The organism is Sterolibacterium denitrificans (genome assembly GCF_900174485.1).
Lineage (GTDB): Bacteria > Pseudomonadota > Gammaproteobacteria > Burkholderiales > Rhodocyclaceae > Sterolibacterium > Sterolibacterium denitrificans.
Genome location: NZ_LT837803.1, coordinates 2131918 through 2188012 on the forward strand (window position 1 = coordinate 2131918; position 56095 = coordinate 2188012).

Annotated in this window: 55 protein-coding genes and 3 pseudogenes (2 of these 58 running past the window's edge); 23 read left to right on the forward strand and 35 right to left on the reverse strand. The window is 59.9% G+C overall.

Annotation, left to right across the window (positions count from 1 at the left end; genetic code table 11):
* The 3 genes from tadA to SDENCHOL_RS09650 all read right to left on the reverse strand — a co-directional run.
* Positions 1 to 376: the 5' portion of a tRNA adenosine(34) deaminase TadA gene (gene tadA / locus SDENCHOL_RS09640; protein ID WP_269458638.1), read on the reverse strand. It extends 107 nt beyond the left edge of the window; only the first 376 of its 483 coding nucleotides appear in the window; the start codon lies at positions 374 to 376; its stop codon lies off the left edge, out of view.
* A 537-nt stretch (positions 377 to 913) separates the two neighbouring features.
* Entirely contained in the window at positions 914 to 1732 is an 819-nt protein-coding gene (locus SDENCHOL_RS09645; protein WP_154717035.1) for a peptidylprolyl isomerase, read from the reverse strand.
* 109 nt (positions 1733 to 1841) lie between these two features.
* Entirely contained in the window at positions 1842 to 7001 is a 5160-nt protein-coding gene (locus SDENCHOL_RS09650) for an autotransporter domain-containing protein (protein ID WP_154717036.1), read from the reverse strand.
* 268 nt (positions 7002 to 7269) lie between these two features.
* Between SDENCHOL_RS09650 and SDENCHOL_RS09655 the strand changes: the two genes are divergently transcribed.
* From SDENCHOL_RS09655 to SDENCHOL_RS09685, 7 genes are all read left to right on the forward strand, one after another.
* Positions 7270 to 9441, forward strand: a complete 2172-nt coding sequence (locus tag SDENCHOL_RS09655) for a tetratricopeptide repeat-containing sulfotransferase family protein (protein ID WP_154717037.1) — start codon at positions 7270 to 7272, stop codon at positions 9439 to 9441.
* A gap of 9 nt (positions 9442 to 9450) precedes the next feature.
* Positions 9451 to 10302 carry a sulfotransferase family protein gene (locus SDENCHOL_RS09660; RefSeq protein ID WP_154717038.1) on the forward strand — a complete coding sequence of 284 codons (852 nt, stop codon included), beginning with the start codon at positions 9451 to 9453 and terminating at the stop codon, positions 10300 to 10302.
* A complete protein-coding gene (locus SDENCHOL_RS09665; protein WP_154717039.1) occupies positions 10299 to 11171 on the forward strand; it encodes a nucleotidyltransferase domain-containing protein in 873 nt (290 codons plus the stop codon). Before SDENCHOL_RS09660 ends, SDENCHOL_RS09665 begins: the two co-directional genes overlap by 4 nt.
* A gap of 377 nt (positions 11172 to 11548) precedes the next feature.
* Positions 11549 to 13582, forward strand: coding sequence for a TonB-dependent receptor (locus tag SDENCHOL_RS09670; RefSeq protein WP_154717040.1), 2034 nt, complete (start codon positions 11549 to 11551; stop codon positions 13580 to 13582).
* A complete protein-coding gene (locus SDENCHOL_RS09675) occupies positions 13579 to 14157 on the forward strand; it encodes a recombinase family protein (protein WP_154717041.1) in 579 nt (192 codons plus the stop codon). Before SDENCHOL_RS09670 ends, SDENCHOL_RS09675 begins: the two co-directional genes overlap by 4 nt.
* Positions 14158 to 14486: 329 nt before the next feature.
* Positions 14487 to 14759, forward strand: coding sequence for a BrnT family toxin (locus SDENCHOL_RS09680; RefSeq protein WP_154717042.1), 273 nt, complete (start codon positions 14487 to 14489; stop codon positions 14757 to 14759).
* Complete coding sequence (locus SDENCHOL_RS09685) at positions 14719 to 15027, forward strand: BrnA antitoxin family protein (protein ID WP_154717043.1); 309 nt, start codon at positions 14719 to 14721, stop codon at positions 15025 to 15027. Before SDENCHOL_RS09680 ends, SDENCHOL_RS09685 begins: the two co-directional genes overlap by 41 nt.
* 24 nt (positions 15028 to 15051) lie before the next feature.
* Here the strand turns inward: SDENCHOL_RS09685 and SDENCHOL_RS09690 are convergent, their stop codons facing one another.
* From SDENCHOL_RS09690 to SDENCHOL_RS09710, 5 genes are all read right to left on the reverse strand, one after another.
* Positions 15052 to 16107: a zonular occludens toxin domain-containing protein gene (locus SDENCHOL_RS09690; RefSeq protein ID WP_154717044.1), complete on the reverse strand. Its 1056-nt coding sequence runs from the start codon at positions 16105 to 16107 to the stop codon at positions 15052 to 15054.
* A 3-nt stretch (positions 16108 to 16110) separates the two neighbouring features.
* Entirely contained in the window at positions 16111 to 16386 is a 276-nt protein-coding gene (locus SDENCHOL_RS09695; RefSeq protein ID WP_154717045.1) for a DUF2523 family protein, read from the reverse strand.
* Positions 16383 to 17690 (reverse strand): virulence factor TspB C-terminal domain-related protein, encoded by a 1308-nt coding sequence (locus tag SDENCHOL_RS09700; protein WP_154717046.1) that lies wholly within the window; start codon positions 17688 to 17690, stop codon positions 16383 to 16385. The genes SDENCHOL_RS09695 and SDENCHOL_RS09700 overlap by 4 nt, the downstream gene beginning before the upstream one ends.
* 73 nt (positions 17691 to 17763) lie before the next feature.
* Entirely contained in the window at positions 17764 to 18108 is a 345-nt protein-coding gene (locus SDENCHOL_RS14510) for a hypothetical protein (protein WP_154717047.1), read from the reverse strand.
* 15 nt (positions 18109 to 18123) lie between these two features.
* Positions 18124 to 18321: a major capsid protein gene (locus tag SDENCHOL_RS09710; protein WP_154717048.1), complete on the reverse strand. Its 198-nt coding sequence runs from the start codon at positions 18319 to 18321 to the stop codon at positions 18124 to 18126.
* Between the two features lie 92 nt (positions 18322 to 18413).
* Here SDENCHOL_RS09710 and SDENCHOL_RS09715 point away from each other — a divergent pair, with 92 nt between their 5' ends.
* Positions 18414 to 18884, forward strand: a complete 471-nt coding sequence (locus SDENCHOL_RS09715) for a DUF2726 domain-containing protein (RefSeq protein ID WP_154717049.1) — start codon at positions 18414 to 18416, stop codon at positions 18882 to 18884.
* Here SDENCHOL_RS09715 and SDENCHOL_RS09720 read toward each other — a convergent pair whose 3' ends face one another.
* The 3 genes from SDENCHOL_RS09720 to SDENCHOL_RS09730 are packed head-to-tail and all read right to left on the reverse strand — an operon-like array spanning position 18885 to position 20408.
* Complete coding sequence (locus SDENCHOL_RS09720) at positions 18885 to 19208, reverse strand: hypothetical protein (protein WP_154717050.1); 324 nt, start codon at positions 19206 to 19208, stop codon at positions 18885 to 18887.
* Positions 19195 to 20157: a replication initiation factor domain-containing protein gene (locus tag SDENCHOL_RS09725; protein ID WP_154717051.1), complete on the reverse strand. Its 963-nt coding sequence runs from the start codon at positions 20155 to 20157 to the stop codon at positions 19195 to 19197. Before SDENCHOL_RS09725 ends, SDENCHOL_RS09720 begins: the two co-directional genes overlap by 14 nt.
* Positions 20154 to 20408 carry a hypothetical protein gene (locus tag SDENCHOL_RS09730; protein WP_154717052.1) on the reverse strand — a complete coding sequence of 85 codons (255 nt, stop codon included), beginning with the start codon at positions 20406 to 20408 and terminating at the stop codon, positions 20154 to 20156. The genes SDENCHOL_RS09725 and SDENCHOL_RS09730 overlap by 4 nt, the downstream gene beginning before the upstream one ends.
* A gap of 151 nt (positions 20409 to 20559) precedes the next feature.
* Between SDENCHOL_RS09730 and SDENCHOL_RS09735 the strand changes: the two genes are divergently transcribed.
* The 7 genes from SDENCHOL_RS09735 (at position 20560) to SDENCHOL_RS09765 (ending at position 26363) form a co-directional block, all read left to right on the forward strand.
* Positions 20560 to 21168, forward strand: coding sequence for a hypothetical protein (locus SDENCHOL_RS09735; RefSeq protein WP_154717053.1), 609 nt, complete (start codon positions 20560 to 20562; stop codon positions 21166 to 21168).
* A gap of 416 nt (positions 21169 to 21584) precedes the next feature.
* Entirely contained in the window at positions 21585 to 21812 is a 228-nt protein-coding gene (locus tag SDENCHOL_RS09740) for a TonB-dependent receptor (protein WP_154717054.1), read from the forward strand.
* Between the two features lie 145 nt (positions 21813 to 21957).
* Entirely contained in the window at positions 21958 to 22917 is a 960-nt protein-coding gene (locus SDENCHOL_RS09745) for an alpha/beta hydrolase (RefSeq protein ID WP_154717055.1), read from the forward strand.
* A 13-nt stretch (positions 22918 to 22930) separates the two neighbouring features.
* Positions 22931 to 23209, forward strand: coding sequence for a hypothetical protein (locus tag SDENCHOL_RS09750; protein WP_154717056.1), 279 nt, complete (start codon positions 22931 to 22933; stop codon positions 23207 to 23209).
* 1 nt (position 23210) lies between these two features.
* Positions 23211 to 23501 carry a hypothetical protein gene (locus tag SDENCHOL_RS09755; protein WP_154717057.1) on the forward strand — a complete coding sequence of 97 codons (291 nt, stop codon included), beginning with the start codon at positions 23211 to 23213 and terminating at the stop codon, positions 23499 to 23501.
* Positions 23502 to 23518: 17 nt separating this feature from the next.
* A complete protein-coding gene (locus SDENCHOL_RS09760) occupies positions 23519 to 25192 on the forward strand; it encodes a PepSY-associated TM helix domain-containing protein (RefSeq protein ID WP_154717058.1) in 1674 nt (557 codons plus the stop codon).
* A 130-nt stretch (positions 25193 to 25322) separates the two neighbouring features.
* Positions 25323 to 26363, forward strand: coding sequence for an endonuclease/exonuclease/phosphatase family protein (locus SDENCHOL_RS09765; RefSeq protein ID WP_154717059.1), 1041 nt, complete (start codon positions 25323 to 25325; stop codon positions 26361 to 26363).
* Between the two features lie 47 nt (positions 26364 to 26410).
* Here the strand turns inward: SDENCHOL_RS09765 and SDENCHOL_RS09770 are convergent.
* The 16 genes and pseudogenes from SDENCHOL_RS09770 to SDENCHOL_RS09850 all read right to left on the reverse strand — a co-directional run.
* Positions 26411 to 26482: pseudogene (locus SDENCHOL_RS09770) on the reverse strand (DUF736 domain-containing protein); the annotation flags it as partial.
* Between the two features lie 403 nt (positions 26483 to 26885).
* Positions 26886 to 27224 carry a type II toxin-antitoxin system HicB family antitoxin gene (locus SDENCHOL_RS09780; protein WP_154717060.1) on the reverse strand — a complete coding sequence of 113 codons (339 nt, stop codon included), beginning with the start codon at positions 27222 to 27224 and terminating at the stop codon, positions 26886 to 26888.
* A gap of 2 nt (positions 27225 to 27226) precedes the next feature.
* The gene (locus SDENCHOL_RS09785; protein WP_154717061.1) at positions 27227 to 27481 is read right to left on the reverse strand and encodes a type II toxin-antitoxin system HicA family toxin; all 255 of its coding nucleotides are present in this window, start codon (positions 27479 to 27481) and stop codon (positions 27227 to 27229) included.
* Between the two features lie 471 nt (positions 27482 to 27952).
* Entirely contained in the window at positions 27953 to 28717 is a 765-nt protein-coding gene (locus tag SDENCHOL_RS09790; protein WP_154717062.1) for a hypothetical protein, read from the reverse strand.
* Positions 28711 to 29706, reverse strand: a complete 996-nt coding sequence (locus tag SDENCHOL_RS09795; RefSeq protein WP_154717063.1) for a hypothetical protein — start codon at positions 29704 to 29706, stop codon at positions 28711 to 28713. The genes SDENCHOL_RS09790 and SDENCHOL_RS09795 overlap by 7 nt, the downstream gene beginning before the upstream one ends.
* A gap of 86 nt (positions 29707 to 29792) precedes the next feature.
* A complete protein-coding gene (qatD, locus tag SDENCHOL_RS14725; RefSeq protein ID WP_154717064.1) occupies positions 29793 to 30569 on the reverse strand; it encodes a Qat anti-phage system TatD family nuclease QatD in 777 nt (258 codons plus the stop codon).
* On the reverse strand, positions 30566 to 31843 hold the full coding sequence (qatC, locus tag SDENCHOL_RS09805; protein ID WP_154717065.1) for a Qat anti-phage system QueC-like protein QatC: 1278 nt from the start codon (positions 31841 to 31843) through the stop codon (positions 30566 to 30568). Before qatC ends, qatD begins: the two co-directional genes overlap by 4 nt.
* Positions 31840 to 32445, reverse strand: coding sequence for a Qat anti-phage system associated protein QatB (gene qatB / locus SDENCHOL_RS09810; RefSeq protein WP_197706894.1), 606 nt, complete (start codon positions 32443 to 32445; stop codon positions 31840 to 31842). The genes qatC and qatB overlap by 4 nt, the downstream gene beginning before the upstream one ends.
* A gap of 232 nt (positions 32446 to 32677) precedes the next feature.
* Entirely contained in the window at positions 32678 to 34552 is a 1875-nt protein-coding gene (locus tag SDENCHOL_RS09815; protein WP_154717067.1) for a KAP family P-loop NTPase fold protein, read from the reverse strand.
* 130 nt (positions 34553 to 34682) lie between these two features.
* Positions 34683 to 35219 carry a hypothetical protein gene (locus tag SDENCHOL_RS09820; protein WP_154717068.1) on the reverse strand — a complete coding sequence of 179 codons (537 nt, stop codon included), beginning with the start codon at positions 35217 to 35219 and terminating at the stop codon, positions 34683 to 34685.
* Positions 35216 to 36892, reverse strand: coding sequence for a DEAD/DEAH box helicase family protein (locus SDENCHOL_RS09825; protein ID WP_154717069.1), 1677 nt, complete (start codon positions 36890 to 36892; stop codon positions 35216 to 35218). The genes SDENCHOL_RS09820 and SDENCHOL_RS09825 overlap by 4 nt, the downstream gene beginning before the upstream one ends.
* Before the next feature lies 1 nt (position 36893).
* Positions 36894 to 39242 carry an ATP-binding protein gene (locus SDENCHOL_RS09830; protein WP_154717070.1) on the reverse strand — a complete coding sequence of 783 codons (2349 nt, stop codon included), beginning with the start codon at positions 39240 to 39242 and terminating at the stop codon, positions 36894 to 36896.
* A gap of 19 nt (positions 39243 to 39261) precedes the next feature.
* Positions 39262 to 40449: a DNA cytosine methyltransferase gene (locus SDENCHOL_RS09835; RefSeq protein ID WP_154717071.1), complete on the reverse strand. Its 1188-nt coding sequence runs from the start codon at positions 40447 to 40449 to the stop codon at positions 39262 to 39264.
* Positions 40442 to 40849 (reverse strand): very short patch repair endonuclease, encoded by a 408-nt coding sequence (locus SDENCHOL_RS09840; RefSeq protein ID WP_154717072.1) that lies wholly within the window; start codon positions 40847 to 40849, stop codon positions 40442 to 40444. Before SDENCHOL_RS09840 ends, SDENCHOL_RS09835 begins: the two co-directional genes overlap by 8 nt.
* Positions 40850 to 40852: 3 nt before the next feature.
* Entirely contained in the window at positions 40853 to 41047 is a 195-nt protein-coding gene (locus SDENCHOL_RS14730) for a ribbon-helix-helix domain-containing protein (RefSeq protein WP_154717073.1), read from the reverse strand.
* Between the two features lie 271 nt (positions 41048 to 41318).
* Positions 41319 to 41477 carry a hypothetical protein gene (locus SDENCHOL_RS09850; RefSeq protein WP_154717074.1) on the reverse strand — a complete coding sequence of 53 codons (159 nt, stop codon included), beginning with the start codon at positions 41475 to 41477 and terminating at the stop codon, positions 41319 to 41321.
* Between SDENCHOL_RS09850 and radC the strand changes: the two genes are divergently transcribed.
* The 6 genes and pseudogenes from radC (at position 41476) to SDENCHOL_RS14515 (ending at position 46438) form a co-directional block, all read left to right on the forward strand.
* On the forward strand, positions 41476 to 41982 hold the full coding sequence (gene radC, locus SDENCHOL_RS09855; protein WP_154717075.1) for a RadC family protein: 507 nt from the start codon (positions 41476 to 41478) through the stop codon (positions 41980 to 41982). The genes SDENCHOL_RS09850 and radC overlap by 2 nt on opposite strands.
* Positions 41983 to 42383: 401 nt before the next feature.
* Positions 42384 to 42563 (forward strand): annotated as a pseudogene (locus SDENCHOL_RS09860) (DUF2958 domain-containing protein); the annotation flags it as partial.
* Between the two features lie 144 nt (positions 42564 to 42707).
* On the forward strand, positions 42708 to 44270 hold the full coding sequence (locus SDENCHOL_RS09865) for a tyrosine-type recombinase/integrase (protein WP_197706895.1): 1563 nt from the start codon (positions 42708 to 42710) through the stop codon (positions 44268 to 44270).
* Between the two features lie 431 nt (positions 44271 to 44701).
* Positions 44702 to 45715 (forward strand): annotated as a pseudogene (locus SDENCHOL_RS09870) (TrbI/VirB10 family protein); the annotation flags it as partial.
* Complete coding sequence (locus SDENCHOL_RS09875) at positions 45712 to 45993, forward strand: DUF2274 domain-containing protein (protein WP_154717077.1); 282 nt, start codon at positions 45712 to 45714, stop codon at positions 45991 to 45993. The pseudogene SDENCHOL_RS09870 and the gene SDENCHOL_RS09875, both read left to right, overlap by 4 nt.
* Positions 45994 to 46087: 94 nt before the next feature.
* Complete coding sequence (locus SDENCHOL_RS14515; RefSeq protein WP_154717078.1) at positions 46088 to 46438, forward strand: helix-turn-helix transcriptional regulator; 351 nt, start codon at positions 46088 to 46090, stop codon at positions 46436 to 46438.
* Here the strand turns inward: SDENCHOL_RS14515 and SDENCHOL_RS09885 are convergent.
* From SDENCHOL_RS09885 to SDENCHOL_RS09915, 7 genes are all read right to left on the reverse strand, one after another.
* Positions 46416 to 47669 carry a tyrosine-type recombinase/integrase gene (locus SDENCHOL_RS09885; protein ID WP_154717079.1) on the reverse strand — a complete coding sequence of 418 codons (1254 nt, stop codon included), beginning with the start codon at positions 47667 to 47669 and terminating at the stop codon, positions 46416 to 46418. The genes SDENCHOL_RS14515 and SDENCHOL_RS09885 overlap by 23 nt on opposite strands.
* A 296-nt stretch (positions 47670 to 47965) precedes the next feature.
* On the reverse strand, positions 47966 to 49531 hold the full coding sequence (gene guaA, locus SDENCHOL_RS09890; protein WP_154717080.1) for a glutamine-hydrolyzing GMP synthase: 1566 nt from the start codon (positions 49529 to 49531) through the stop codon (positions 47966 to 47968).
* Between the two features lie 90 nt (positions 49532 to 49621).
* Positions 49622 to 51082 (reverse strand): IMP dehydrogenase, encoded by a 1461-nt coding sequence (guaB, locus tag SDENCHOL_RS09895; protein WP_154717081.1) that lies wholly within the window; start codon positions 51080 to 51082, stop codon positions 49622 to 49624.
* Between the two features lie 27 nt (positions 51083 to 51109).
* Positions 51110 to 51466, reverse strand: coding sequence for an RnfH family protein (locus SDENCHOL_RS09900; RefSeq protein WP_154717082.1), 357 nt, complete (start codon positions 51464 to 51466; stop codon positions 51110 to 51112).
* A gap of 120 nt (positions 51467 to 51586) precedes the next feature.
* Positions 51587 to 51778 (reverse strand): YgaP family membrane protein, encoded by a 192-nt coding sequence (locus SDENCHOL_RS09905; RefSeq protein ID WP_154717083.1) that lies wholly within the window; start codon positions 51776 to 51778, stop codon positions 51587 to 51589.
* 63 nt (positions 51779 to 51841) lie between these two features.
* Positions 51842 to 52468 carry a class I SAM-dependent methyltransferase gene (locus tag SDENCHOL_RS09910; RefSeq protein ID WP_154717084.1) on the reverse strand — a complete coding sequence of 209 codons (627 nt, stop codon included), beginning with the start codon at positions 52466 to 52468 and terminating at the stop codon, positions 51842 to 51844.
* Positions 52469 to 52470: 2 nt separating this feature from the next.
* On the reverse strand, positions 52471 to 52845 hold the full coding sequence (locus SDENCHOL_RS09915) for a sulfite exporter TauE/SafE family protein (RefSeq protein ID WP_172955054.1): 375 nt from the start codon (positions 52843 to 52845) through the stop codon (positions 52471 to 52473).
* A gap of 315 nt (positions 52846 to 53160) precedes the next feature.
* On the opposite strand from SDENCHOL_RS09915, the gene SDENCHOL_RS09920 reads away from it, so the two are divergent.
* Positions 53161 to 55356, forward strand: a complete 2196-nt coding sequence (locus tag SDENCHOL_RS09920; protein WP_154717085.1) for a sensor domain-containing diguanylate cyclase — start codon at positions 53161 to 53163, stop codon at positions 55354 to 55356.
* A gap of 1 nt (position 55357) precedes the next feature.
* On the opposite strand, the gene SDENCHOL_RS09925 is transcribed toward SDENCHOL_RS09920, so the two are convergent.
* Positions 55358 to 55786, reverse strand: coding sequence for a type II toxin-antitoxin system RatA family toxin (locus SDENCHOL_RS09925; protein WP_154717086.1), 429 nt, complete (start codon positions 55784 to 55786; stop codon positions 55358 to 55360).
* Between the two features lie 96 nt (positions 55787 to 55882).
* On the opposite strand from SDENCHOL_RS09925, the gene smpB reads away from it, so the two are divergent.
* On the forward strand, positions 55883 to 56095 hold the 5' portion of the coding sequence (gene smpB / locus SDENCHOL_RS09930; RefSeq protein ID WP_154717087.1) for an SsrA-binding protein SmpB. It continues 237 nt past the right edge of the window; 213 of the gene's 450 nt are visible here — the first part of the coding sequence; the start codon lies at positions 55883 to 55885; its stop codon lies off the right edge, out of view.

Genomic DNA, 56095 nt, shown 5'->3' on the forward strand with positions numbered 1-56095 from the left:
GCCCTTCCGCGAACAGATCGACCACACTGCCGCAAGCGCCGGTCTTGGGGTCGCGCGCGCCATAAACGATTTTCGCCAGACGCGCGTGCATCATGGCGCCGGCGCACATCACGCAAGGCTCCAGCGTGACGTACAGCGTGCAGCCCGGCAGGCGATAATTGCCCAGCGCCTCAGCCGCAGCCCGCAGCGCCATGATTTCGGCATGGGCCGTCGGATCATGGCGACCGATCGGCTGGTTATAGCCGCGCCCGACGATCCGTCCGCCGGGATCGACCACCACCGCCCCGACGGGCACCTCGTCGCAACCGGCTGCCGCATGCGCCAGCTCCAGCGCAAGCTGCATCATGCGGGTATCGGTTTCCAAGATTCCCATCATCGATTCATCGTCCATGTATCATTCCCGGAAAGCGCTTTCGCTGCCGCTTATCCTTGTTGTATGCAGCCAGCCATACGCGTGCGCAACGGGTAAAACAACATCAAATATGGCCAAAAAATATCCAGCCAAACCGAGCCTGCATATTGGTATTGACAAGCAACGCATATCGACGTAGAATGGAGCCGTGACGTGAGTCACGTTCAATCAACAACCACTTTAGCTAAGGGGTACATCATGTCCAAATATATCACCGCACTGACCCTGGCCGTCACCACGCTGATGGTTACTGCCTGTGGCGTCAACGGTACTTATGCTTTCACCATGGCTTTTGGCAAGTAAAAAAGCCGCGGGAATTTTCCCGCAGTGATGCAGTACCGAACAAATGCGGAGCCGCGGCTCCGCATTTGTTTTTTCCGGCTCGGCTTTCCAGCTTGTTTCTTCCGGCTTTGCTTTCCAGCCCTGCACTCGACCTGAAACGGTGAAAACTGCGCGGCAATTCCGGACGCCGCCGGCCTGGCCGCTGCTTTCCGGCGGTCTTTACTTCAGCATCTCGATATTCGCCTTGCTGCGCAGCCCCTCGATCAGCTTGCGCGTCTGCTGGGCAACCAGCCGCTGCCGCAGGCGTGCCTTCATCGCATCGTAAGCCGGCACCTGCAGATCGCGCACGTCCTCCAGCTTCAGCACATGCCAGCCGGCGCGACTGCGCAGCGGCAGCGTCGTATACAAGCCCTTCTGCAAACTGGCCGCAGCCTGACCGAGCGGCGGAATCACCGCGTTTCGGGCAAACCAGGCAAGCTGCCCGCCCTTTTCGCGGGTCGCCGCATCCTGCGACTTCTCCTTGGCCAGTTTGGCAAAATCCGCGCCCTTGACCAGCAGGGCGATGACCTCCTTGGCCTCTGCCTCCGTCTTCAGCAGGATGTGGCGGGCGCTGTATTCCTTCTCGCCCACGGCCGCCCGGAACTTCTCGTACTCGGCCTTCAGCCTCTCTTCCGTCACCGGATTGCGCCGCAGGTGATCGCGGATCAACTGCGTGGCCAGCAGCTCCTTCTGGCGATTCTCCATGCGTTCGGCAAATCCCGCCTGGCGGTCGATACCCTGCCGCTGCGCCTCCTGGGCGAGCAGCTCATTGGTGACCAAGGCATCGAGCACGGCCTGCGGATCCGCCTTCCGGCCCGCATCCGCAACATCCTTGACGATCAAATCGACCCGGCTGCGCTTGATTGCCTGCCCATTCACCATCGCCGCCGTATCACTGGCCGCCTGTGCCGGAATCGGAGCCGTCAGCAGGATGGCCAGCGCCAGCGCGGAAAACAGCGGGGAAATACTGGAAAACGATTCTTTCGCAAAACGAGGCATCGCATTTGTCCTGTGTGTTTTCAAAAACGCAGGGCACCCATGAATCCATGAGTGCCCTGCGTGTCCTTCGTACCGGATGATTTACACCGGATACCCGTCTACCTGCCGATCAGAACGGAATCCTGACCTTCACCGAAGCCGTCTGGTTGGTGTACTTGGAGCGGCCTTCGGCATCGTAACGCGCCGTGACTTCGTAGGACTTGTCCTTCTTCATCACCAGACCGAGGCCGCCGCGCACCAGCCACTTCGACGGATCGATGCCCTGGGTGGCGAAGGCCGAACCGCCGCCGACGAAGGCCGAAGTAATCGAAGTCCGATCCGCCAGCGCATCGTAGCCCAGACCCAGGTTCGCCACGAAGCTCGTACCGCTGCCCAGATCACGGCTCAGCTTGCCATCCACGGACAGCACCAGTTCATCCACATTGAAACCATTCACCGTCAGATTCAGCAGGCCGGCGCCGGTTTCGGTGTAGCCCTTGGTGCGCAGATAGCTGTAATCGGCGCGGAAGGACGGCGTGAGGGTAGTGCTGGCATCCAGCACATAGTTGCGGCCGATACCGCCACCGACATGGCCGCTCCAGGCGTTGAAACTGCCCTTGGCCACGGCGGGTGTCGGCACCAGGAGGCTGCGGCCCACGTCATTCTTGTGATGGCCGAAGTCCACCTGGAAGTTCACATCCGTCCGCTCATCCAGGCTATGGCTGCCGTAGAACGCCAGCTGATAGCTATCCACATCGCCCCACTGGCGGATCACCGATTTGGCATCCACATCGCTGTTGGCGTAGGTGAAGGCCGCGCCGACGCGGGTTGCGTTGGAAACCACCGCATCCGCGCCGAAGGCCAGGCCATACGACTTGGCGCGATAGCCATCGACACCGCCGCGCTGCTTCTGATCCGCACGTGAGCCGAAGGGCTTGAACCAGAAGTTGCCGTCCCCGTAGAACTGCTCACCCGAAGACAGGCCGCGATTGCCCTCCTGGCGTGCCTGGATGATGCGATTCACATCCTGCATCACGCCCTGCGTCGCCTGGGTGATATGCGAGGAAATCAGCGGCGTCAGCGACTGCGCGGCCCGGGCCAGCTCTTCCACCGAGTTCAGGCCGTACAGCACATCGATCAACTCATCCATCGGGCCGCTGCCATCCTCGCCCCCACCGTACGCATTATTCAGCTCATCGAGCGTGGAACCGATACCGGCAATGGAAGCATTACCCTGGGAATCGAGCACCTCGTTAAAGGTACGCTCGTCGTCGATATAGATGTCGATGTTGTGGTGCGCATCGACCTCGCCACGGTAAGTGAACAACGGCGTACCGATCACCTTGACGGTATCGCCCTCCGCGGCGTTGCCGCTCGCAAGCAGCAACCCGCCTTCAGCGCTGGGCGCATTCACCACGTTGTTGAGCTTGTCGCCCTTATCGAGCGTATTGATCGGCTTGACGCGCACGGCGATGGTGTCGCTCTCGCTCAGGTCTGCCGTACCACGGACGTCCAGGGTGCCGTACCCGTCTTCTCCGGAGGCGGATACCACGCCGATCTCCAGCACCCCGCCCTTCTGCTGGGTGTAGTCGCTGTTGATGTAGCCGTGGGCACCGGCGGGAATCGAAACGAGCCCGGCGTTATTGACCGTCACATCCTCACCGACATACAGGTTGCCCTTCAGCACACCGCCTGCGAGGTTGTTGATCGTACCGCTGCCGCCATCGACATACAGCGAATAGCCGTTGGCCGGATTATCCGCAGTACCGGTGATGGTGCCGGAGTTGGTCAATGTGCCGTTCAGTTCACCGGCGTAGACGCCATAGGCATAGGCTTCGGCGTCCTCGCCACTGGCCGTCGCCGTTGCGCTGATCGTGCCGCTGTTGGTCAGCGCTGCGTCTTCGCCCATGTAACCAATACGCACGCCGTAAGCCTCGGCATAGGCATTCTCACCATCGGCCGTGGCCGTCGCGCTGATATTGCTGCTGTTGGTCAAGGTGCCGTACATATCTTCACCAACGACGACGCCGGCGGCATAGGCTTCGGCGTCCTCGCCACTGGCCGTCGCCGTTGCACCGATCGTGCCGCTGTTGGTCAGTAATGCGTCTTCGCCCATGTAACCAATACGCACGCCGTAAGCTGCGGCATAGGCCTCGTCGTCGCCCGTGGCCGTCGCCGTGGCGGTGATCGTGCTGCTGTTGGTCAGCGCTGCGTCTTCGCCCATGTAGCCAATACGCACGCCGTAAGCCTCGGCATAGGCATCCTCGCCATCGGCCGTGGCCGTCGCGGTGATCGTGCCGCTGTTGGCCAACGTGCCGTACAGATCTTCACCAACGATGACGCCGAAAGCATAGGCTTCGGCATCCTCGCCACTGGCCGTCGACGTTGCCGTTGCACTGATCGTGCCGCTATTGGTCAACGTGCTGTACAGATCTTCGCCAACGATGACGCCGGAAGCATAGGCCTCGGCATCCTCGCCACTGGCCGTCGACGTTGCCGTTGCACTGATCGTGCCGCTGTTGGTCAACGTGCCGTACAGATCTTCGCCAACGATGACGCCGGAAGCATAGGCCTCGGCATCCTCGCCACTGGCAGTGGCCGTCGCCGTGGCGCTGATCGTGCCGGTGTTGGTCAACGTGCCATACAGATCTTCACCAACGATGACACCAGCGGCATAGGCTTCGGCATCCTCTCCACTGGCAGTGGCCGTCGCCGTGGCGGTGATCGTGCCGCTGTTGGTCAGCGATGCATCTTCGCCCATGTAGCCAATACGCAGGCCATAGGCAATGGCATAGGCATCCTCGCCATCGGCCGTTGCCGTAGCGGTGATCGTGCCACTATTGGTCAAATCGGCGAACTGCCCGCCGATCGTGATGCCGTAGGCTGCGGCATCAGCGTCCTCACCATTGGCCGTTGCCGTCGCGGTGATCGTTTTGCTGTTGGTCAGATCGGCGAAATTCCCGCCGATCATGATGCCGTAGGCAACGGCATAGGCATCCTCGCCAGTGGCCGTCGCCGCTGCGGCGATCGTGCCGCTATTGGTCAGATCGGCGTAATTCCCGCCGATCGTGATGCCGTAGGCAGCGGCATAGGCATCCTCGCCCGTAGCCGTCGCCGTGGCGGTGATCGTTTTGCTGTTGGTCAGATCGGCGAAATTCCCGCCGATCATGATGCCGTAGGCAACGGCATAGGCATCCTCGCCAGTGGCCGTCGCCGCTGCGGCGATCGTGCCGCTATTGGTCAGACCGGCGTAATTCCCGCCGATCGTGATGCCGTAGGCAGCGGCATAGGCATGGTCCTCGCCCGTAGCCGTCGCCGTGGCGGCGATCGTGCCGCTGTTGGTCAGCTCGGCAGAGTTCCCGCCGATCATGATGCCGTAGGCAACGGCATAGGCATCCTCCTCGCCAGTCGCCGTGGATGCAACTTCGATATTGCCGCTGTTGTCGAGCGCGCCATTCAGGGTAGAGATGGAAATACCGTAGGCATAAGCATAGGCGTAAGCATACGCAGACGCATCGGCCGTGGCGCTGACAAGGATATCGCCCTGGTTATCCAGCGAACTCAACCCGCCGAAACTGATCCCCTCAGCACGGGCAAACGCAGTTACGTTGGACGCCGCGTACGAAGCCTCTGTCAAGGTCGCCGTCGCCTGAACGTCGATCAGCCCGGTGTTGATCAAGGGAACAGACAAGCCGCCGCCACCGCCACCGATCCCCAAGGCATTGGCACCGGCATAGTAAGCGTCTTCCCCTGCCGCTGTGGCATTGGCGTAAGCCTCTATCGTGCCGTTATTGGTCAGCCCGGCCCCCCCCGCCTGAGCCATTAGTGTAACAAGGCCATCTTCACCAGCAACCACGATGCCGGCCGCATCGGCCCAAGCCAATTCGGTGCCCTCCGCCGTGGCCTGCGCATGGATCAGATCGTTGTTGACCAGGGTGCCGGACAGACTGCCCGCGCTATCCTCGCCACCACCGAGGAAAACGGCAAAGGCGCCGGATCGGGCATAGTCAGCCATGGCATGGGCGTCCGCCGTGATGCTGCCGTCATTGGTCAACTCGCCGCCTGCCGCAATCCCGCCTTCGAACTGAACGCCACGAGCGATGGCAACGGCATATCCATCCCCACCCTCGGCATTTGCCACGGCCGAGATGGTACCGCTGTTGGTCAGCGAACCGGAGAGGATGCCGGTGGGGTTTTCGGCGCTTGAATAGCCGCCGTCATAAGTGTAACTCTTGATCTCAGGATTGTTGGTTGCCAGTATGCCGTAGGCAGCAGCATAGGCATTGTCCATGCTGGTGGCGGTCGCGCTGGCGGCGATGCTGCCCGTATTGCTCAACGAGCCGGAGAGATTACCTTCGAGATCGATGCCATAGGCAGCCGCGCTGGCAGAGGAGCCTCCCGTGGCTTGCGCATTCGCCGAGATGGTGCCGGTATTGCTCAGCGAGCCGGCCAGGTCGCCGCCAGCAAACACGGTGTGGCTAGTGAATGTTTCCGCATACGTCGCCTCAGCGCCCTCGGAGCGCAGGCCGACCAGACTGACGCCATGGGCATACGCCATGACATCTTCGCCAGATGCCGTGGCATGCACGTCGATGGTGCCGCTGTTGGTCAGCACGCCGGTATCGGTCAGGTTGCCGGCAACGATGCCGTTGGCCTGAACGACAAACGGCGCCGTGCCCGCATCTTCGCCGCCATCAAGATCGGAAGAGGCGATGGCGCTGATCATATTGCCGTTGGTCAGGCTGCTCGACAGGTCGCCCAATGCGCCTTCAGGGGCGTCAGCGTCGGCGATGAGAATGGCCGTCGCGTCCACGCTGTTTGCATAGTGATCCGTTACCAGCGCACTGATGGTTCCCGTATTGTTCAGGCCCAGCGGCGCTGCCAGGCCATGGGTGAACCTGATCCCCAGCGCATCGGCGGCTATCCCGGGATCCTGGCTCAACTCCACGGGCGTGGTATTGGCCAGAACGAAGCCGGCGTTGTTCAGGCTGGCATCCGTCGCGATGATGCCGAGCGCATGCGCAAGATCCTGATGAATGATGGAACCGCTGCCTGTTATCTGAGCGGCCACGTTATCGTAGCACTGCGTAACGCTCACGGCACTGCTCAACGGGGTCGTACCGCTGCAAACAGCCGCCGCCATGCCGGGCGCGCCCATCAGCAGCGCGGCCACGGCGGCGGCAATGGTCTTGCGGGTGGTTGAGGGCTTGCCCCGGCTCTTGGTCTTTTCACTGGCAACGACGAAGCAGTTACGCACCTCGTTCCAGATGATGCGATGGTTCTTGTTCATGGATTCCCCTTGTTTTATATGGTGTTGTAGCAATGCGATGGAACAATTTGAGGCTGCAAAACCGACGCCGCGACGCTGAAAAAGTTGTTTCAAAAAGTTTTAATTTACTAATGATATACCCATTTAGCAATAGTTAATCTACCGGGTCGGAAAATTTTTTTGGACGGGATCGGGGCTGCGCAACGCCCGGAGGAAGACCCCATGGGCAACCCGCGGCTCAGGGTAGAATTTCGGCATCCAGCGCTTTGCCATCCGGGCCATCCCATCCATGTCAGCAGCCACTCCCCAGCCTGCCGCGACCACCGACCGGCGAGTCTCCCTGCCGGAAGCGTTTGCCCTGGCCTTGCGCTATCAGAGGGAAAACCGGCTGGCCGAGGCGGAGGCGCTATTGCGGCGCATCCTGCACGCAGCGCCCCGCCATGCACCGGCCCTGCATTTGCTGGGCGTCGTCCTGCATCAGGGCGGTCGGACCGACCTGGCGGCCGAGCTGTTGCGGCAAGCGGTGGATGCCGCACCGGATGAGGCGCTGTACCGGGCCAACCTGTGCGAGATGTACCGCTTGCTGAGGCGCCTCGACGAAGCGGTTGCCCAGGGGGAACGGGCGGCGGCCCTGGCGCCGGATCTGGCGCTGGCGCACAGCAATCTGGGCATTGCCTGTTATGACCAGGGCGCGCTGGCGCAGGCGCGGGCGCATCAGGAGCGGGCGTTGGCGCTCGATCCGCAGTTGCCGGCAGCGCTCAACAACCTGGGCAGCATCCTGCGCGACCAGAAGGACCGGCCGGGCGCGATTGCCCGTTACCGGCAAGTGCTGGCATTGCAGCCCGGCCATGCCGAGGCCTGCAACAATCTGGCCAGCGTGCTGACCGAGAGCGAGCAGCCGGAAGCCGCGATCCAGCTCCTGCTGCCCCTGCTGCAACGCCTGCCGGACTACGCCGAGGCGCATTGCAATCTCGGCACGGCTTTTCTGGCGCTGGAACGGTTCGACAAGGCCGCCCATGGCTTTCGCCGGGCGCTGGCGCTGAAGCCGGACCATGCCGAAGCCTGCCTGGGCCTGGCGCAGGTGCAACAGGAACTGGGGGCGCTGGATGAGGCGCAGGCCATGGCCGAACGGGCGCTGACGCTGGCGCCGCCGAAAAAATGCCCGCCGGCGCACGTACTGCTGGGCAGGATCTACAACGAAGCCGGCTATCCGGAACGATCCCGCCAGGCATTCACGCAGGCCCTGGCGCTCGATCCCACCCTGCCCAGCGCCTATCTTGGCCGCGGCCATCTGTCCATGGAGCTGGGCGACCTGCAAGGCGCCGAAGCGGATTTTCGCCGGGCTTTGCACCTGAGCGAGGAAACGCCACTGGGGCTACTGGGCGCGCGCCTGGCGCTGGCGCAAGTCGACAAGGTGCGCGAGGGGGACGAAAACATGGCCGCGCTGGTGGCCGAAGGCGCGAAAATCGACGAATTGCCGGAACTCAAGGCGCTGCCGCTGCATTTCGCGCTCGGCAAGTGTTACGAAGACACAAAGCAGTACGACCTGGCCTTCCACCACTATCAGGCCGGCTGCCGGCTGAAGCGCCAGCGGATCGACTACAGCGCCGAGCGCACCGAGTCGATCGGAGACGCCATCCGCGGCTTCTTCAGCAAGGAGAATATCGACCGCCTGCGGGGCGAGGGCTGCGCATCGAACCTGCCGATTTTCGTCCTCGGCATGCCGCGTTCGGGCACGACGCTGACCGAAACCATCCTCGCCAGCCATCCGCTGGTACATGGCGCGGGCGAGCTGCACGACATCATCAGGATCGCCGGCAATCCTTGCGACTCGCCGAACCCGCCGGACGACGAGCCGCAGGCCGCCGGTTATCCGCTGAACCTGCAGGACATCACGCCGGCCGCGCTGCAGCAGATGGGGCGACGCTATATCGCCGGCCTGCAGGCACGCGCGCCGGCCGCGGCGCGCATCACCGACAAGATGCCGGCAAATTTCAACTACCTGGGGCTGATCCACCTGATGCTGCCGCAGGCGAAAATCGTGCACGTCAAGCGCAATCCGGTGGATACCTGCCTGTCGTGCTACACGCGGCTGTTCGGCCGCAGCCAGTACCAGAGCTACGACCTTGCCGAGCTTGGCCGCTACTACCGCAATTACGCCCGGCTGATGCAGCACTGGCGCGAGGTGCTGCCCCCAGGCGCGTTTCATGAAATCCAGTACGAAGCGCTGGTCGCCGACCAGGAAGGCCAGGCCCGCGCCCTGCTCGATTATTGCGAGCTGCCGTGGGATGCGGCCTGCATGGATTTCCACAAGACCGAGCGCAGCGTGCGCACCGCCAGCGTGACCCAGGTACGCCAGCCGATCTACCAAACCTCGGTGGAAAAATGGCGCCACTACGAAAAACACCTCGGCCCGCTGCTGGAGGCGCTGGGGGATTTGGTTCCTGCCTCCTATTCCTGAAAGTATCCCATGAACAAAAAACAGAACGTCCTGCTCATCGGCGGGGCAATGCGCAGCGGTACGACCGTCATACACCGCGCTCTTTGCACGGCGGAAAACAGCAATCCCTATATTTCGGAGAGTTGGTTCCTGTCCGACATCATGCGGCTCTACCGCTGGAACCTCACCCGCTACGAGGTACGGCATGCCGATCAGTTCGGGCACGTTCGCAATTTCAGGGAGCTCATCTGGCTCAACGTGCGCCAATACCTCCTGACCGTCTCCGTCAAATACAACGATCCCGAGCTTCTGATCCTGAAGCATCCGGAACTCACCTACCATTTTCACGAACTCGCTGAACACTTTCCAAATTTTCGCTTCATCGTGATCGTCCGCGATCCTCGCGACGTCATCGCTTCCATCATGGAAGTTGCCAAGCGCCATCACCAAAACAAGATCGCCAGCCCGCAAACCGCGCTGAAGACCATTCGCCAATACTGCGAAAGCTATTCCGCCTACTATGCGAATGTTTTCAACAATGCCGAACGCTTTGGCAACCGGCTCATCTTCGTAAAGTACGAAGATTTCATGCAGGAACCCGGCAAGGAACTCGCTCGAATCAGCCAGTTTTCCGGCGCACGCTACGACCGGGAGCGTGCCATGGATTTTCTTCCGGAACATGCCGCGGCGGCAAACTTCGACAAGGATGCCCGCGAACAGGATCCGTTCAGCGGCGCATTCTGGTCGGACGCCTATACCAAGCCCATTTCGACGGAAAGAATTGCGCGTTACAAAAACACCCTGAACGAAGCCCAGATCGAAGAAATAGAACAACATCTGAACCACTTCGGCAAAAGATTCGGTTACTGGCCGGGCAAATGAAAAACCTGCAGGAACTCGTCCAGGCTCTCTCGGCCGTCGACCGCGTCAGCGCCGTGGCGCTGGGTGGATCGCGCGGACTCGGCACGGCGAATGAAAACTCCGACTACGATTTCGTCGTGTTTCGCGCGGCCGGCGAAGCAATCCCGCCCGCGCAACTGGCCGACGCCCTCCAGCCATTCGCGGATGCCGGAAAGATCAGCAATCAGGCCGGCTTCGTCAGCGCGCAGATCGCCGGCAGAAAACTGGAAATCTTTCAGAAGGATCTGAACCTGATCGAACGGGAAATCCAGTTGTCCCGGCAGGGCAAGTTCCGCTGGTACATCCGCCAGTTGTTTCCCCATGGCGATCTGAGCACCTGCCGGATCACTCATCTCATCCACCTGGAAATCTGCCAGGAACACGCGCATTGCCTGAGCAGGCTGCGGCAACTGGCCTGGCCTTTTCCGCCACCGCTGATGCGCTCGCTCGCCAGCACCTTTCTGACGCAAACGACCATCACCCTGATGCATGCCCGGAAAATCAGGCGAGCGGAAGAGGTTCAACATCTCGTCGCCCTGTGTTCGGCATTCGTGTTTTTCTCGAACATCGTGCTGTTTGCCATCAACCGCCAGTATCCGCTGCTGGAAAAGGGCAACAGCACGCTGATCCGGGAATTCACGCTGCGCCCCGAACGTTACGAATATCGCGCGACCACCCTGTTCAAGGCCGCCGCCGACGGCGCGCTGCAGGCAGTAACCGATGAAATGGCCGGTTTGCAGCAGGAACTCGGCAAACTGGTGCAGCAGGCGCTTGCAGCATCGGTGGGATCGGCAGCATCGCCTGCAGCGTCCCGCAATGAGCGCAATGACGCGCCCGATCCGGGCCGCTGAGGCTCATTGCAATCGGCAATCAGCAGAAACGCCGCCTGTCTAACGATATAGGCGCGCAGCGGCATCCAGCATCTGCAGGTCATCCACACCATCGAGCGTTGTATCGAGTTTCGCCTGCTGTATGGGTCGGCGAGACTTGTCGCGGAACTATCACTATATTGCTAATGATAACCGTTCTCGTTTATACTCGCCCCCCGGAATAATTTCGTTCCTTTCCTTCGTTCCATTTCGTTCCAACGCGCATGTCCTCCAGCCAGGCCCTGAATGGATGCCCCAGTGCCTGTAATGTCCCGCCGGAAGACGTGGTGCATATGAAAAAACAACAACGCTCACGCGAGCCAGCAGTCGCCAGCCCGCGCGCTCATCCTGGAGTCAACATGCGACATACTGTTTTCCCCCGCTCGATCAAGCCGCTGACGATAGTCCTGGCCGTGCAGGCCGCGCTCATCCCGGCGACTTTCGCCCAAGAAAAAACGGAAAAACGCCTCGGTGAAGTCGTCGTGCGCGACACCTACGAGCGCGAAGATCTGCCCACCCTGGCCCCGGGCCGCAAGGCTGCCAAAGGCGCGCGACTGGGCATTCTGGGCGCGACGGCCATTACGGATGCGCCGGTACACGTCAACGCCTACACACGCGAACTGGCCGAAGATTGGGGCGCCATGACGCTGCAGGACGTGCTGGAAAACGACTCGGCCGTGGTTTTCACCACCAACAAGAACCACCTGCTGCAGAACTTCAACCTGCGCGGGCTGGACGTGACGGCGATGGACATCGCCACCAACGGCCTGTACGGCATCGCCCCGGCCAACTCGGTGCCCATCGAACTGTTCGAGCGCGTGGAAGTGATGCGCGGCCCGAACGTGCTGCTCTCCGGCATGCCGCCGGCTTCCAGCGTGGCCGGCACCGTCAATATGGTGACGAAGCGCGCCCTGGGCAAGCCGATCGCCGATCTCACCTTCAGTCTCAACAGCAAGTCCTACGGCCAGATTCACGCCGACGTGGGCCAGCGCTTCGGCGACGAACAGCGCCTGGGCCTGCGCTTCAACGGCGTGTATGGCGACGGCAAGATGGGCGCCGATGGCGAGAAGCAGAAGCGCAAGATGGGCGGGCTGGCGCTGGACTATCTGGGTGACAACTTCCGCGCCTCGCTGGACCTGTATTCCAGCACCAACGAGATCGAAAACGGCAGCCCCGGCATGTTCACCTTCACGACGGCGGCACCGGCAGTACTGGCGGCGAGCCTGCCGGCGGCACCGGCCCTGAACATCCTGCTGCCCCCGCCGCATGGCGATACGAACATGTTCCGCGGCACCCATGGCGAATACGACAACAGCGGTTATCTGGCTCGCGCCGAATTCGACTTCAACCCCAACTGGCAGGGCTATGTGGCCGCCGGCGGTTCGGAAGCCGAAGGCCAGGGCCTGCTGTTCGGTACCCGCGCCATCGTCATCGGCACCGACGGCACGACGCGCGGGGCCATCTATCACGTACATACCAAGTCGGAACGCCAAACCGCCGAAGCGGGCATCATCGGCAAGTTCGAGACCGGCAGCGTCAAGCACCGCGTGCAGTTGTCGTGGAACGTCCTCGAGCACAAGGAAGGCACGACCAACAGGCCCTGCCAGTACTGCTACGAAACCAACATCTACAACCCCGTCACGCCGGTCTTCCCCGCCGCGCCGGCAGCCCCGACCTACACGACCGAAAACGAGTTCACCTCGCTGGCGCTGGCCGACACCCTGAGCTTTGCCGCAGACAAAGTGCTGCTGACCGTGGGCGCGCGCCAGCAGAACGTGAAGCAGCCGCTCGCCAAGTACGAGTCGGACCGCCTCTCGCCGATGGTGGCGGCGGTGGTGCGCCCATGGGGTGATTGGCTGTCCTTTTTCGGCAATTACACCGAAGGGCTGGAACCGGGCCAGGTGGTGGGCGTAGGCTATACCAACACGGGTGCGAATCTGGAGCCCAGGCAAACCAAGCAGCAGGAGCTGGGCGTGAAGCTGCAAACCGGCGAGCTCACGCACACCCTCAGCGTCTACGAGATCGAACGCGCCTCGTACATCAGCAACGGCGCCACGCCTATCTCTACCCTGGTGGATGGCGGCATGCAGCGCCTGACCGGCACGGAATGGAGCGCCTATGGCAAGGTCGCGTCCACGCTGTCGCTGCTGGGCGGCATCACCCACATCGAGTCGCGCCAGGTCAAGACTGCTTCGCTCACCACCACCGGCAAGGACACCTTCGGCGTGCCCGAGTGGCGCGCGCGCATCGGCCTGGACTGGGATACCCCGGTGCAGGGCCTGACGGTGGGCGGCCGCGTGATCTACACCGGCTCGCAATGGGTGGAATACGACCTACCCATCCAAATTACGAATCCCGGTTATACCGGGATTTTTTTTGATTCATTGATATGATATATGGTTACGCACGCGTTTCAACTCAGGAGCAAGAAACACGCGCTCAAGTACAAGCGCTGAAAGCTGCAGGGGTTTCTGTGATTTTTGAAGAGAAGCGCAGCGGCGGAGATCGACGGCGGCCGGTACTGGCCGACGTGCTGAAGAAACTAAGGCGCGGTGATACGTTGGTGGTTTTCAAGCTGGATCGAGTAGCCAGGTCGTTGCAACACTTACTGGAGGTGCTGGCAATCATCGAAGCGAAACAGGCGCATTTCGTGAGTCTGACAGAGACGATTGAAACGAAGTCGCCAGCGGGACGGATGATGCTACAGATTCTTGGCGCGTTCGCCGAGTTCGAGCGCGAAATGATCCGGGAGAGAACCCGCGCAGGGATGCAAGCCGCCGTGAAAAATGGGGTAAGGCTGGGCAGACCTTACGGGATCCCGATTGAGCTGCAACCGGAGATGATGAGAAAGTGGGAAACCGGAACGTACACAAAAACTGCACTTGCCAGAGAATACAACGTGCATATTTCAAGCATAAAAAGAACGATCAGGCGACAGATCGCAAACAGACGACCGAATAAAGTTTGATGAACGATGCGCCGCCAGCGCAGAAGCCACGCCAGCGGTGAGGCGTGCTGTCATGTCTTCCGCTTGTCCTGGCCGCGCAGTCGGTCGACATACTCGAGTCACACATCCCCGCGCAGCATCCCCCCACAGCGCCCCCATCACGGGGTGAGGGGCACTGTGGGGGGATGCTAAAAACTGCGCGGGGATGAGGACTCTCCGCGCTCGCATGTCTTGAAAACCTCCCCTCCCCCCGCCCTCCCCTGCGGGGAGGGAGCGAGGAAGCGCCAATGAGAGGATCAATTTTTGCCCCCAACTTGACAGCGTGAATTATCGTAACTACGATTTATATTGTGCAGATAGAATTTGATCCTGAAAAGCGCAACAAAACCCTCACCGAACGGGGACTCGATTTCGCCCGTGCCGGTGAGGTGTTTGCGGGAGTGAATGTAACTGCGGAAGATGCTCGGTTTGACTACAGCGAGCCGAGATTCAACACCGTTGGCGTTCTGGATGGCCGGATGGTAGTGATGGTCTGGACGCCCCGCGGCGAAGCTCGCCGCATCATCAGCATGAGGAAAGCCAATGAACGCGAAATCTCAAAATTTGCCCAAGCCCTGGATTGATCCGGACGATGCGCCGGAACTGACGAACGACTTCTTTGAGCAAGGCGAGTGGAAAATCGGCGAGCAGCCGGTTTCACAGCGAAAAGGCGCTGCCGAGCTGAAGAAAGCGATCTCCCGTGGTCGCCCCAAGGCGGAAAGCACAAAACAAGCCCTGACCGTGCGATATGACGCGGACGTGGTGGAAGCCTTCAAGGCCACCGGCAAAGGCTGGCAGACACGTATGAATGCCGTTTTGCGCGCCTACGTTGAGGCACACAAGGCACACTAATTTACCCATTTTGCAAGCCTGGCTTTAGACAGAACCCTGATCAGCTTTCGGCGAACGCTGATCGACTGGGTAGATCGCTCGATAGGGCTGGAACGGCGGGCGCGTCAGCCAGGCGCGGCATTCTGCATCGTTCAGGCCGGAGTCGGTGGCCTGTTCGGTGTAGCAGGTGCAGCGGTCGAGCATCGCGGCACAGCCGGCAACGTGCGGAACGTTGATCACTTTCCGCACGCTGTCATAGATCGGCGCTGACTCGGGCCGACCCTTAAACCGTGGTAAGAAATCTTGATACGAGATTTCAGAGACCTGGCCGGATGCGGATCGGGAAGAAGAAAAGGATGTTGGAGAGACTGACGAGGAAGAGGACTCTATTTCTTGCGTCTCGCCGGAGATCGCAGAACTGACGCGGTTATAGGTCTTCCATCCCAAGAAGAGCGCCAGCGCCACGAAACCGAGAAACACGTAAACGGCCAGCGGCAGCCGCCTCGATTGTTTGACGTGCACCGATGCAGACTTATACAGGCTGAATGCTTTTTTCGGCAGCGTATAGAGTAGTCGAACCGCTGACGCGCGGTCAGACTTTGACTCTGGATCGGCAACCCCGGACCACTCCAGCAGCTCGCGGCCGGCCCAGTGGCCGCGCAGGTGAATGTGCTTGTCACACAGTTTACGAATGTTGGAATCCAGCAAGCCGGGGTGCTGTGTGATCAGCCAGAAATCCAGACCCTTGTGACGGTGTTTCTCGAAAGCAGAGACGTGCGCCGGCACTTTTGAGCTGGCCGAGCGCGGCCGAAAAATCTTCTGGGCCTCGTCGATGATGATCAACGATCCATCCGGGAACGTGAATTCAGCCTCAAAGATCGAGGCATCTTCTGGAATGGGTGAAAGAACCGTCCAGGCGGAGACTTCCGGCGCGACTTCATGCGGCAGAACGAGCTCTGGAATACCGACAACGTAGACCGAGCGCGGTTCTTTTTCCAGCAGGTCAGCCTGGCGGGACTCTTCTTCCAGCAGGTCAGCCAGGCAGGAAACGGCATACGCCGTTTTCCCTGCGCCAGGTGTACCCGTGATGATGGTCAGCATCGCTTAACCGTTCAGCAGCGCCAGTTTCTTAAAAGACAGCAGCGTCACCGCTGCTGTCATCGCACCAAGCCAGATACCGATTGAATCTATAAACCCAGCCAGGGCGAGAATCTGATAAGCGCCGCCGCCGAGGTTTCCAAGAGACGCAGTAATCGTTGAGGAAATCGCATTTTTAGCAGCAGAGAAGCCGACATAGGTTACCGTGCCGACGCCAATGCTAGTCACAGCCTTAACAGCCCACGCGCCGATGGATCCACTGATGAAGCTGGCCCAGCTCATGCAGCTGATCTCCCAATGCCGAACAGGAAAACACCGGCAGACAGCCAGGAAATCGCAATAACAACAGGCCGGACACCCGATGCCAAATCACAAAGAGGCGTCCATTCCAAATGATACGAATTGCCCAGAATGTTCAGCTGCAGCGCGGACGGACAGGAGCCCGATTCGCTCAGCTCTTGATCGAAATCGAAATCTCGTTCCTCGTTTCCCAATTCTGCAGAATTTTCCGATTGGCCCAATTCAGCACATGCTGAAGCATTCGGAAAATCTCGGCAGAATGTGGATTTCTCAGAAACAGGGGCAGTGGCTTCAGCAGAGCCAGAAGAAACAGCAGTCGATTCAGTCACAGCACCGTTTGGCGCAGTAATCGTAGTTTTCAAGCGTTGCTGAACAGTCATCGTGTCACCGGCATAACCCAAGTCGTAATCGGTTTGAGTTTCCGTGACTGTCGTTCCTTCGGGGCCTACAGCAGTCGTTACTGTAGTTTCTCCTGGTACGGAAGCCGGCCCACTAACAGAGACAGGGCCAAGATCGGGCCAGAGGTCAGGGTTATGCTGAATGGCTTTTTCGAGGAAGTCGCCACCGCGATCCTCGTCTATCAAGTGCTGCGCAATGAGCGTTTCTAATTCCTCATCAGTAGGAGGTCGGCCACTGACAGGAGCGCCAGGAACGCATTGAGAACCGTCGAAATAAAGACCTGTCTCGCAGTAATAAAGCTTATAAATGTAGAAAACTTTTCCAACAACAACATCGGAACCTTGCGAGTATGCAAACGGCTTACGAATGGGAAGATAAGCATTAGCACAATCAACCGTGGCTTGATAGTTTTGATCCCATCCGCAGGACTGAGTTTTGACACTACCAGGCAAACCGCCAGGAAGAACGCTATTGATATGAGGAAGACCGGCCAAGCTTTGGGGTGGATCAATCCAAATCTGATCGTCATCGCCTTGCAAAAGCTCCTGAATTAAATCCAGGCCGAGCATAGCCAACGCGCCATAGCCGGAGAGACGGAGAATATTTCGACCGAGCACAGCAAGCGCGGAAGGAGTAGCGCCGCGAGCAATCGAAACCGGGAACGATGAATTACCGATGCTGGCCATCGTTTGGTTTGCAGCGACAGCAGAGCCGGCAACCGAGCCATTACCGATGAGAAGTTTGCCAACTGGTGCAAACTTTGGAGCCGCTGAAAGAGGCGCACGAACTTTTATGTTCTCGGGGAGAGCTTGGGGAACCAAGGCCAACGCCGCCGCATGCGCAGCAGGCATGACGAGCGCAAGAAAAAGAAGAAGGAAAAATTTCATCTGAATATGATCCAGGCAGCGCCGACGACGGAAAGAAAGGCAGCGAGGAAATAGGGATCGGTCAGGCTCATGATTACCTCATCGAGAGAGGACGGCGCAGCATCGAGATAGCCCATGCAGCACCCCAGACTGCAACAACGGCCCAGGCAAGAATGAAACCATCGGTGGCAGATTCAGCGACGTTGCAAGTCTGATAATTGGAAGCCGGCACGGCGTGAGAGCTTTTGAGAGTGCTGCCCTCGTATTTGCGCAGCAGCCAAGAGCCATTGACGAATTCAGCGACATGAAAAAACGGCGGCGGGTTCGGTTGCAGAAGCGTCGGTGAACCCGGCACAACAACCGGGGCCACCGAAGACCAGAGGGCAGCATCCGCAGCCTGTGAAGTCTCGTAACACTTCCCAAAATGCAGAGCGCCCACGGTCGTTTACTCCAGTTACTTGATTGCGCGACGCATGAACAGAAAAGCGGCGATCGCAACCACGATGCCGATGACAGTGCCAGCGACAGTCACTGCATCCGCTTTCGCGTCCGACAAAGCAGTCGTAACCTCCGCAGGAACAGCGGCATGGACGGAAACCGCAAAAGACATCAGGGGAACGGCCAAGAGGGCCAGTTTGTTTTTCAGTTTCATGATGAAATCCTCATACAATTGCCGGGAATCCCCCCGGCAGGGTTTTGACCGAAACGGTCAAATTCTTGAACTCTTGATAAACAGGAAAACCAATGGACACGCTTATCACCCTGGCCCCACTTATCATCCTCATTGCAGTCATCGGGCTTCTGGTAAAGCTCGCCAGCAAAAAAGGAACTGGTGCGAGTTACTACAAGAAAAAACCACTCACCCAAGCCGAAAAAGCGCTGTACTACAAGCTGCTGAAGGCGTTGCCAAACAATCCCGTCCTGGCACAGGTCAGCATGTCCGCAATCGTGGGAATCAAGAAAGGCAAGGACTGGCAAAGCACTTTTAACAAGATCAGCCGAAAATATGCAGACTTCGTAATCTGCTCCCCGGCATTCGATGTGATTGCCATCATCGAACTCGACGACAGCTCCCACGAAAGCGACCGAGCAAGGCACGCGGACAAAGAAAAAGACGCGGCATTGAACGGGGCCGGATACACGGTAATTCGATGGAGGCAAAAAGACATTCCATCCGTCGAAGACATCCCGGCTGCTCTTGGCATTCAGCATTAATCAGGCAACCTTCTTGACCGGATCAGGCATGCGAGCAGAGCCGATAGGAACGCAGTCAACGACCACCATCCGTTCACTACCCTTGCTCACTCGTTCCTCATACGTCACTTTGCAGCGCAGCGGGAATTCCAGGTGCTGAATGCGCTTGACGATTTCCGCGCTGTCACACTTCTTTTCGACCGTGCGCTGACCCTTTGCAGTGCCTTTGCTTGAATCCAGTTCCTGCAAGATGAACAGCGTGCCGCTGTTGAGTTGCTTGCCGTCGATGTTGCCGTCGAAGAACGCGACGCCCGAGATCACTTGCTCTTTTTCAAACATTTCCATGATTTACTCCCTGCGGTGGTGCGCCCGCCGGCGGCGCGGTTTTAAGCATGTGCAAGGCGGTTTTCGCCAGCCGACGCGGCAGGCCCTGCACACACAATTCGTCAATCAGTTTCAACTCGTCATAACCGGGTTCGTGCTGCGCCTGGAGACGCATGACGTGGATCAGTTTTCCGTAGGCGATGCGGCAGTAACCGCGCAGCCGATCAAGGCTGATTTCGTGCTCTGCGCGTAGCGTCTTGATGCGCTCTTCACCGACGTCAACCAGCGTTTCACAGATCGGGTAACAGCCAACGAAATACTCACTGGGTTTCGTCAGCACATCGTGCGGCACCACTCGGTCGACGTTATGAATTTCGACTTCAAACCGCGCCCACGGGCTTTCACGGTTGCCGAGTTGCTTGCCCTTCTCGTACACGCGGCAGTACTTGCCGTTTTGCCTACGACCAACGTAGAACGTGCGGCCTGCGCCAAGGTCGGTGAACCAGTCGCCTTCGACTTTGTAAGTCGGTCGGCGACCGCCGGCGTTGAATTTGCCGTCTTCGTACCATGCGGGCATTTCATCCAGTCGGATCATTTCGCCCTGCACGTCATCGACCGCGACGTCTACGCGGGTGATCCGGGCCTTGATACTTTCCGCGATGCGCTGGACGCACTGCCAATCCTTGATGAGACTGCAGCCGGTGCCATTGATGCTCAAATAGCAGCGGCCGCGTTGGCGATCACCGCCCCATGCCAGAATCGCCACGGGCACCTCTTCAAGGGCAAAGTCGAAGCTGTAGAACGTCACGGAATGCTCGAAGCCGTAGAGGCCATTTCCTGATTCGCCGGCCAGCGGCTCACGCATCCATTCGCGCAGCCAGAGGCGCACCATCTTGTCGACGTTGCAATCGCTCCAGCCTTCCCATGTGAAGCTCAACCAGTCAATGATTGCAGTCCCTTGATTTTTCATGGTTTCGTCATTCCTTCAAATTTGGCCGGTTCGACCTTTCCCCCCCTGTTAGTGCAGGGGGGCAAGGCCCCGACCCGGGCCGCCAGGCCGGCGGCTGCGCCGCCGTCCCGGCTGTCCCGGATCAGGGTTTCGCGCATTGCGCGAAGGTACGGATAGCGCTTTTCAAGGTATGCCTGATAGGCCGGATCAGGGAACAGATCCGCCTGGCGGGCGAGGAAGTAGGTTTTGGAAGCTGGACGACCGCGGCTCATACGGATCCACCTTCACACTTCGCCGCCAGCTCAACCAACCAGGTGCAGAGCTCTGGCGGCGTGTGTTCGCGCTCAGAACGTGTGATCTCTGGCCGACACCGCGACACTGAAGCAACAACGTGAGAGGATTCCCCTAAACACATCGGCATCCGTGGAATGTCAGACGGCTTGCAGCCGACGATATATAGCAGAGTGGCTTTCTCTGCTCGATGACCCCACCAATGCTGATAAATCGGCAAAGTCCATCCGCCATATTCATCAAAACGACCAGGCGCAGGAAGATGAGCAGCAGACCACAGAAGAGAACCTTTTGGATGCTCAAGAACGCCACCGAAACGGCGAACCTGGTCGACAGCAAAAAAGGCAAGATCAGACTCACCAGGCGCAGGCTTTGCAAAATGCCGAAGCCGGCCCCATGAACGGCAAGGCGGATGAGCAATCACGGGGCAACCACCCGGGAAAAGGCGGGCATCCCTTTGTGAATCCCAGACATCAACGCCAGGCAGAGCTTTGTAATTACTGTCTGCGCGAGCAAAAAGAACGGCAACCGGGCTCATATGGATCCACCAGCTGGAGAAGCCACGAGCTGGCCATGCGCATCACTCTTGGAGTGACTTACCAGCTCGCGCAACCGATCGAATTCATCGAGCAGCGGCATCAAATCCTTCAGAAGCATGCACGGACAGGTCGAACTTCGCATGGCTCGCTGTCGCCGAAGCTCTACTACAATCTCATCGGGCGTCATTTCTCTCCCCCTTGACGTGGCCTGCCGGGTGGGGCAGGATGGCGGCGTGCCAAATTTGAAACAATATCAAAATTGATACGACGTGAGCGGTTTATAAGGTATCAATTTTGATATGTCAAGGACAAAAAAATGACGCTGAATGAATTTATATCGAAGGGAATAGAGGCAGTCGGAGGCGTAACAGCACTAGCTGACGCGCTCGGACTTCAGCAGACCAACCTATCGAACGCCAGAGCAGGCAAGCGCGGCCTGCCCAGTTTTGCCTGCGTCAAGCTGGCGCAACTGATCCAAGAAGATGAGCGCCGGGTATGGGCCGCATCGGAACTGGTGACAGAGAAGAACCCGGAGAGGCGGGCCGTATGGCTCCCTTTTGTCCAGGGGATTGCAGCTCATGCGATGATGAAGACTGCAGGCAGCGGAGGTGCTGAAAAGTGGCGGAGAGGGTCGATTCCGCCAACACGCTGCGCCTGCCCTCCTGGAACCGGCTCGACCTGAACGCCGGATACGCAACCCGCTTCGGCAGCACGCCGGTGCACTTCAACGCCTCGGTGGAAAACCTGACCGACAAGGATTACTGGATCGGCACCTTCGGCGACGGTTTCGTGATGCCCGGCGCGCCACGCACTTTCCGGCTGTCGGCCAAGGTGTCGTTCTGGTAATGGGATGAAACGGCACAAGCGCCGATCCTGACTGTCGGCCTCGATGTCGCCGGGCCGCCGCCTCGCAGGGTGGCGGCCCTTTTCGCCAGATCGCTGCCTGCTTTCCGCGCTTTGCGTTCTTTCAGTTTCGACGACAACCCATTCCATGAAACCTTTCCCTGCCCTGTACCCGCTGCTGTGCGCGCTGGCGCTGGCGGCAGCGTCGATCTCTCCGGCGCAGGCAGGCGCTGTGGCGGGGGCTGAAACCGGCGCCTGGGCACCCGTCCTCGTGCCGGCGGCCCGGCAGTTCGACCTGCGCGCGGCCAGCGGACACGCCTACCGCCTGTTCGTCTCGCGGCCGGCTTTTCCGGTTCCTGCAAACGGTTTTCCGGTGCTCTATGTGCTGGACGGCAATGCGGCCTTTCCCGTCGCGGCCTTCCTGGCACGCAGCGCGGCCAGCCGCAGCGAGGTGACCGGCCACGTGCCGCCGATCGTGGTCGGGATCGGCTATCCGGGCGACGACGATTTCGACGTACCGGCCCGGCGCCGCGATTACACGCCGGGCACGCCGGGCACATTCGATGCAGCGGACGCAGACGGAAGCGGCGCAAGCGAGGGTGAGCCAAGCGAAGGCGGCGCCGCGCGTTTCCTCGATTTCATCGAAGGCGAAGTCAAACCGCTGATCGAGGCGGCGCATCCGGTCGACCGCAGCCGGCAGGCGATTTTCGGTCACTCCTTCGGCGGCCTGTTCGTCCTGCATGCCCTGTTCACCCGCCCCGGCAGTTTCTCTACCTTCATCGCCTCCAGCCCGTCGATCTGGTGGCAGAACAAGGCGCTGCTCGGCGGACTGCCCGCACTGCTGCAGGGCGATGTCCGTCCCAGAGTGCAGATCAGCGTCGGCGCGCTGGAGGACGACCCGCCCAAGGGCCGCTACACCCCCGAGATGCGGGCGATGATCGCCAGTCGTTCGATGCTGCCGCCTGCCCGCGAACTGGTGGCGAAGCTCAGTGAAACGCCAGGCTGGGCGAACAAGGTGGTCTATCACGAACTGCCCGGCGAGGATCACGGTCCGGTCTGGCTGCCGGCACTCAGTCGTGGTCTGCAGTTTTTTCTCGAACAACCCTGAACATCCTTGCCCCATGAACGCATTCATATTCATGCCGATCGCCCTGCTGACCCTGTTCCTCGGTTGCACGGCAATCTACCTGGCTTCGCCGAACCAGCGCTGGCTGGCCCGGCCCCTGCCCGGCCGGCCGGCCTACCTCGGCGGCGTCCTGCTGCTGGCGCTGGGCTGGTTCGCCCTGCGGCAGACGCTGCAGGGCGTGACGGCCAGCTTCGTCTTCCTGACCTTCCTGATGCTGGTGTTTTCGCTGCAGCCCTACATCGGCGCGCTGCTGCACAAGGGAGGCAAGCGCTGAAATGACGACGAGAAAGCATCCTCCCATCCGACGCGACTGGCTGTCCAAGACCCTGGCCGGTTTCGTCTGCGGCGGCCTCATCGCCCTCGGCAGCAGCGGCCTGCTCGTAACCGGGTTCGCCGGCATGCCGCTCCCCACCCTCGGCCAACTGGCCATGTGGCTGCTGGCGCCGGTCTGGCTCGGCGTGATGAGCGGCGTCTATTTCTTCGCCAGCGGTCTGCGCGCCTGGCTGTGGCTGGGTGGCGCCAGCGCGCTGATCCTGGGCCTGATGCTCGCGCTGCGCACGACCTGAACCCTACGGGAATCCTCATGAGAAGCGACTTCATCCGCATCTACAAATCCGTCCATACCTGGACCGGCATCGTCGCCGGGATCGCCCTGTTCATCGCCTTCTACGCCGGGGCGCTGACCGTCTTCAAGGAGCCGCTGGCGCGCTGGGCCGCGCCGCCGAGCACGCTGCATTACGTCAGCCTGGAGCAGGCGCAGGAACTGCTCGTCCGCACGCTGGCCGCGCATCCGGACAGCGCGCGGGACTTCAGCATCCACCTGCGCGACGCCGAACATCTGCCGGCGCGCATGAGCTGGCAGGTCAGGGAAGACGATGCCGGCGCCGACGATCACGACGAATCCTCGATGCGCCATTACACGGCCACGCTCGACGCCAGCGGCGGCGCGCAGGTGCTCGAACAGCACCCGTCGTCGATGCCCGCGCTCATCGACACCTTGCACCGGGTCGTCGGCCTGCCCGTGGACAGCGATCCGAACCGCTGGGTGATGGGCGTCATCGCCGCGCTCTACACGCTGGCGCTGGTGTCCGGCGTGATCGTGCTGCTGCCCTCGCTGGTCAAGGATTTCTTCGCGCTGCGCATCGGCAGGAACATCAAACGCATGTGGCTGGATGCGCACAACGTCGTCGGCATCATCAGCCTGCCGTTCCACATCGTCATGGCTCTGAGCTCCGTGGTGTTCGCCTATCACGACGGTTTCTATTACCTGCAGGACAAGCTGATCCACGATGGCAAATGGTCGTCTGCGTCCTCGCGCGCCCGGCCGGCGGAGGGAACCTTGCCACCGCCGCCGCGCGATCCGGCCGCCATGCTCGCGCCGACCGAACTGCTGGCGCGCGCGCAGGACTTCGCCCCCGGCTTCGCGGCGAGCCAGTTGCAATATCTGCAGGCGACCGGCCCGCGTGCCGTCGTCCGCGTCTGGGGCAAGGACGAGACGGGCGTCTCGCCACGCGCGCGCGGCGGCTTCCTGGCGCTCGACCCGTATACCGGCAAGGTGCTCAGCAGCGATTTCCTGCCCGGGCGGCAGGACACGCCCAACCTGTTCATCTCCAGCTTCTTCGCCCTGCACATGGCCTCCTTCGGCGGCACGGCGGTGCAGTGGATGTATTTCCTGCTCGGCCTCGCCGGCGCATGGCTCTTCTACAGTGGCAACCTGCTCTGGGTGGAAACCCGCCGCCGCAAGCAGGCCAAGGGCGAAAACCAATTGCCGGTCCAGCGCCGGGACACGCGCCTGATGGCGGCGGCCACCGTCGGCATCTGCCTGGGCAGCGTCTGCGGCATCTCGCTGGCCATCGCCGGCAGCAAGTGGCTGCATGCCCTGTTCGGCGGCGCCGTCGATGGTGCGCACCTGCTGTATTACCTCAGCTTCTTTGCCTGCATCGCCTGGGCATTCCTCGGCGGCGCGGCGCGCGCCTCGGTCCATCTGCTCTGGCTGGCCTGCGCAACCACGCTGGCGATTCCGCTGACCACGCTGTGCGGCATACTGTTCCCCGCGCTCGACCTGTGGGCGAACACCTCCGCCGCCAGCCTGGGCGTCGACCTCACCGCCCTGGCCGGCGCCGCCGCATTCGCCTGGATGGCCCGAGCAACCACGCGACGGGTCCGGCAAGGCCGAACGGACAGCATCTGGTCGGCGGCCAGCGACGCACCGGCGCTGCCGACATCTGCGGCCCGGGTGTCATCGGTATCGTCTTGAAGAGGAGGTGATGGGGCTGCAGAAGGAAAGGGAAGGCACCATCCATTAGCCGCCCAGCCTACTGCTCAATAGAATAGGCCCGAGCAATAGCGGACACGGCCGGATAGATGCGGCCAGACCTGGAGGAGACATGCCTTACTACGCCGGACTCAAGAAGATCAAGGACGCCGCGGTTCGCCGACGCACCATCGAGGGTTTGCAGCGCCTGCGCCCGGCGTTGGCCAATGCCATCCCGACGCGCACGGCCACTAACACGCTGCTGCTGGCAACGTGGAACATCCGCGAGTTCGATTCCGGCAAGTATGGCTACCGGGGCGATGAGCCGTACTACTACATCGCCGAAATCCTGAGCCGCTTCGACCTGATCGCCATTCAGGAAGTACGCGATGGCCTCTATCCCTTGCAGCGCCTGAAACGCCTGCTGGGCGACGACTGGGATTTCCTCGTCACCGACGTGACGCTGGGCACGTCCGGCAATACGGAGCGGATGGCCTATCTGTTCGACCGCCGCAAGGTGAACTTCACTGGCCTGGCGGCCGAGCTGGTGCTGCCCAAGGAGAAGAACGCCCAGGAGGAGCCCGTGCAACTGGCGCGCTCGCCCTACGTGGCGGGATTCCGCGCCGGCTGGGCCTACCTGACGCTGGCCACGGTACACATCTACTACGGCGAGGGCGTGGCCATCGACCCGCGCCGGCTGGCCGAGATCACGGCATTCAGCAAGACGATCGCCAAGAACGCGGCCAAGCTCTCCGGCGCGCCGCAGTACGAACCCGGTGCGCCACCGCTGCCGGACAACCTCCTCATGCTGGGCGACTTCAACATCTTCAACCGCAAGGACGTGACCATGGAAGCCATCACGAAGGCCGGGTTCGTCGTCCCCGAGGAATTGAACGCCATCCCAGGCTCGAACGTCGCCAAGGACAAGCACTACGATCAGATCGCCTACTACAAGCGCCTGGCGCGTCTGAAGCCGACCGGCCAGGCCGGCGTGTTCGACTTCTTCGAGCACGTCTACCGGCTCGAAGACGAAGCGGCCTACGCCGGTGAACGTGCCCAGAAACCCGGCCGCAGCTTCAAGGACTGGCGCACCTATCGCATGAGCGACCACCTGCCCATGTGGATCGAACTGGGCATCGACGACACCGATGCCTACCTGGGCACGTTGGCGTAATACCCGAGGGACCGGCGCCCCGCCGCAGTGGCGGAGCGCTGCGACGGTCACGCCGCCTGGGGCTTGCTGCGCGACCAGATCAAGTCGTGCGTGCCGTTCTCTCCTTCGATCAGGCGGGCAGCCGCACGCTGCTCAGCGCCGCTCTTGGGGTCGGCCTTGTGTTTGAAATAGCGCTCCGACCAGCCGGCGAACGTCAATGCCTCGGCCGCGGCGGCTCGCTTCTCCACCTTGGCGCGCAATGATGACACGCCCCGCTCCACGTCGCGCCGGGCACGATCCAGACGACTACCGTCAAACGCGCGAGCTTGGGTGAAACAGGACGAGATACCCCGATTCACCTAAGTTGCTATCACACTTTGGATTTTCGCGACTTTTGAAACTGTTTGAAGCGGCGTGAGACTAGGCTAATTCATTCCCACTCGATCGTCGAAGAGCCAAAAACCACATTAAAAATCAAAAGGTTGATTGACTGCATTCTGCCGATACCATGAGAAATACCATGTGGGGAAAAACCCAATGGAATCAAGTCGCCAAGGCTGCCTGCCGAAGCGCGTCTTCTGCCCATTGATTTAGACTCTGCCCATGCGCAGCGGCGGCGATGGCCACCGCTTCATGAATGGTCGGATCGACCCGCAGGGAAAATTTGCCGGAGAAATGCTTGCGCGGTTCGACACCGTCCTCGGCGCAGGCATCCAGAAACACTTTCAGCGAAATCTTGCCTTCGCGCTGCAAGCCCCTCACATCTTTGGCGTAGAAGTCCGCTCCGCCGTTCAGGCCGAGAAACTCGCCCCGGAACATTTGGATGTCCGGGTCAAAGGTAATGACGGCCTGATAGCCGTCGATCATCATGGTATTGTTCATGCTCATGGTTTGACTCCGTGATCTTCCAGCCACTTGCGGATGGACTCCACTGCACCTTTGTCCGTGGTCGGCTTCGGGTGTGGCCGGTGAAACACCCGCCTGTCGCCGAACAAGCGCACCAACACCCGTGATCCTTCCCGTTCGGCAACCTGCCCACCCAACTCAATGAACAGCGCCTCGATGTCGGCCCAGCGGACATTGGCCGAGACAGGCCGGGAAAAAATCGACTCCAAAGTGCGCTGGTGCTTTCGCTTCATGTTTCAAATGGTAGCAAGAAGTGGTATCAACCAGCAAGATAAAAGCATGCGCTTTGGGGGCACGGGCAATACCATGAAGCCATCGTGCAACTGAACATGGTATTGGCGATTTTTTCAATGGCATGCCCTCTGGATACCATGAAAAATACCATTGATGATGCAGGTGGAAAACTCAATTAACCTAAATTTATCGTTATAACTCAATGAGTTAATTAACACCTTCACTCCCACTCGATTGTTTCCGATGTCTTAAAACCCGCATGGAAACTAGCTTTTGTTGTTCTCATCATCACACTTTACCGTCACTTTTACCGTCAAAAAATAAGTGCTTTTGTTGGCGCGTGTGATGGACTCGGTTTGCGCGGCGGCTATTCCAGTCCATCAATCGTCACCTATCACTTCCAGCCGCGAAGGCACCTACTTTGAAAAACTTATCGAATCGCAGCCCAACTACGACGAAGCAAATCAAACTCAAGCGAGACCATACGCACGCGCAATACGGGCAGCCAAGTCTGTAACAGTAACATCTCCAAGCTTCAGCGTCTTTGGGTCGATGGAGTCATCGGCCCTCAGTGCATCGAGAAAACGCGAGAGGTCATCGGCGATTCGTGCGGTCACCTCGATGCGCGTGTCTTGCGCCAGCAGTTGCGACAGGCGAAGCACATCGTTGAGGTGCTTCCGCACGTCTTTCGAGTCCACGGCTTCCCCCTCCTCTTTCCTGGCGGAAAGCTCCAGCCAAGCGACGGCCTTCAACGGGATCAGGCGATCCTCTCCGACCCATGGCAGACCCGCCACGACGCGTCGCCCTCCCATGATGAAGTCGTAGTAGTCGGTATCCAACAGGATCGCGGACAGACTGGACACCGCCTCATCCAGAGGGATCGGCGTCAACTGGCTACCCTCGGCGATTTCGAGTCCATCAGGTGTTCGCGCAAACAGTTCCACCATGAAAGGAAAGCTCGGGTCAGCCGGCTTCTGGAATCGATAGAAGACTGGCTTGCCCGTATCGCTTGCCTGACGGATGCCGTACCCACCTGCCTCGACAAAGCGCCAGAACGTCTGCCCAAACTGAGGCGTCAGCGCCTCCACATGCAACACAATGTCGAGATCTTTTGTGGCGCGAAAATCCAACCCCGCGTCTTCCATGGTGAGACTTGCCGCGGTCCCTCCGATCAACACGTACTGATCAGCGTGGTCCGCGAACCAGCTCTGGAACACGTCCAGTCCCTTCACCATGGCAGGGTCTCCATCAATTCATCGAGTGCCGACTGAACCCGTTCATCGCTCGTGGCTTGCAAACTGAGCCATAGCGACAATGGGTCGACGTAAGGGCTGTTTTCCAGAACGCCTGGGTTATAGGCCCATATTTGCACCTCGCTTGCGCCGGTATCGGGCCCCGTGAGTTCCTTCCATCCACTGTGAAGCGCGGCCTTCCACCCAGCCAGGTCGAAGGCAAAGCAGGTGGTCCGAGGTGCAGTTAGCATGGATTGTGCGGCCAACGCGCACAGCCCCGCCAGCCTGGTCGAGGGGGCTTGCTCAGGCACAGACGACAACGCCCATACCGTGCGCTTGATTGGCGACCGGAGTCTAGGACGAATGCGTTCCCAGGTCTCTCGTGGCCCGTGAATGAACTTCAGTTGTCGCGCACGACCCAAAGTCTGAACATCTGCAATGCTAGCGCCCGCGATCTCTCTGGTGGCTCGTGACCATGTCATCGCGGTGTAGCCCAGTCCCCCCGCCAATCCTGTTGCTTCACATTCATCACGCCACGGGCGCTGCATCAAGGCTGCTATCACGATGGCCTGCGCTGATGGACTCAGAGCCTCCTGATCCACCAGGGGCGGCTTACGAAAGTGCTCCCGGAGATCAAGACCCAAGTCCGGCAAATAGAGCTGGTTACCCGGAACAAGAAAAGGCACGTGATGCTCGATCAAGCGTTTGCGCTCGTAAGAAGCCATCGCGGAGGCAACGTAGACCACTGGTAATCCAGTGATCGCCTCCATTTTTTGAAGCTGGGTTCGCACGTTCGCCAGAGGAAGCTTCTCACCAGCGCGCTGAATTGCCATCAACAAGCGTGTGCCTAGCAGGCTGAGTTCTCGAACGTCGTAAGAATCTCTCAGAAAGTAAGGCAGCGACTCCACTCCAGGGTAGGGGTGAATCTCCACCTCCCGGATGGGTAGGACCTCGGTCAGATACTCCTTAACGGCGATGTCGAGCGATTTCATGCGATCTTTATAACACAATTCAGCACGATAACAAAGCACATGTTATCGTGCCGTCTGGTGTTATTGGATTCTTGGAGCAAGGCTATCTACCTCAAAATATCAGTAGCACCCCGTCCCCGCTCTGCGCACCTTCCAGCGGCTACCAAGAGCCTCAGATTGGCATGCAGCTGCCTATTCAAATCCTCCTCAGACATGTCTCCCCACAATTCGGTAAGCTGAGCTATCGCCGTACCCACATCCCATGGCTTAGCACTCTGCCCGCCAATCTGCGCGAACGGACCATCAGTCTCGGTCAGAACACGGTCCCTCGGCATGTCCCTCACAAGCGCACGCGCCTTCTCTGAGACTAGCATGGCCGGTCCAACACTGAACCAGCAGCCCAATACGATTGCACGCCGCAGCTCTCGCTTGCTCCCCGAAAACCAATGAAGAATCGGAGTGCCCGCTCCCGGATGCGCCTCCAACCGATCCAGTACAGCCGACGCCGCACGACGGCTGTGGATAGACATGATCCGGCCACCGGCAACTCGACATGCGTTCAATATGTGATCGAATACTGTTAACTGCGTCTGCCAATGTTGCTTAAACTCAAGGCCTCCATCGAGACCGATCTCACCGACGTACATGGTTTCATGCAATTGCAGGTCAAAGAGCGGCAGTTCACCGATTCGCTCGTGTGCAATTTGCGGATGCAGCCCCAGCGCAGTCCTTATGCGCGAGCTTGGTGTAGCAAGTGCAGAAGTACCCCTCCATGCGCTGGGTGTAGTCGTAACTGATAGAACGTACATTCCGCGCTCTGCAATTTCCTTCACGATTCCATGTGGGTCGGGATAAAGGTCGAGATGTGCATGAAAGTCAATCACCGTACATTCAGCCCAAGCATCAGAGACTCAACTTCCGCCAATCCGCGCTGGACAACTTCTATGAGCGCAGGCTTGTCCATCACTAGGTTTGAACTCAACGTGGCACCAAGCCAACGAGCTGTACCCATTTCCCGACGCTCGCCAATACCAATCAAGGCCGAGCGGACATCGTCGAACCCTGCGTGTTCGTCGTCGTCCAACGCAAGATTATCGTAGACGTAATACGTGGAGTCTTGGCCAAGCCATTCGTTAAAAGCGCTTCGACGAACCAGGCACGGCACACAACGACCGCAATGTTTGTAGCCGAACTGCTTGAATCGACCGCAGCTAGTGGTCTGATATGCATGTGCGACAAGTAATGGCTGATTGAGGCACTCTTTGAGCATCTCGCCTTTGGTCTTGAAACGGTACGGATTGACAATCCGAACTCGAAGACCAGCAGCATCCAATACCTGCTGCAATAGCGAAAGAACGATGGGGTGCGTTGTTCGTGTGCTCAGACTGCCAAGTCGCCCACCCGTCAACGGCGGATTGAGCGCAATGAATCCATTCTCGCAAACATACAGCGTCACCTCGTCGCCCGCATGATAGCGAGCCAACGTCGTCGCCATAAATACGCCATATGCAATAAAGATAATTGAACGTGCACGTTGCGAGGGCGGATTCTCCGGGTCTGGAACGTCGGCGTTGTGGTTAGCTTGGAAATGACGCAGGCCTCCACCGATCTCAGCAGCAAATGCCACTTGCTTTTCGCCATCACCACGAACCATCTGACTGACAGCGAGCGGCCTTTTTCCTTGTTCGGCCAAATCAATCGCGCCGATGTAACTATCCAGACCTCCGGATAGCAACACGACGCAGTCCTCAGTTGGGTGTATCGACTGCCGATCGGGCTGCGGAAGAATACCTCCCTCAACGAATCGAAGCTTCCAACGATCCGTGCTCAAGTACGCCAGCAATCTTTGCAGAGTTTCGGCGTTGTCGTTCCAAAATGGAGCATCGACCACCGAGATTGTCAGATCGAACTCTCTGGTCCAACCGTCCGGACTGCGATCCCTATGGCCTGCGAGATCGGACGAAATGACAGCCAGTGCAAGTGACAATAAGTCCCATGCCCGCGCCGCCGGAGCAACCTTCTCACGGGCAATGGCCTGTTTCAACGCAGAGCCAACAGATCCGCGCATGGGGTCGCCCGAGTTGCCATACAGGACGACATCCAAATCGCTGGCCATGCTACCAAAGTCAAAGTCGGAAAGCGCACAGGTAATCTTCATTCAACATACCCTTCGAACACTTGGAAGGTTTCACGAATGGCGCTCTGGACGATTTGCGTGATCCTTCCTGCGGCCAAACGCTGCCCAGCCTCTCTGAGCTGCCTAAATGACGCCGAGACCGTTTCTCGAACATATTCCCTAACCTCTTTGAGCCGACCCAGCCCCGTTGCTGCGTTCGGAGCCTTCTCACGGATGGTTCGCCCTATGTCCAAGTCAATCCGCCGAAACACGTCACCGGCGACAAATCGCTCAACAGCGAGTTCGCGTTGCTCTGGCTGCAGATTCAGCAGGTCCGCATCCGGGAATTGATTGAGCACTTCGGAAAGTGCATCTTTTATCGATGTCCGGCTTGCCTCTGCATCTTGTGTACCGTCGACAGGGCGGACGGCCTCTACAACAGCATCCATTACCTCATTAGCTGACCTGCCAGCGGTCAGCGCAGGGTCAAGTGGGCTTCCGGTTGCAGTGGCCGGGTTCCCTTGCCCCCCGGAGAGTGCTGAGTACAGTGCTTGTGCAGTCTGTGCGGTGCCACCCATACGACGAGTGGCTGTGGTACTTCCGCCATATCCCTTCTTGACGTACTGCCCAAGACCGCGGCGCATGCTTGCGCCATCACCGCTACGCGCGTAATCCCCAAGGTTCCGATTTGCACCCAAAAATCGACGAGCTGGCGCTATCGGAATCGGTTGCCGAGGTTCAGCGGGTGGTGATGCCGGAGACGTTGCGTCCCCTGGTTCCGGCGGCGCATTTGGTGGAGCCCCTTCAGCAGGCGCGGGAGCGAGCGGAATATCTGGAACCCACGGCGGAACCATCGGCACGCCCGATGGCGAGCCGCTACTTGACTGCGACGTTCCCATTGTTCCTCCTGGCCTTTATCGCGTTCTTCACTGGCTTGGCAATATCCTCATCGTCGCTCCACGCTTCAAACACGGTCTTTGACCACTGTTCATCGGATATTTTGGGAACGATGCTCGCCTTGATCTGGATGGCTGGGCGTTCTTTCAGAAACCCCGAGAGTCGTGCGCCTTGGGGCGCATCAGCGGCAGCTACGGCCATGCACGCATCCAAAATTGAAGGAGTACCCCACTCCTGCTCCTGGCGGGCGCGGCCGAGCAACCGATCCATGATGACCGACATTTCGGATCTCGGCAGCGCAACAAGACGATCTTTGATGCTGCCGGCCATCTCGGGGTGCTCCAACAGCGCTTCCAGAAGATCGGCTGCTTCCGCCGACAACCGATCCTCTGGTGTAATCAATGGGGCGTGTTCGCGACTCACGTAGAGCGCTCCGCGCAGATCCGTTCCTCCGAGAAGTGGCGGCAAACGCAACCACTCCGTGATAAATGGATCATCCCACGGAGCCTTCCTTTGGTGCGCCTCTCCCGCAATGGCCTGCTGCTCCCAATCGAGAAGGAATGCCGGCTTACCGTCGTCACTCTCGGTAACCGACTTGATCAGTTCCAGATACGCCTTGGGGTCACCGCACCGCTCGAATAGGAGCACCTTGGCAAGTTCTGATTCATCCACCCCAACACCTTGAGCGCGAGACATCGACATACGAATCGACAGCGCATTCAGAAAACGTTTGATCAAACGGGGATTGCCTGCGATTCCCGTTGCACTTGTCATCAATGGCGCAAGGCGGTCTGCGGCATCGAGGCGTGCGATCAGTGCATCAGGCAGCTTGTCATTAAGGCTTCTGATGAATTTGAGATCGACGCGTTTTCCTTGCCACGTCCGCCCCAACTGTGAGCACACTTCCCCCCGAATTCTCTCCTTTTCCTTGGATTCAAGATCGCTGTTCTCGACAAACAGCAACATCATGTATGCACGAACCTCTTGCGTCCCCAACGGCGGAACACGAATTGGAACCTGTATAAGCTTGTCGAAATAATTAATGACAATATCATCATCAACGCCTTGAAAGTGGCGCTTGACGGCATGTTTTATCATCTGGTCATCGGCAGCGATAACGAATGCCGTATGTTCCAGAAACAGGAGCAGACGAATAGCCTCCAAAGTGGAGATCGTGGTTTCGGGAAGGCAGCGGTCCAAATCGTCGATGAGTACCACCAAGGTGACGCCCATCTCCTTGAGCAGTTCTTCGAAACTCGTGCGTAGAGCTTCAATTTCCTTTGGCGGCGAAGTGGTCTTCTTAGGCGTGATCAAGCCTGTCGCTATTTTTTCCGCCTCTCCTGCTGCCGATTTGACTGCTTCAATCGCTTCCTTATCAATATCACCGGCGACCAAGCTCTTGCCAAACCCCCAGAGATCCCCGAGCAAGCCGGTCGGAGGCAACCCCAATGCCAGCGAGGCAGCGGATCCGGCTGCGAGCTTGATCGCTCGAAACCAATTGACCCGTTCTAGCAAATCCTTCGCTTTGTCTATTCCTGTTTTTCGCTCTTCAGCTTCCTTCGCCAAGGTCGAAGCGACCACTTCGATCAGGGCAGCGCGCGCATCGTCATATCCCTGATAGAGCCATGCATTGAACTCGACAAAAATAAACTTGCTCGGCTTCGCTTCCTCATGATGCCGCGCCGACAACTCGGTGCGGATCAACCTGATCATCGAAGATTTTCCGACGCCCCACGCGCCGGAAACACCAATCGATATAGGCCGCGATTGCGCCTGTTCGATAATCTCGGCAACTGTCTTAGCGATACCGCCGAAATTCAGAAAATCCTGTGCGGTCTCGTTGTCTGTCCACATCGTTCAATCTCTTTCTATACGGCACTGACGCGTTGAATCACACGCGTGAGCACGAGTAGACCCGGAAGATTTTGTTGCGATCTTTCGCGTCATTGCCACATATCGCGGCCGGATGCACCTCCGGACATGGCTAGTCAATCCATGCGAGGTGACTCAACCCCAGTCTTTGCCCTGCGTCCAAAATCATTTCGCGCATTCCCGCATTCGTGGTTTTCCCGCTTTCAACCATGACGGCAGCGTAAGGAATTCCCGCCTCGATCCGATATGCGCGCTCAAAGACCGAAATGAGGATCGATTTCCATTCCCTGCTGTTACCCCAACAGATAATCCGGCCATCGGAAAGCTGACGGCCATGCGGCTTATCATAGGACTTAATGAAGGATGCATCGCCTTGCTCCATACCTATGGCGAGCAGAACTTGCCCCCACCCATCCTGCAACCGGGATCTGAGATACGGTTTGAGTAGCGAATCCTTGATGTACACACGGACTTTTCTTGCGTCCATGAAATGGGAAAGGACTCCGCCCACATCCTTGTCCTTTGTCCAGTTTTCATACCAGGTGGTGCGCTCGATGTCCGAAATTCTTGGCCAGTCCAGCTCATCCGCCTTGGCCCAGATTTTCTGACGAATACGATCCCTGATATCGATTGGCAGCGCCGCGCTCATTGGACCGCTCCTGGTGGAACAGGCATGGGAAAGTTGAACTCTGGCAGTTCCAATCTCGCGTCCCCTTCTCGGTTGAAAAGGTCCGCTTGATCCAGGAGCCACTCGAATATGAAATGACCGGCGCCCCGGTCGGAAAACTGAACCACCCGCTCCACCAGATCGAGTCGCTCCACATCTCCCGTGATTGACTTCTGGAGATCAATGACCTCGGAAATTCGACGTAAATCGCTTACAAAGTCGAGTACGACAACCTTTTTCTTGTTCGGCGCCAAACGCAAGCCTCGACCAAGCTGCTGAACGAAAATGCGTCGGCTGTGCGTGACTCGCATGAACGCCAGCATGTCCACATCCGGCACGTCCACACCCTCGTTAAAGATGTCGACAGTCGTCACCGCGTTGATGATCCCGCGCCGCAAACCGGCCATGGTCTTTTCCCGCTCACGAGGCTCCATCTCCCCGGTTATGAACGCGGACTTGAATCCATATAGGCGCAACATCGCGGCGAAGGTTTTCGCGTGCTCAACGCCCGCGCAAAACACAATGACACTGCGGCGCTCCTCGGTCTTGAAGGTGTCCGCGATAACACGCGCGGCCTCCTCGTCGCGGGTCGGGATCAACAGACGAGTGTTCAACTCCTTGAGTGAGTATTCATGACGCGACTGTTTGCGAACAAATTCCCAATCAATGTTATCCGCCAGCAGACGGTAGTCCGCCTCGCAAAGGAACCCTCGACGCAGCCCCTCGTCGATACCGATTTTCGCGACGGGTTGTCCAAGAATAGTGTCGATGTCGAAGCGATCGCCCCGCCATGGTGTAGCCGTCGCTCCACCCACCATGGGCGCGGCGAGATCATCGATCACGCGTCTGAAGCTTTCCGAACCGATATGGTGAGCCTCGTCAACCCATACAAGGCCGAATTGGGGCAGCGTCCCCAGCCGCGGCAGAACGCTTTGAACCGTCGCGAACGTGATGCCATCCCAGAATGTCGGTTGTTCGCCGCCCACCAGAAGATGGCTGGGGATACTTTTCGGTAGCTGCTGCCAAAATTCACGCTGAAGTTGTTCGACCAGTTCGCGCTTGTCAGCAAGAACCAATATCCGTCCGGAATCGATGACACCATCCCGAAGGAGCTGCGCTGTTGTCTCGGCCATCACCACCGTCTTCCCCAAGCCGGTGGCGAGAACCAATTGGCCCCGTCCTGTTTCCCGAAGCGCGGCACCAAGGCGCTGAACACAATCATCTTGGTAATCGCGTAGATCACGCCGAGCCCTCGGGTACTCCGGGCTACGTCGCATCATTTCGATCAGTGTGCCGGGCGGCAGCGGATCAATACGGATGCCAAGACGCCCCCATCGGTCAATCGCCGTGTTCAGCGCTGGCCCGAAAGCGCGGGATGTCGCTATCGCCAGCCTATCTGCCTCATAGTAACGTGACGCCTCGACCACTTCGTCAACCGCATGGGGGTCGGGATAGCTGTCACTAGTGAACTTGCACTGGATAACCCAGAGCTGCCCATTCTTAACTCCCAGAACATCAGCGCCACGGTCCCCCGAACCGCCGACGATGCGAACATCCTCAAAGGCGTTCTGCACCAGAAGTCGAGCGACATCACGCTCAAAGGCGCGCCAGGAACCATTAAGAAGGCGTCTCGAATCGAGGAAGTAGCCCTCCATGTCACATGTTTCCGTCCGACCCAAGAATGCGGACGGAGAGAGTCGCGCGGATCAACTCGTCCCGATCGCATCGATCAAGATCGCGAGGGCTCTGTGAAGCCAACCAGACAGCATCCGCCAAATATGCATCGTATCGTTCGATCACCCGGTCACGAGCTTCCGCGTTAACTTTTTCATCTCCGTAATCCAAGCTCGCATATGGCTGCGCCCAGAACTTGCCATCGAAAAACAACTCCGGGTGCTGACTCACAAAGGACCGAATATCGGCGGCTTCGGCATATGCGAGGAACTCGCCGGAGTCGACAACCGCCTGCACGCTCGATATACCCGTCGACGCCAGCTTGCGACGAATTCTGTCCTGTGCGGGTTGTGGCAATCCTCCGAACAACGAACCAAACACGCTTACGTCGCCAATGGGGCCAATGGATTGGGCGATTTCCCTAAGGGCCGCGTCGGCGAAGGCAATGATGCTCTTCGGATCAAGTTTCGTGTCATCGGCGTACTCGCCACGGAAATCCGCGAGAATGGTGGCGAATACCGCCGAGTCGGGGCTCGTATCTCGAAGGAACTCATAAGTCTTGAACGCGAGTTCGCAGAGTACCGCGTCCATTGGCGTCATCGTGACTGAACGAAACACCGGATGATCGAGATCGAAGAGAAACAGGAATGTGCGCGTGCCCGGATCCTCGATTTTCAGAATCCAGGGCGACTTGCGCGGAAGATCCGGATCGTTCGCTGTCACCACGAACGCCTCTACCGTGAATTCGACCTTGAGCAAAGGATGCTTGTACACACGGGACAGCTCATGCAACTTCTGACGGACTGGAACCGCAACGGGTTCCGTCTTATTCGTGCCACTCGCCGGTTCGAGTATCTTGTTGTCCGTACCGCCCGCTTCCGAAGCCGAATCGCCCTCGTCGAGAAAGCCATCGGGAGCCGCAGGTGCCGTCGAGCCCGGTCCGGTGGCGATCGGAGTCGCGCCCACGATGCCACGATCCTCCTCCTCCACCAGCGCGTACCACTTCTCGTCCGTTTGGTATTCCGGATCACCCTTGTAGAACAAGTCGGCCATTTCCATGGCGCGTTCGTTGTTCTTGACAGCGAGAATCCGAGACCAACGACCAGTCTTGCCCTGAGGGCTGCTTCGGCGGAAAGCCTGGAATAGACGATACAACGGCGCATCAGGGGGCTCGTACCCCAAGGCGCGAGCCTTCTGAGGCTGCAACGGCCCATCCCCGCGGATTAGGGCAACCATTTCCGCCCAGGACGTGTCATCTCGTTCGAACCGGTCCTTGGTGTAACTCACCCGACAATGGTCAAGATGGACCTCGCCAATAAATCGCCCTCTATTGCGCTGATCGTCGATCGGATATTCGCGTTCGGGTCTCTCGCCGCCGGTCCATACAAACAAATCCTTGTTCTGGACTTCGATGACCCTTCCGTTCCGAACGATGTCTATGCCAAAGTCCTCTTCGTGCATGTAACGCTGCAACCCCACCCAACCATGCAGCCGACGCTTGACCTCGATTGTCTTGCAGTCCGGGCCAGCGGTCGGGCAGCCTTGTTGTCCTGAAAAGGAGATCATGCAGGTCAAACAGTAATGGCGTGAAGGGAGCGCGTAATCGAAACTTTCAACGGCGTGGATCGGCTTTCCATCGCTCCCTTGCACAGACCGGTCCGGGTCCCAGTGACATGGGCGCTTCGCCTGAACGTTCTGGCCATTGAGTTGCAAAGTGAACGAATTTTCCTTGGAAAGGAGGAGCGGCGCGTAGACACGCGCCAACTGTCTACGAATCTTTTGATGATTCGCGTTCTTCGCAAAGTACAGACGCTGATCCGCTTTGAGCTGAAGAATCTTAATTTCCGTTCCGTGCGCCGAAGGATCGGGCTTCGGCCTGGTGAGGCGTGGTGTGTGATAACTCCTAGTGCGACGCAACTCATTGAGATCGATCCGCAAGCCCGTCCATTCCTGATCTCCGGCACGCGTCGCATAAACCTCGGTAACCATGCCCAGGCGCGCGGTGGCGATATTGAAACCCATGCCGAAAAGGCCAAGGTTGTCCAAGGGATTGTTTCCGCTCCAACCGGCCCGAACAGCCCTCTCCAACTGTTCGATTGTCATACCGGGGCCATTGTCCCGGATTGCCACCGCGGCATCGGCCCGATCCTGCGTGGGTAAACTGATCGATACGCACGGCGAGTCAACTGGCTCTCCAGCGCGATGCGAATTGATAAAGGCATCCACCCCGTTGTCAATCAGTTCCGCCAGGCACTTCCATTGGTCGAGATTGATCTCGCCAAGAATCTGGAGAACACGGGGATCGGGAGTCAGATCGAAATCGTTGGCCATGTCAGTCCTTGTCCTTTGATCAATTCTTGATTCGGGTTGGATTCGCGCACGCGCCTAAACTTGCCGCCACGGAGCGAGCCACCACCTCCGCCAGTTTCACCGGCACGGCGTTGCCAAGTTGACGCATGGTTTGACTCCACGAGCCTCGGAATTCGTATTCGTCTGGGAAGGTTTGCAGCCGCGCGGATTCCCGAACCGTGAAATAGCGAACCGTGCCGTCATCCTTCACGAACATGTTTTCGCCGCCCGGGACACCGTGGTATCCGGCCTTCAGCGTCTTCGACGGTTCATCCAAGGCGCTCCCCGTGTGTCCCACGTAAGTTCTGGCTCCCGGGGTGAATACGTGGTTTGGAATTTTGTGATCTCGATCGGATTCCGGGTCGGGAAGATTTCTCAGCGCATCGCGGGTTGTTCGCCAACGGTCAAGCGTTAGCAATTGGGTCGTGGAGCGCAAGAGTTCAACGCGTTTCGCATAGCGTGGCAGAATTTCCGGCCTTTGCTTGCTGCTGATGCCGTGTTCATCCCAATAGGCGCCATCGATCCATTTCGAAATTAGCAACGCATCCTCGGAATGTGTCGGCTCTGGAAAAGACCATCGCGCGCCAATATCGGAACGAAAACCAACTAAAAACACTCGTTGCCGCTTTTGCGGAACGCCATAGTCGGCGGCGTTCAGCACGTTGAACAACACGTTGTACGTCGCCGCTCCTTTGTTAGATGAGTGGTGCTGTTCCAGACGCGCACGGTGCTGCATCCAATTCTCACCTTTGCGCCGTACCAATTCAGGATACTGAAGTTGCAGATGGATGTACGAGAAATACGAGGCGAAGCTCTTGCGCGTGAGCCCTTTGACATTCTCGAAAATAAACGCCCTCGGCATCAATTCGCGTACTGCCCGGACCGCCTCGGGAAACATGTTTCTATCGTCACGCTGTCCTTGATGCTTGCCGCCCATCGAGAATGGCTGACATGGAGGACCTCCAGAGACCACGTCGATATCCCGTCCGAGCAAACTAAAATTGAAGCTCCGCGCGTCAACCTCATGGACAGGCCAACCTTCCACTGCGTGGGTATGGTGACGTTGATTCTCGCGGAATGTCTCGCAAGCGTCGTGATCCCATTCAACGACAGCCGCGTGTTGAAATCCAGCGTTCGCCATGCCGATGGCGAGCCCTCCCGCCCCTGCGAATAGTTCGACGCTACGCATCGAGAAACTCCTTTATTTTTGTCTTGAGCCGAGAGATATCGCTTAACTCGCACTCCCAAATCGTCAGCACACCCCAACCCGCGTCTCGAAGCGCGCTTTCGTTCTTCATGTCACGCTGCCGGTTCGCTTCGAGCTTGGGAAGCCAGAACTCCTGGCGAGATTTTGGCAGTCTGGCCAACGCGCACCCCGCGTGCCTGTGCCAAAAGCAACCATGGACGAATACAACCTTCTTGCGGATACGAAACACCAAGTCTGGTTTGCCCGGCAGATCCTTCGCGTGCAGGCGATATCGATAGCCCATCGCGTGCACCATCCGTCGAATCGTCATTTCCGGCTTGGTGTGGCGCGAGCGCACTCGCCCCATGATTTCCGAACGCCGAGCTGGAGTAACGCTGTCCATATGTCATTTGGACTGGGCAAACAGAGGCCACTGGTCGGCAACATACTTTTCCGCCGCGTCCCGAATGACCCACGCCAACGAGACTTTCTTTTCGCGCGCGATTTGCTCCAACTCAGTGTGAAGCCCCCGCGGAAGGCTTACAGACACCCGAACAATGGGTGGCAAATTCGCTTCATCATCAATCTTTGATTGCTTCATTGGGCACCTCGAACGCAACTATGCACCACATTACACCATATTGCCGCAATATGTATCGGGAATTTTCTTCCTTGTTTTCTCTGTAATTCGCATGCGTCCCGGCGTACCGCCGCCGGGCTCGCGGGCTGCGCCCCGCGCTTCGTGACGAATCGCGGCCATTCGGCTTTGATCCCTGACGCCTCCGGCCTTCTCTGCGTTCCGCGTTCCGGCCTGCGCGCTCCGCTTGCCACCCTCTGCTGTCGGTGTGTGAGAGACGGTCTTGCTGTTCCCCTCAACGTACCACGTCGATCTCGCCGTCAAGGGCGGCGCGCCCTGCCCTGCGGTTGGCCGCTTGCGTCCTGGCGGCCGTCTTCAACCCCTGACCGCTGCGCTGCGCCGTGTTTCGCCGGTTCCGGGCAATCCCGCCCGATTCGAACTGGAGCACGATCATGTCGCAACTTTCCTCTTCTTTCGATTCCTCCCTTCTCGTTCGCGATGTCACTGGCGACTACCGCCCGGCCAAGGCCGACGAAGTGCTGCAGGCAGCGCTGCGCGTGCTGGCCGGACAGATGTACGGCAGCGAGGCGCTGACCTCGCCGGAAGTGGTGCGCGACTTCCTGCGGATCAAACTCGGGACACTGGAACATGAGGTATTCGCGCTCATCCATCTGGATGCGCAGAACCGCGTCATCGACTACGTCGAGATGTTCCGCGGCACAGTGAGTCAGACATCGGTGTATCCGCGCGAGGTGGTCAAGGAGTCGCTGGCGCGCAACTCGGCGGCACTGATCCTGGTGCATAACCACCCTTCCGGTTTAGCCGAGCCATCGCGGGCGGACGAGATGCTGACGCAGACGCTCAAGTCAGCACTGGCCTTGGTGGATGTGCGGGTGCTGGATCACTTGGTAGTCGCTGGTACCAACATCCTGTCGTTCGCGGAACGCGGCCTTCTGTAACCCCAGGGGCCTTGCGCCCTTTTTTGCTGCGCCCGTCGATATTTCAGTTTCGACTCCAGGGGTCGGCTCCGCCCACCCCGCCGCGCGAGCTTGGCGCCCCAAAATCGCCGAACAGGCTGCGCCTGATCGGTTTGCCCACAGGCTCTGCGCTTCTCTTACTCACAGATCGGCAATTCTGATCCTTCCGGATTTAAGTTCGTACTTCCTCCAAGCAATTGCGGAGCGTACTGGGGGCTGGCTTGCTGTTCCCTTCACCTTATCACGGCGTTCTCGCCGTCAAGGTCTGCGCGTGCCTCGCACGCTGGCGTCCTGCGGCCGTCTGCGAACCCTGACTGCTGCGCTGCGCCGTGCTTGTCGCGGTCTCGGGCAATCCTGCCCTGAATCCTTCCAAGGAGAAGACCATGACGAAGCTGATCACCGACGAACAATGCGCGGAACTCCTGGCCAACGGCCGGCAGTCGATTGAGAACGAGGACTTTGACCCACTGCCTGCGGTCAAGCTGTTCACTCCGGATGCCGGCGCCACCTGGCTGCTGACAGAGATCGCCCCGGAAGAGCACGACCACGCGTATGGCTTATGTTGAGCTCAACATAAGCCATATTATGAGTACCGCCACATTATGTTGAGCAGCGTCCTCAACGCGGGAACCAGCAGCAACTTCCCCACACGCTGCTCAACATAACCAGCATGCTCCTGACGTCACATGACGTAAAGGAGATTGGTGATGAAAGAGCAGCAATCGCGTGGCGCCGCCGCGCAAAACCCGGCCGGAGACGATACATCCTGGCCACTGGTTCAGGCGTTCGTGGCCGCCTTGCGGCGGGATAGCCTGAGCGAGGGTTCCATCCGGGGCTTCATTGGCCCGGCCAAGCACTTGCTGGTCTGGCTCGACCAGCAAGGTGTTGAACTGGCAGGCGTGGATGTAGGCCATATCCGGGCGTTCCTGGGCCATGCGTGCGATTGCCTGCGGCCACCGGGCACACGCTATCTGCCTGGCCACATGCAATCGCACACCTTCAGGGCCAGCGTGTTGCGGTTCGTGCAGTTCCTGGAGGACACCGGACGCATCCACAATCCAGCCCGATTCGATGATGGAACTGCGTACCTTGCCGGATTCGCCACCTATCTTGGCGAGCAAGGCTATGCGCCGACGACGGTCGAAAGCTACGAGCGCTGCTGCCGGCACTTCGTGGTCTGGCTTCGCCAGCACCATCTCCGGCTGTGCGACGTAGACGAAGCTGTTCTGCGGCGGTTCTACGTCCACGATTGCATCTGCCCTGGCCTGTATGTGTGCAATGCCGAGCGAGACCAAAACTACCGGACCAAGGTCCAGCGCTTCGCCCGGTTCCTCGCCACCATCGGCGTGATACGCAGTGCTGTGCAGGCCAGCCGTCCCGAAGACGATCGCCTGTGGGCCTTCAAGGACTGGTTGCGACGGCACCGCGGGATTGGCGAAAGCAGCATCGGCCGGTACGCGCAACTGATCACGAGACTGCTGCCGCAGTTGGGTGATGATCCTGGACGGTACGACGCGGCGCTGATCAACCAGGTGTTGTTGGAGAATATGGATGGCGCCTCCCAGGAAGGAGTCCGTCAGTTCTGCGGTGCGCTGAGGATGTATCTGCGGTTCCTGGTGGCAACCGGTGCCTGCCGGCCGGGATTGCAGGGAGCCATCCCCCGCGTTCCGCGTTGGCGCATGGCGACGCTGCCGCGCTACATCCTCCACGATGACGTGGAACGGGTGATCGCCTCATGCGACCCGACCACGCACCGGGGCTTGCGGGATCGCGCGATCCTGTTGCTGCTGGCACGGCTGGCGCTGCGCGGCGGCGACGTGGCCCACCTTCGGCTCGAAGACATCGACTGGAACAATGGCCTGATCCGGGTGTCCGGCAAGACTCGGCACGAAGTGGCCCTGCCGCTTGCGCAGGACGTGGGCGATGCGCTGTTGGCGTACATCGAGCACGCCCGGCCCCAGGTGGATACCGACAAAGTGTTCATCCGGGCCATCGCGCCCTTCAAACCATTCTCTTCATCGTCGCCGATCGCGATCATCGTGCGCGATGCGCTCACACGTGCCGGTATAGACAACGCCAACCTGCGCGGCGCCTATCTGCTGCGGCATTCCGCTGCCACCCACATGCTGCGCTCGGGCGCGACGCTGGAAGCGGTCAGCACAGTGCTGCGCCATCGCTCACCCGAGACGACCACGATCTACGCGAAGGTGGACGCGCCAATGCTCGCGCAGGTGGTGCAGCCCTGGATCGGGAGCGTGCCATGCAAATGAATGATCACGTCACCCGCTACGTCGCCATCAAGCACGGGCTTGGCTACAAGTTTGCCGAGCAGGAGCAGACGCTGCGCAAGTTCGCCGCGTTCGCCGATACCCACGGGGATATCTACGTCAGCAGCAGTCGGATCATCGAATGGGCGGCGACGGCATCGTCGGTTCAACGGTCACGGGAATGGATCAGCGTCGTGCGCGCGTTCTCGGTCTCGATGCACGCCGAGGACGAGCGCCATGAGATCGTTGCGCGCGATGTGTTCGGCCGGGGCCGACGGCAACGCCCACGGCCCCATATCCTGGCCGAGGTGGACATCGGGCGGATCATGCAGGCAGCGCTCTCACTTCCGCCACCGGCCTCGTTGACGCCCTATACCTACCACTACATGATTGGATTGCTGGCCTGCACCGGGCTGCGCGTCTGCGAAGCAGTCGCGCTGCCGGCGGACTACTCGAAGCTGCCGCCGAAGGTGCCAGAGCTGGGGCCGCCGCTGCCGGGCGATCTTGGCCCGGCCATCGTGAAGTCGCAGCAGCCGGTGACGGCCACCTACGCGGCCCCCGGCCACGACCCCAACGATGCGCTGCGCAAGGAAGCCGAAGCGGCGGCGGCCTCGTCGGTGTTCTTCCGCTCAGGGTCGCAGGCCGCGCCGGTGGCGCAGACGCAGGTGGCCGCCGCGCCGGGCTTCGCCGCCAATGCGGCCTTCGACCCGCTGGCGGCTGGCCCGGCCTCGACGGCGGCCCAGCCTGCCGACCCCACCGCCGTGCAGAACCGGCAAGACCAGAAAGAGGCTTTCCAGAAAGCCGGAACCACGGAAACCCGCAATTCCGGCAATCTGACCCTGCCGGCTTCGCCGTATCAGGTCATGGCCGGAACGGTGGTCGCCGGGGCGCTGGTGACGGGCATCAAGTCGGACTTGCCGGGCGACGTGATCGCCACGGTGACGGAGCCGGTCTATGACACCGCCACCGGCAAGTTCCTGCTGATCCCGCAGGGTTCCCGCATCCTGGGCAAATACAACAGCCAGGTCAGCTACGGGCAGAGCCGCGTGCAAGTGGTGTGGAACCGGATCATCCTGCCCGACACGTCTTCGCTCACGCTCGACAACTTGGCCGGCACCGACCCGGCCGGCTATGCCGGCCTGGAGGATGACGTGGATTGGCATTGGGGCCGCATCTTCGCCGGCGCGGCGCTAACGACGCTGCTGGGTGTCGGTGCCGAGCTGGCCGCACCGGAGAACCGGCAGGACGGTGATCGCATCATCATCGCCGGGCGCGACAGCGCCCAGGACAGCATCAACCAGGTCGGCCAGGAGATGACCCGGCGCAACATGAACATCCAGCCGACGCTGACCGAGCGGCCGGGCCTGCCGGTTCGCATCATCGTCAACCGGGATCTGGTGCTGCGGCCGTACCAGCCGCTGTTCTTCAACCGGGGGACTTCACGATGAGCACGACCAAGAAGCTGCGGCTCGGCCCACTGCCGAAGACCGAGAGCACCAAGCTCACTTTCGTTTGCCCGACCAGCTTGAAAGCCGACCTCGACCGCTACGCCGCGCTACACGCGCAGGCGTATGGCGAGGCGGTCGATGCGGCAACGCTGATCCCGCACATGCTGGAGGCATTCATGGCACGGGATCGTGGATTCAAATCGTCGCAAGCACGCCCCCAGTCCCCTTCACTCCAAAAAACTGAAAGGCCTGAAAAGCCGGGCGTAATTACGCCCTGACGCGACCGTGCAAGTTTTCGATAGACGCTGGTACGGGCACCATGTAGGCAACAAGTCGCCGACCCCAGGACGGTGACTGCATGGGGAGCCGGTTATGAATCGCGACGTCAGAACGAGTAAGACCTCTTCCAACTCAGAACACTGCGATACTTCCGAACGACAGCCATTGCCTGTCTCGGCCCAATATCGGCGCACAGTTCGCCGTAGCGAGCTGCGCCAGATGGTGCCGCTGGCAGACACCACCATTTATGAAATGGAGCGTCGCGGCGATTTCCCAAGGCGATTCAATTTGACGGCTCGCTGCGTTGTCTGGGATTTGGCCGAGGTGGAGACCTGGTTGGCCGAACGCCGCCTAGCGTCCGAACAGGCGCAAATCAAACGAGCGCCCTCCCCCGGTGTGCGCCAGCGAAAAACTCGCCCCGTCAGATCGCCTGTGTCGTCATGACCGGCATCGAGGGCGGTAGCAGCGTCGGCGTGTGAGGCTTGCCCGCGACCCAAGCATCGATCATGTCAGCCCACTCCTGAAGCATGTGGCGCCGCTGCTCGGCATACTCGGCTTTGTTGTAGATGCCGCGCGAAGAGCGGCCGTCTTCGTGAGCCAGACACTTCTCGATCCAGTCGCTATTGAAGCCCAATTCATTGAGGATCGTCGAACCAGTGCGCCGAAGGTCGTGCACCGTGAAGGGATCAAGAGCCAATCCGTTGGCCTTGGCCCTTTCGGCAATCAACTGGGTGACGCGGTTGAGCGTGGCATTGGACATGCACTTATCTGCGTCGTAGCGCGATGGGATCAGGTAGCGTGATCCGCCGGCACAGGTTCGCAAAGCCACCATGATGTCGAGGGCTTGCTGCGAGAGATAGATGTTGTGCGGTTTGGATGTCTTCATGCGCTCCTTGGGAATGCTCCAGACAGCCTTCTCGAAATCCACTTCATCCCACGTCGCATGGATCAGTTCGCCTTTGCGCACCAGCGTCAGCAGTATCAGGCGCAGACCAAGTTTGATCGTCGGATAGGACGCAACATGCTCCATCTGCGAGAACATGATTCGAATCTCACTGGGTGAGAGCGCGCGATCCTTCGGCACGAAGGTGGCTATCGACGACGGCCCGACATCGTCCGCAGGGTTGGCCACTTTCTCACCATGCAGAATGGCAAAGCCGTAGACTTGTTTGACAATGTCGCGCACATGAACAGCCGTAGCCGGTGCGCCCCGTGCCTTGACCTTGTTGCATAGGTCACGCAGGTCGTTTGCAGTGATTTCGGTCAGCAGTCGATTCTGAAAGACGGGGAGGATGTCGCGATCCAAGATGCTCTGACGCATCGAACGCGTACTGTCGGCCATACGCGCCTCCTCCGCCCACCTGACGGTAAATTCTCCGAAGGTTTTTGCTTCAGCTACGCGACGCTTCTGTCGCTGCTTCTCCTGCGAGGGAGACGCCCCCTCGGAAACCGCACGGCGAGCTTCGATGCAACGTTCCCGCGCCTTGGCCAGGGAAATGCCACTTGGCCCGTAGCGCCCGATTGTGAGCGTTTCCCGGCGGCCGTTGAGCCGGTAGTCGTAGCGAAAGGTGATGGTTCCGGCCGGGGAAACAGTGACGTACATCCCGTCCCGGTCGGCCACTTTGTACATGGCTACCTGAGGCTTGAGGTTCTTCAGCGCGGTATCGGTAAGCATGGCGTTCTCCTGTACGGGAACGTTTTTACCGTCACCCGCGATTCAGACTACACACCCGCTTGAAATCCGCATGAAATCTAGCGTTTCGCCAGAATTTTTACCGTCACACATCAAAAACGGGCTGACGGTAAAAATTGTAGTACATCAGGAGGCCTTCTGGCTACCGTCGGATTTACCGTCATCTCGATCCGCTTGCCAGCGATAGATGACGATAGATATTGGTATATTTTATGTTTGTTTTTAGCACGTTACATAAACTTATCGATAGATTCCGATAGACCGGGAAGGCACTGGAATTATTCCCACTCTATCGTCGCCGGCGGCTTGCCCGAGATGTCGTACACCACGCGATTGATGCCGCGCACTTCGTTGATGATGCGGTTGGCGACCTTACCGAGCAGGCTGTGGGGCAGTTCGGCCCAGTGGGCGGTCATGAAGTCCTGGGTCTGCACGGCGCGCAGGGCGACGACGTATTCGTAGGTGCGGCCATCGCCCATCACGCCCACGCTCTTTACCGGCAAGAAGACGACGAAAGCCTGGCTGACCTTGTCGTACCAGTCGGCGGCGCGCAGTTCGTCGATGAAGATGGCGTCGGCCTGGCGCAGCAGGTCGGCGAATTCGGCTTTGACTTCACCGAGGATACGCACGCCCAGACCGGGGCCGGGGAAGGGATGGCGGTAGACCATGTCGTGCGGCAGGCCGAGCGCCACGCCGAGTTCGCGCACTTCGTCCTTGAACAGGTCGCGCAGTGGTTCGAGCAGCTTCAGGCCGAGGGTTTCGGGCAGGCCGCCGACGTTGTGGTGGCTCTTGATGGTGTGCGCCTTCTTGTTCTTGGCGCCGCCGGATTCGATCACGTCGGGGTAGATGGTGCCCTGCGCCAGCCATTTCGCGTTCGGCAGTTTCTTCGCCTCGGCCTGGAAGACTTCGACGAACTCGCGGCCGATGATCTTGCGCTTCTGCTCGGGGTCGGTGACGCCCTTCAGGTGACCCATGAACTGTTCGGCGGCATCGACGTGCACGACCTTGGCGTGCAGCCGGCCGGCGAACATTTCCATGACCATCTTGCCTTCGTTCAGGCGCAGCAGGCCGTGGTCGACGAACACGCAGGTGAGCTGATCGCCGATGGCGCGGTGGATCAGCGCAGCGGCCACCGAGGAATCGACGCCGCCCGACAGGCCGAGGATGACCTCCTCGTCGCCGACCTGCTCGCGGATCTTCTGCACCGCTTCCGCGATGTAGTCGGGCATGTTCCAGTCGTGGCCGCAGCCGCAGATGTCGTGCACGAAGCGGGCGATGATTTCCTTGCCCTTGAGCGTATGCGTGACCTCCGGGTGGAACTGCACGCCGTAGAAGCGGCGCGCCTCGTCGGCCATGGCGGCGATCGGGGTGGAGTCGTTGCTGCCGATGACTTTGAAGCCGGACGGCAGTCCGGTGACCTTGTCGCCGTGGCTCATCCACACGTCGAGCAGGCCGTGGCCTTCGGCGTTGGTGCGGTCCTCGATGCCCTCGAACAGCTTCGAGTGGCCACGCGCGCGCATCTCGGCGTAGCCGAATTCGCGATGGTTCGAGCTCTCGACCTTGCCGCCGAGCTGGCTGGCCATGGTCTGCATGCCGTAGCAGATGCCCAGTACCGGCACGCCGAGCTCGAACACGGCCTGCGGCGCGCGCCAGTCCTCGGCTTCATACACCGAGTTCGGGCCGCCGGACAGGATCACCCCATGCGCGCCGAAACCACGCACGAATTCGTCGGACACGTCGAAAGGATGCAACTCGCAATACACCTGCTGCTCGCGCACGCGGCGGGCGATCAACTGGCTGACCTGGGAACCGAAATCGAGGATAAGTATTTTCTGGTGGCTCATGGGAATTTTGGGAGTTTTGAGTGTTTCCGTCACGCTGTCACTGGAAGCAACAAGGGCGGCACGCGGCCGCCCTTGCTGGCATGGGATGGATCAATCGACGTGGTAATTCGGCGCTTCCTTGGTGATCTGCACGTCATGGACATGGGACTCGCGGATACCCGCGGAAGTGATCTCGACGAAGGCGGCGCGTTCACGCATTTCGTCGATGGAAGCACAGCCGACGTACCCCATCGAGGCGCGCAGGCCACCCATCAACTGGTGAATCACGGCGCCCACCAGGCCCTTGTAGGGCACACGGCCTTCGATGCCTTCGGGCACCAGTTTTTCGACGTTGGCATCGCTTTCCTGGAAGTAGCGATCCGCCGCCCCTTCCTTCATCGCGCCCAGGCTGCCCATGCCGCGGTAAGCCTTGTAGGAGCGGCCCTGGTAGAGCACCGTCTCGCCCGGCGCTTCCTCGGTGCCGGCGAACAGGCCGCCGAGCATCACCGCATTGGCGCCGGCGGCAATCGCCTTGGCAATATCGCCAGAATAGCGGATGCCGCCATCGGCGATCATCGGCACGCCGGTGCCAGCCAGCGCCCTGGCGACATTGTCGATGGCCGAGATCTGCGGCATGCCGACGCCGGCGATGATGCGCGTGGTGCAGATCGAGCCGGGGCCGATGCCGACCTTGACGCCGTCGGCGCCATGGTCGACCAGGGCGCGTGCCGCATCTGCCGTGGCGATGTTGCCGCCGATGACGTCAATCTGGGGAAAATTCTTCTTCACCCATTGCACGCGATCGAGCACGCCTTGCGAATGGCCGTGGGCCGTATCGACCACCAGCACATCGACACCGGCCTCGACCAGCAATTCCGCCCGCTCTTCGGTGCCAGAACCCACGCCAAGGGCCGCGCCCACGCGCAAGCGGTCGTGACCGTCCTTGCAGGCGTTGGGATATTCACTGGCTTTCAGGATGTCCTTGACGGTAATCAGGCCGCGCAGCTCGAAATCGTCATTGATCACCAGCACCCGCTCGATGCGGTGCCGGTGCATCAGCGCCTTGGCCTCCTCGCGCGAAGTGCCTTCCTTGACGGTGATCAGCCGCGCCTGCGGCGTCATGATGTTCTGCACCGGCTGATCGAGATTGGTTTCGAAACGCAGGTCGCGGTTGGTGACGATGCCGACCACCCGACCATTTTCAATCACCGGCAAGCCGGAAAAACGGTGCAGGCGCGTCAGGGCCAGCACATCGCGCACGCTCATGGTCGGCGGCACGGTGATCGGGTCCTTCAGCACGCCCGCTTCGTAGCGCTTGACCTTGGCGACCTCGGCCGCCTGCGCCTTGGGTGAGAGATTCTTGTGAATGATGCCGATGCCGCCTTCCTGCGCCAGGGTGATCGCCAGCCGCGATTCGGTGACGGTATCCATGGCCGCCGAAACCAGCGGCATGCGCAGGCGGATGTTGCGAGTCAACTGGGTATCGAGGGAGGCATCGCGCGGCAATATGCTGGAATGCGCGGGAACGAGCAGGACGTCGTCAAACGTCAATGCCTTGTGGAGAACTCGCATCTTCTATCCTTGGTTCCAAAGGCCGGATTATACGTGATCACGCTCGGCTGCTGGCGCCTCCGCCGCCGTCTCCGCCGTCCCGCCGCCCTTCTTCATTGCCTTGCCTTCAGCGACCCGCTGCTTGCGCACTTCCTTGGGATCGGCGATGAGCGGCCGATATATCTCGACGCGATCCCGATCGCGCAGCACGGTATCGGCCTTGCCGAGTTTGCCGTAGACGCCCAGCTTGTTTTTCGCCAGATCGATTTCCGGATGTTTTGTCAGCAGGCCGGATTGCTCGACTGCCTGCTGCACGGTGCTGCCGGCCGCCATCTCCAGGCGCACCCGTTCCTGTTGTTGAGGCAAGGCATAAATCACCTCGACGGTGATGGAGTCTGGGCTCATCGTCAATGCGCCGAAGAAAAACCAGCCGGGATTTTAGCGCACAGCCTGCCGCCCGCCACCCCGGCATTGCCGGGATGGCGGAATGGCAAGATGGCGAACCGGCCGTTGCCCGGCGACGGGTTATTTCTTGATCGAGCAGGTATTGATGCCCAGCAAGGAATACAGGGCGCAAAAGCCCAGGGCGCCGGTGGCCAGCGGCAGGATGCCGATCCAGGCCCAGACCGGGCCATTGAATGCGGCAGCCCAGGTGAGCAGGCCGATACCCAGAATGATGCGCACGATACGGTCGAAAGTTCCAGCGTTCTTGGTCATGATGAATACTCCTTGGTTGAAAAAACGGGACGGTGAAACTACAGCCTCATAGCCTGGCGAACGTCAATGAGAGCGGCGGGCAACCAGGTCGATCAGCGCCGAGCGGCCGCGATGCGCAGCGCCTTCGGCCAGTTCGTCTTCATACTCGCGCAGTTCGAGTATCTCGAAATCCGCAAATGCGGCCCGCAGCATTTCGGCCGTATAGAGATTTTCGACGGCCGAAGGGCCGCCGGTCCGGTATTCGAGCTGCCTGGGCGTATAGCCATGCAACAGCAGCAAGCCGCCGGGCTTGACGGCCTGCTTCATGCCATTAAACAGCCGGTCGCGCTCGGCCGCCGTCGCAAACTGGATGAACACGCCAACCACATGGTCATAGGCCGCCTGCGGCCAGTCGAAAATCAGCGCGTCGGCCTCGATGAACTCCACCGCCACCCGACTCACCCGCGCCAGTTGCCGCGCCTTGCGCAGGGCGACCGCCGAGACCTCCAGCGCCGTCACCCGCAAGCCCTGCTGCGCCAGCCAGACGCTGTTGCGCCCTTCGCCATCGGCAACCGACAGCGCCGTGCTGCCCGTGGCGAACGATCCGGCATGCGCCGCGATGAACTTCGCCGGCGCAATGCCGAACAGATAATCCTCACCGGCATCGGCGTAACGGGTATTCCAGAAGTTTGCGTGGTCGGAAGTCGGCATGTTCATCTAAAGGCGTCATAAAGAATGAAAAAGCCGACGGCCGTCACGAAACTGCCGAACAGCAGCTTCATCAGGTGCGGATTCAGCTCGTGAGACAACTGCGCACCGATACCGCCGCCAAGCAGCAGGCACAGCGCCAATACGAGCGCGGCACGCACATCGACATGGCCATGCCGGTAAAACACCAGCACCGCTGCAATGCCCACCGGCGGCAGCAATACCGCCAGACTCGTTCCCGTCGCCATTTCGCGGCTGTAGTCGAGCAGATAAATCAGCGCCGGCACGATCATGATGCCGCTGCCGATGCCGAACATGCCCGAGGCCACGCCGGCAGCCAGGCCTATCGCGATCAAAAGGAAGAGTGTGGGCAGCGCCATGCGGATATCCAGTCATCGGCCGTCATCGGACATCATCGTCGAATACCGTCGGTATGAGATCAGTACAAGCACCACTGGTATATTAGCACATGCTTAAACACTTGCAGGTGCACGGCTGGCTCATCCTGGCCCTGGGCAATCCACTGCGCCGCTGCCGCATCGCACCAGTGCGCCACTCACAGTGCCGCAATCATCGCCATCAGCGCAGGTTTCAGCCTGCCGGCGGACGCCGGAATCGCCCGCCGGCGCGAATTGTCAATCCCGGCAAAAGCATGAATAATCAAGTTTCACCTGTCATCGCCGCGCCCCGCCCATATGAAGCTGACCGCATCTCTTGCTGCCGTTCTGCGTCACGGTTTGTGGGGAAACCTGCTGCTGGCTCTGGTGTATCTCATCAGCGCCCAGCTCGTCCGGACCTTGCTGGCTGCCCAGGGCCAGATCGCGCTGATCTGGCCTCCCAGCGGAATCGCGCTGGCCGTTCTTCTGCTGGCAGGCAACAGGTACTGGCCCGGCATACTGGCAGGCGCGCTCGCCACCAGTCTGTGGCTTGCCGGCAGCCAGGCATTGACCGGCCTGCTGATAGCCTGTGGCGCGCTGCTGGAAGCGCTTTATTGCGCATGGTGGCTGCGCCGGCAGACGGATTTCTCGGTGAAATTCGAGCAACTGAATGATTTCCGCCATCTGATCATGGCGGCCCTGGTGGGCACGCTGATTTCCGCCGGCTTCGGCAACCTTGCGCTGTTGATCGAACCACATCCGGCTCACGATCGCTTGGGACTGAGCCTGCTGCAGTGGTGGCAGGGCAACCTGCTGGGCGTACTGTTGTTCACTCCGCTGATCCTGGTCTGGCGCCAGTCGCCCTGGCGCGACTGGTTCCGCTCCGGCCGCATGCGCATCCTGGAATGGGGCACCTTCATGCTGCTGACCTTCCTGGTCGGGCAGATCGTTTATGTCGGCTGGTGGAGTGAAATCTTTGCGCCGATTGCACAATCCTACTGGTCGCTGCTGTTTCTGATCTGGGCGGCAGTCCGCTTCGGACGTCATGGAGTATTGCTGATGCTGGCCATCAACGGGGCTCAGGGTCTGCTTGGCGTCTCCCAGGGCAGCGGTTACTTTGCCGATGACCTGGCCAGAACCGGCTTGATGAATCTGTCCTTCTCCTACCTGCTGGCAACGCTGACCGGCATTGCCTTGAGCCTGGTCACGCACGAACGGAATCAGGTCGAGCGCTCTTTGAGCGACCAGGCCGAACTGGCCGATGGCATCATCCAGAGCCTGCCCGGCATGTTCTACATGCTCGACGAATCGAACCGGCTGCTGCGCGCCAACCGGCGCCTGCTGGAGGAAACCGGCCATGAAGCCCACCAACTGATCGATGCTTCCATCGACCGCCTGCTGGCACCCGAGGCGCGCGAACAGACCATGAACAGCCTGCAGCAGGCGCGCAGCCGGGGCGAGATCCAGGGGGAAACCCTGCTGCTGCGCCACGACGGCAAGTCCCTGCCCTATTTCTTCTATGCCCGGCATTGCCTGCTGGCAGGCCAGCCTCGCTTGCTCGGCCTGGCCTACGACATCAGCGAGCGCAAGCAGATGGAAGAAGCCCTGCGCTCCAGCGAGCAGTTGTTCCAGTCGGCCATCAACGGCGCGGGAGACGTGGTCTGGGACTGGGATGTGGCCACGCATCGGATCAGCCACAGCGCGCGCTGGAATCAACTGCTCGGTTACGCCGAAGACGTGCCCGCAAACGAAATCGGCAACTGGGATGAGCGCATCCATCCGGACGACCTGGAGGCCGCCAGAAAGAACAATGCAGCGCTGTTCGACGGCAAGACCGAGACCACGATGATGGAAATACGGCTGCGCGACCGGGATGGCCAATGGAAATGGATACTCTCGCGCGGCATGGTGATGCAGCGCGATGAACGGGGCTTGCCGCTGCGCATCGCCGGCACCCTCACCGACATCAGCCAGATCAAGGAACAACAGCAGCAACTCGAACGCATCGCCCATTTCGACAGCCTGACCGGCGTGCCGAACCGCTTTTTGCTGAACACCCGGCTGCGTCAGACGCTCGGCGCTGCCAGGCCGCATGGCAGCCTGATTGCCATCAGCTATCTGGATCTCGACGGCTTCAAGGAGATCAACGACACGCACGGACACGATGTGGGCGATTCCATGCTGGTGGCGATCACCCAGCGCCTGCGCCGCGTGCTGCGCGAATGCGACACCCTGGCGCGAATCGGCGGCGACGAGTTCGTCATACTCATGGCCGAGCTGGAAAATGAAACGGCCTGCCATGTGCTGCTGGAACGCTTGCTGTCGGCAGTCGCCGCGCCGGTGCGCTTGAACGATCTCAAGCTGCAGGTCTCGGCCAGCATCGGCGTGACGCTGCATCCCACCGACGCCTCCGATGCCGATCAACTGCTGCGCCACGCCGACCAGGCCATGTACCGGGCAAAGCAGACCGGCAAGAATCGCTACTGCATCTACGGTGCCGGCGAGATCAACTGACTCAGCGCGTGGCGTAGGCGCGCTTGACGAAGGACTCGACGAAGCTGCCGGCGATATGGCTGAACACCGGACCGATCACCTTTTCCAGCAGCTTGCTGGAAAACTCGTAGTGCAGATGAAACTCCACCTTGCAGGCCTGCTCGGTGAGCGGCTTGAAGCGCCAACTGCCGTCGAGCTTCCTGAAGGGCCCATCGACCAGTTTCATCCCCATCGCAGTGGGGAATTCCTTGAAATTCTCGGTCGAAAAATGGGATTTGACGCCGTGGTAATTGATATGCACCCGCGCCACGGTTTTTTCCGGCGTGCGCTCGATCACTTCGCTACCGCCGCACCAAGGCAGAAACTTCGGGTAATCCTCGACGCCATCGACGAGCGCGAACATCTGCTCGGCGCTGCGTTCGATCAAAACGGATTTTTCAATGACGGCCATGCTGCCAGTAAGGTGAGGGCTGAGGAGCGAAGCATCGGGAAGCTGTCGGCTTGTCGGCTGGGCTAGAATGGCCTCCATTTTACCGCCAGCCCCGCCATGAGCATCGCCGACAACAAGAAGGCCTTTCACGACTACTTCATCGAGGAACGCCATGAAGCCGGCCTGGTGCTGGAAGGCTGGGAGGTCAAGGCGATCCGCGCCGGCCGCGCGCAGATCAAGGAAGCCTATGTGATCCTGCGTAATGGCGAACTTTTCCTGATCGGCGCCCACATCAGCCCGCTGATCCAGGCATCGAGCCACATCAAGCCC

Excerpts from the sequence above, each read along its gene's own strand:
- SDENCHOL_RS09645 (WP_154717035.1), bottom strand. The coding sequence starts at position 1,732 with ATGCCTCGTTTTGCGAAAGAATCGTTTTCCAGTATTTCCCCGCTGTTT.
- SDENCHOL_RS09650 (WP_154717036.1), bottom strand. The coding sequence starts at position 7,001 with ATGAACAAGAACCATCGCATCATCTGGAACGAGGTGCGTAACTGCTTC.
- SDENCHOL_RS09655 (WP_154717037.1), top strand. The coding sequence starts at position 7,270 with ATGTCAGCAGCCACTCCCCAGCCTGCCGCGACCACCGACCGGCGAGTC.
- SDENCHOL_RS09660 (WP_154717038.1), top strand. The coding sequence starts at position 9,451 with ATGAACAAAAAACAGAACGTCCTGCTCATCGGCGGGGCAATGCGCAGC.
- SDENCHOL_RS09665 (WP_154717039.1), top strand. The coding sequence starts at position 10,299 with ATGAAAAACCTGCAGGAACTCGTCCAGGCTCTCTCGGCCGTCGACCGC.
- SDENCHOL_RS09670 (WP_154717040.1), top strand. The coding sequence starts at position 11,549 with ATGCGACATACTGTTTTCCCCCGCTCGATCAAGCCGCTGACGATAGTC.
- SDENCHOL_RS09675 (WP_154717041.1), top strand. The coding sequence starts at position 13,579 with ATGATATATGGTTACGCACGCGTTTCAACTCAGGAGCAAGAAACACGC.
- SDENCHOL_RS09685 (WP_154717043.1), top strand. The coding sequence starts at position 14,719 with ATGAACGCGAAATCTCAAAATTTGCCCAAGCCCTGGATTGATCCGGAC.
- SDENCHOL_RS09690 (WP_154717044.1), bottom strand. The coding sequence starts at position 16,107 with ATGCTGACCATCATCACGGGTACACCTGGCGCAGGGAAAACGGCGTAT.
- SDENCHOL_RS09695 (WP_154717045.1), bottom strand. The coding sequence starts at position 16,386 with ATGAGCTGGGCCAGCTTCATCAGTGGATCCATCGGCGCGTGGGCTGTT.
- SDENCHOL_RS09700 (WP_154717046.1), bottom strand. The coding sequence starts at position 17,690 with ATGAAATTTTTCCTTCTTCTTTTTCTTGCGCTCGTCATGCCTGCTGCG.
- SDENCHOL_RS09710 (WP_154717048.1), bottom strand. The coding sequence starts at position 18,321 with ATGAAACTGAAAAACAAACTGGCCCTCTTGGCCGTTCCCCTGATGTCT.
- SDENCHOL_RS09715 (WP_154717049.1), top strand. The coding sequence starts at position 18,414 with ATGGACACGCTTATCACCCTGGCCCCACTTATCATCCTCATTGCAGTC.
- SDENCHOL_RS09720 (WP_154717050.1), bottom strand. The coding sequence starts at position 19,208 with ATGGAAATGTTTGAAAAAGAGCAAGTGATCTCGGGCGTCGCGTTCTTC.
- SDENCHOL_RS09725 (WP_154717051.1), bottom strand. The coding sequence starts at position 20,157 with ATGAAAAATCAAGGGACTGCAATCATTGACTGGTTGAGCTTCACATGG.
- SDENCHOL_RS09730 (WP_154717052.1), bottom strand. The coding sequence starts at position 20,408 with ATGAGCCGCGGTCGTCCAGCTTCCAAAACCTACTTCCTCGCCCGCCAG.
- SDENCHOL_RS09745 (WP_154717055.1), top strand. The coding sequence starts at position 21,958 with ATGAAACCTTTCCCTGCCCTGTACCCGCTGCTGTGCGCGCTGGCGCTG.
- SDENCHOL_RS09750 (WP_154717056.1), top strand. The coding sequence starts at position 22,931 with ATGAACGCATTCATATTCATGCCGATCGCCCTGCTGACCCTGTTCCTC.
- SDENCHOL_RS09755 (WP_154717057.1), top strand. The coding sequence starts at position 23,211 with ATGACGACGAGAAAGCATCCTCCCATCCGACGCGACTGGCTGTCCAAG.
- SDENCHOL_RS09760 (WP_154717058.1), top strand. The coding sequence starts at position 23,519 with ATGAGAAGCGACTTCATCCGCATCTACAAATCCGTCCATACCTGGACC.
- SDENCHOL_RS09765 (WP_154717059.1), top strand. The coding sequence starts at position 25,323 with ATGCCTTACTACGCCGGACTCAAGAAGATCAAGGACGCCGCGGTTCGC.
- SDENCHOL_RS09780 (WP_154717060.1), bottom strand. The coding sequence starts at position 27,224 with ATGAACAATACCATGATGATCGACGGCTATCAGGCCGTCATTACCTTT.
- SDENCHOL_RS09785 (WP_154717061.1), bottom strand. The coding sequence starts at position 27,481 with ATGAAGCGAAAGCACCAGCGCACTTTGGAGTCGATTTTTTCCCGGCCT.
- SDENCHOL_RS09790 (WP_154717062.1), bottom strand. The coding sequence starts at position 28,717 with ATGGTGAAGGGACTGGACGTGTTCCAGAGCTGGTTCGCGGACCACGCT.
- SDENCHOL_RS09795 (WP_154717063.1), bottom strand. The coding sequence starts at position 29,706 with ATGAAATCGCTCGACATCGCCGTTAAGGAGTATCTGACCGAGGTCCTA.
- qatC (WP_154717065.1), bottom strand. The coding sequence starts at position 31,843 with ATGAAGATTACCTGTGCGCTTTCCGACTTTGACTTTGGTAGCATGGCC.
- qatB (WP_197706894.1), bottom strand. The coding sequence starts at position 32,445 with ATGCGCCGCGGTCTTGGGCAGTACGTCAAGAAGGGATATGGCGGAAGT.
- SDENCHOL_RS09815 (WP_154717067.1), bottom strand. The coding sequence starts at position 34,552 with ATGTGGACAGACAACGAGACCGCACAGGATTTTCTGAATTTCGGCGGT.
- SDENCHOL_RS09820 (WP_154717068.1), bottom strand. The coding sequence starts at position 35,219 with ATGAGCGCGGCGCTGCCAATCGATATCAGGGATCGTATTCGTCAGAAA.
- SDENCHOL_RS09825 (WP_154717069.1), bottom strand. The coding sequence starts at position 36,892 with ATGGAGGGCTACTTCCTCGATTCGAGACGCCTTCTTAATGGTTCCTGG.
- SDENCHOL_RS09830 (WP_154717070.1), bottom strand. The coding sequence starts at position 39,242 with ATGGCCAACGATTTCGATCTGACTCCCGATCCCCGTGTTCTCCAGATT.
- SDENCHOL_RS09835 (WP_154717071.1), bottom strand. The coding sequence starts at position 40,449 with ATGCGTAGCGTCGAACTATTCGCAGGGGCGGGAGGGCTCGCCATCGGC.
- SDENCHOL_RS09840 (WP_154717072.1), bottom strand. The coding sequence starts at position 40,849 with ATGGACAGCGTTACTCCAGCTCGGCGTTCGGAAATCATGGGGCGAGTG.
- SDENCHOL_RS14730 (WP_154717073.1), bottom strand. The coding sequence starts at position 41,047 with ATGAAGCAATCAAAGATTGATGATGAAGCGAATTTGCCACCCATTGTT.
- radC (WP_154717075.1), top strand. The coding sequence starts at position 41,476 with ATGTCGCAACTTTCCTCTTCTTTCGATTCCTCCCTTCTCGTTCGCGAT.
- SDENCHOL_RS09850 (WP_154717074.1), bottom strand. The coding sequence starts at position 41,477 with ATGATCGTGCTCCAGTTCGAATCGGGCGGGATTGCCCGGAACCGGCGA.
- SDENCHOL_RS09865 (WP_197706895.1), top strand. The coding sequence starts at position 42,708 with ATGAAAGAGCAGCAATCGCGTGGCGCCGCCGCGCAAAACCCGGCCGGA.
- SDENCHOL_RS09875 (WP_154717077.1), top strand. The coding sequence starts at position 45,712 with ATGAGCACGACCAAGAAGCTGCGGCTCGGCCCACTGCCGAAGACCGAG.
- SDENCHOL_RS14515 (WP_154717078.1), top strand. The coding sequence starts at position 46,088 with ATGAATCGCGACGTCAGAACGAGTAAGACCTCTTCCAACTCAGAACAC.
- SDENCHOL_RS09885 (WP_154717079.1), bottom strand. The coding sequence starts at position 47,669 with ATGCTTACCGATACCGCGCTGAAGAACCTCAAGCCTCAGGTAGCCATG.
- guaA (WP_154717080.1), bottom strand. The coding sequence starts at position 49,531 with ATGAGCCACCAGAAAATACTTATCCTCGATTTCGGTTCCCAGGTCAGC.
- guaB (WP_154717081.1), bottom strand. The coding sequence starts at position 51,082 with ATGCGAGTTCTCCACAAGGCATTGACGTTTGACGACGTCCTGCTCGTT.
- SDENCHOL_RS09900 (WP_154717082.1), bottom strand. The coding sequence starts at position 51,466 with ATGAGCCCAGACTCCATCACCGTCGAGGTGATTTATGCCTTGCCTCAA.
- SDENCHOL_RS09905 (WP_154717083.1), bottom strand. The coding sequence starts at position 51,778 with ATGACCAAGAACGCTGGAACTTTCGACCGTATCGTGCGCATCATTCTG.
- SDENCHOL_RS09910 (WP_154717084.1), bottom strand. The coding sequence starts at position 52,468 with ATGCCGACTTCCGACCACGCAAACTTCTGGAATACCCGTTACGCCGAT.
- SDENCHOL_RS09915 (WP_172955054.1), bottom strand. The coding sequence starts at position 52,845 with ATGGCGCTGCCCACACTCTTCCTTTTGATCGCGATAGGCCTGGCTGCC.
- SDENCHOL_RS09920 (WP_154717085.1), top strand. The coding sequence starts at position 53,161 with ATGAAGCTGACCGCATCTCTTGCTGCCGTTCTGCGTCACGGTTTGTGG.
- SDENCHOL_RS09925 (WP_154717086.1), bottom strand. The coding sequence starts at position 55,786 with ATGGCCGTCATTGAAAAATCCGTTTTGATCGAACGCAGCGCCGAGCAG.